The sequence below is a fragment of the Ruegeria sp. BG7 genome (assembly GCF_056535685.1).
In genome coordinates, this window is sequence record NZ_JBQFIU010000001.1 from 3512688 (window position 1) to 3568379 (window position 55692).

Annotated in this window: 57 protein-coding genes (2 of these 57 running past the window's edge); 28 read left to right on the forward strand and 29 right to left on the reverse strand. The window is 57.8% G+C overall.

The features are described from left to right. Together ACR3EH_RS17400 and ACR3EH_RS17405 are read left to right on the forward strand one after the other, a co-directional pair. Nucleotides 1-451, forward strand: the end of a protein-coding gene (locus tag ACR3EH_RS17400) for a fatty acid desaturase (RefSeq protein ID WP_171183506.1). 452 nt of this gene lie to the left of the window's left edge; the window shows 451 of its 903 coding nt (coding positions 453-903); the start codon falls outside the window, past its left edge; it ends in the stop codon at nucleotides 449-451. A 21-nt stretch (nucleotides 452-472) separates the two neighbouring features. Further along, entirely contained in the window at nucleotides 473-1375 is a 903-nt protein-coding gene (locus ACR3EH_RS17405; RefSeq protein ID WP_171183504.1) for an EamA family transporter, read from the forward strand. Here ACR3EH_RS17405 and ACR3EH_RS17410 read toward each other — a convergent pair. From ACR3EH_RS17410 to ACR3EH_RS17425, 4 genes are all read right to left on the reverse strand, one after another. Then, the gene (locus ACR3EH_RS17410; RefSeq protein WP_171183502.1) at nucleotides 1372-2733 is read right to left on the reverse strand and encodes a DEAD/DEAH box helicase; all 1362 of its coding nucleotides are present in this window, start codon (nucleotides 2731-2733) and stop codon (nucleotides 1372-1374) included. The two genes, ACR3EH_RS17405 and ACR3EH_RS17410, sit on opposite strands and share 4 nt — an antisense overlap. Before the next feature lie 185 nt (nucleotides 2734-2918). Then, complete coding sequence (locus ACR3EH_RS17415) at nucleotides 2919-3848, reverse strand: glycosyltransferase family 2 protein (RefSeq protein ID WP_253762149.1); 930 nt, start codon at nucleotides 3846-3848, stop codon at nucleotides 2919-2921. After that, a complete protein-coding gene (locus tag ACR3EH_RS17420; RefSeq protein WP_171183500.1) occupies nucleotides 3845-4588 on the reverse strand; it encodes a hypothetical protein in 744 nt (247 codons plus the stop codon). Before ACR3EH_RS17420 ends, ACR3EH_RS17415 begins: the two co-directional genes overlap by 4 nt. A 49-nt stretch (nucleotides 4589-4637) precedes the next feature. Next, on the reverse strand, nucleotides 4638-6242 hold the full coding sequence (locus ACR3EH_RS17425) for a peptide chain release factor 3 (protein ID WP_171183498.1): 1605 nt from the start codon (nucleotides 6240-6242) through the stop codon (nucleotides 4638-4640). 109 nt (nucleotides 6243-6351) lie between these two features. Here ACR3EH_RS17425 and ACR3EH_RS17430 point away from each other — a divergent pair, with 109 nt between their 5' ends. From ACR3EH_RS17430 to ACR3EH_RS17465, 8 genes are all read left to right on the forward strand, one after another. Next, nucleotides 6352-6714 (forward strand): nuclear transport factor 2 family protein, encoded by a 363-nt coding sequence (locus ACR3EH_RS17430; protein WP_171183496.1) that lies wholly within the window; start codon nucleotides 6352-6354, stop codon nucleotides 6712-6714. Nucleotides 6715-6789: 75 nt separating this feature from the next. Then, the gene (locus tag ACR3EH_RS17435) at nucleotides 6790-7569 is read left to right on the forward strand and encodes an SDR family oxidoreductase (RefSeq protein ID WP_171183494.1); all 780 of its coding nucleotides are present in this window, start codon (nucleotides 6790-6792) and stop codon (nucleotides 7567-7569) included. A 2-nt stretch (nucleotides 7570-7571) separates the two neighbouring features. Then, nucleotides 7572-8684, forward strand: a complete 1113-nt coding sequence (locus ACR3EH_RS17440) for a hypothetical protein (protein WP_171648446.1) — start codon at nucleotides 7572-7574, stop codon at nucleotides 8682-8684. A gap of 106 nt (nucleotides 8685-8790) precedes the next feature. Then, nucleotides 8791-9843: a methyltransferase domain-containing protein gene (locus tag ACR3EH_RS17445; RefSeq protein WP_171183490.1), complete on the forward strand. Its 1053-nt coding sequence runs from the start codon at nucleotides 8791-8793 to the stop codon at nucleotides 9841-9843. Between the two features lie 45 nt (nucleotides 9844-9888). Next, nucleotides 9889-11019 carry an ABC transporter ATP-binding protein gene (locus tag ACR3EH_RS17450; protein WP_171183488.1) on the forward strand — a complete coding sequence of 377 codons (1131 nt, stop codon included), beginning with the start codon at nucleotides 9889-9891 and terminating at the stop codon, nucleotides 11017-11019. Between the two features lie 114 nt (nucleotides 11020-11133). Continuing rightward, on the forward strand, nucleotides 11134-11916 hold the full coding sequence (gene surE / locus ACR3EH_RS17455; RefSeq protein WP_171183486.1) for a 5'/3'-nucleotidase SurE: 783 nt from the start codon (nucleotides 11134-11136) through the stop codon (nucleotides 11914-11916). Beyond that, complete coding sequence (locus ACR3EH_RS17460) at nucleotides 11913-12563, forward strand: protein-L-isoaspartate(D-aspartate) O-methyltransferase (RefSeq protein WP_171090421.1); 651 nt, start codon at nucleotides 11913-11915, stop codon at nucleotides 12561-12563. The genes surE and ACR3EH_RS17460 overlap by 4 nt, the downstream gene beginning before the upstream one ends. A 62-nt stretch (nucleotides 12564-12625) precedes the next feature. After that, nucleotides 12626-13801, forward strand: a complete 1176-nt coding sequence (locus ACR3EH_RS17465) for a peptidoglycan DD-metalloendopeptidase family protein (RefSeq protein ID WP_171648444.1) — start codon at nucleotides 12626-12628, stop codon at nucleotides 13799-13801. Nucleotides 13802-13863: 62 nt separating this feature from the next. Here ACR3EH_RS17465 and ACR3EH_RS17470 read toward each other — a convergent pair whose 3' ends face one another. Then, nucleotides 13864-14535 (reverse strand): helix-turn-helix transcriptional regulator, encoded by a 672-nt coding sequence (locus ACR3EH_RS17470; RefSeq protein WP_171648443.1) that lies wholly within the window; start codon nucleotides 14533-14535, stop codon nucleotides 13864-13866. 21 nt (nucleotides 14536-14556) lie between these two features. Continuing rightward, nucleotides 14557-14862: a hypothetical protein gene (locus ACR3EH_RS17475; protein ID WP_171090416.1), complete on the reverse strand. Its 306-nt coding sequence runs from the start codon at nucleotides 14860-14862 to the stop codon at nucleotides 14557-14559. A gap of 222 nt (nucleotides 14863-15084) precedes the next feature. On the opposite strand from ACR3EH_RS17475, the gene ACR3EH_RS17480 reads away from it, so the two are divergent. The 4 genes from ACR3EH_RS17480 (at nucleotide 15085) to ACR3EH_RS17495 (ending at nucleotide 17599) form a co-directional block, all read left to right on the forward strand. Beyond that, a complete protein-coding gene (locus ACR3EH_RS17480) occupies nucleotides 15085-15300 on the forward strand; it encodes a twin-arginine translocase TatA/TatE family subunit (RefSeq protein WP_171090414.1) in 216 nt (71 codons plus the stop codon). A gap of 6 nt (nucleotides 15301-15306) precedes the next feature. Continuing rightward, the gene (gene tatB, locus ACR3EH_RS17485) at nucleotides 15307-15765 is read left to right on the forward strand and encodes a Sec-independent protein translocase protein TatB (RefSeq protein WP_171090412.1); all 459 of its coding nucleotides are present in this window, start codon (nucleotides 15307-15309) and stop codon (nucleotides 15763-15765) included. After that, nucleotides 15762-16643 (forward strand): twin-arginine translocase subunit TatC, encoded by an 882-nt coding sequence (gene tatC, locus ACR3EH_RS17490; RefSeq protein WP_171090410.1) that lies wholly within the window; start codon nucleotides 15762-15764, stop codon nucleotides 16641-16643. The genes tatB and tatC overlap by 4 nt, the downstream gene beginning before the upstream one ends. A gap of 113 nt (nucleotides 16644-16756) precedes the next feature. Continuing rightward, the gene (locus tag ACR3EH_RS17495) at nucleotides 16757-17599 is read left to right on the forward strand and encodes an ATP-binding protein (RefSeq protein WP_171090408.1); all 843 of its coding nucleotides are present in this window, start codon (nucleotides 16757-16759) and stop codon (nucleotides 17597-17599) included. 60 nt (nucleotides 17600-17659) lie between these two features. Here the strand turns inward: ACR3EH_RS17495 and ACR3EH_RS17500 are convergent, their stop codons facing one another. From ACR3EH_RS17500 to alr, 11 genes are all read right to left on the reverse strand, one after another. Further along, entirely contained in the window at nucleotides 17660-18304 is a 645-nt protein-coding gene (locus tag ACR3EH_RS17500; protein WP_171183480.1) for an SDR family NAD(P)-dependent oxidoreductase, read from the reverse strand. A 42-nt stretch (nucleotides 18305-18346) separates the two neighbouring features. Then, on the reverse strand, nucleotides 18347-18595 hold the full coding sequence (locus ACR3EH_RS17505) for a hypothetical protein (protein WP_171090404.1): 249 nt from the start codon (nucleotides 18593-18595) through the stop codon (nucleotides 18347-18349). Between the two features lie 266 nt (nucleotides 18596-18861). Beyond that, nucleotides 18862-20385, reverse strand: coding sequence for an amidophosphoribosyltransferase (gene purF, locus ACR3EH_RS17510; protein WP_171090402.1), 1524 nt, complete (start codon nucleotides 20383-20385; stop codon nucleotides 18862-18864). 654 nt (nucleotides 20386-21039) lie between these two features. Continuing rightward, a complete protein-coding gene (locus ACR3EH_RS17515) occupies nucleotides 21040-21633 on the reverse strand; it encodes a CvpA family protein (RefSeq protein ID WP_171183478.1) in 594 nt (197 codons plus the stop codon). Between the two features lie 40 nt (nucleotides 21634-21673). Further along, nucleotides 21674-23038 carry a DNA repair protein RadA gene (gene radA / locus ACR3EH_RS17520; RefSeq protein WP_171090399.1) on the reverse strand — a complete coding sequence of 455 codons (1365 nt, stop codon included), beginning with the start codon at nucleotides 23036-23038 and terminating at the stop codon, nucleotides 21674-21676. 122 nt (nucleotides 23039-23160) lie between these two features. Continuing rightward, the gene (locus tag ACR3EH_RS17525) at nucleotides 23161-23943 is read right to left on the reverse strand and encodes a DNA repair protein (RefSeq protein ID WP_171183476.1); all 783 of its coding nucleotides are present in this window, start codon (nucleotides 23941-23943) and stop codon (nucleotides 23161-23163) included. A gap of 150 nt (nucleotides 23944-24093) precedes the next feature. Beyond that, nucleotides 24094-24546: a paraquat-inducible protein A gene (locus tag ACR3EH_RS17530; RefSeq protein ID WP_171183474.1), complete on the reverse strand. Its 453-nt coding sequence runs from the start codon at nucleotides 24544-24546 to the stop codon at nucleotides 24094-24096. Then, entirely contained in the window at nucleotides 24543-25226 is a 684-nt protein-coding gene (locus ACR3EH_RS17535; RefSeq protein WP_171183472.1) for a hypothetical protein, read from the reverse strand. Before ACR3EH_RS17535 ends, ACR3EH_RS17530 begins: the two co-directional genes overlap by 4 nt. A 13-nt stretch (nucleotides 25227-25239) precedes the next feature. Further along, on the reverse strand, nucleotides 25240-25986 hold the full coding sequence (locus ACR3EH_RS17540; protein ID WP_171183470.1) for an ABC transporter ATP-binding protein: 747 nt from the start codon (nucleotides 25984-25986) through the stop codon (nucleotides 25240-25242). Further along, nucleotides 25983-26765, reverse strand: coding sequence for an MlaE family ABC transporter permease (locus tag ACR3EH_RS17545; RefSeq protein ID WP_171183469.1), 783 nt, complete (start codon nucleotides 26763-26765; stop codon nucleotides 25983-25985). The genes ACR3EH_RS17540 and ACR3EH_RS17545 overlap by 4 nt, the downstream gene beginning before the upstream one ends. Continuing rightward, the gene (gene alr, locus ACR3EH_RS17550; RefSeq protein WP_171183467.1) at nucleotides 26762-27796 is read right to left on the reverse strand and encodes an alanine racemase; all 1035 of its coding nucleotides are present in this window, start codon (nucleotides 27794-27796) and stop codon (nucleotides 26762-26764) included. Before alr ends, ACR3EH_RS17545 begins: the two co-directional genes overlap by 4 nt. A gap of 240 nt (nucleotides 27797-28036) precedes the next feature. Here alr and ACR3EH_RS17555 point away from each other — a divergent pair, with 240 nt between their 5' ends. After that, nucleotides 28037-28576, forward strand: coding sequence for a GNAT family N-acetyltransferase (locus tag ACR3EH_RS17555; RefSeq protein WP_171183465.1), 540 nt, complete (start codon nucleotides 28037-28039; stop codon nucleotides 28574-28576). A gap of 37 nt (nucleotides 28577-28613) precedes the next feature. Here ACR3EH_RS17555 and ACR3EH_RS17560 read toward each other — a convergent pair whose 3' ends face one another. From ACR3EH_RS17560 to ACR3EH_RS17590, 7 genes are all read right to left on the reverse strand, one after another. Then, the gene (locus tag ACR3EH_RS17560; protein WP_171183463.1) at nucleotides 28614-29660 is read right to left on the reverse strand and encodes a Hint domain-containing protein; all 1047 of its coding nucleotides are present in this window, start codon (nucleotides 29658-29660) and stop codon (nucleotides 28614-28616) included. Between the two features lie 121 nt (nucleotides 29661-29781). Beyond that, nucleotides 29782-31272, reverse strand: a complete 1491-nt coding sequence (locus tag ACR3EH_RS17565) for a replicative DNA helicase (RefSeq protein WP_171179946.1) — start codon at nucleotides 31270-31272, stop codon at nucleotides 29782-29784. Between the two features lie 225 nt (nucleotides 31273-31497). Beyond that, a complete protein-coding gene (locus ACR3EH_RS17570; RefSeq protein WP_171183461.1) occupies nucleotides 31498-32178 on the reverse strand; it encodes an orotate phosphoribosyltransferase in 681 nt (226 codons plus the stop codon). A gap of 137 nt (nucleotides 32179-32315) precedes the next feature. Beyond that, entirely contained in the window at nucleotides 32316-33497 is a 1182-nt protein-coding gene (locus tag ACR3EH_RS17575; protein ID WP_171183459.1) for an ammonium transporter, read from the reverse strand. Nucleotides 33498-33685: 188 nt separating this feature from the next. Further along, nucleotides 33686-34168 (reverse strand): CinA family protein, encoded by a 483-nt coding sequence (locus tag ACR3EH_RS17580; RefSeq protein ID WP_171183457.1) that lies wholly within the window; start codon nucleotides 34166-34168, stop codon nucleotides 33686-33688. Next, nucleotides 34165-34662 (reverse strand): phosphatidylglycerophosphatase A family protein, encoded by a 498-nt coding sequence (locus ACR3EH_RS17585; protein ID WP_171183455.1) that lies wholly within the window; start codon nucleotides 34660-34662, stop codon nucleotides 34165-34167. The genes ACR3EH_RS17580 and ACR3EH_RS17585 overlap by 4 nt, the downstream gene beginning before the upstream one ends. Continuing rightward, nucleotides 34659-35789, reverse strand: a complete 1131-nt coding sequence (locus ACR3EH_RS17590) for a bifunctional 2-C-methyl-D-erythritol 4-phosphate cytidylyltransferase/2-C-methyl-D-erythritol 2,4-cyclodiphosphate synthase (protein WP_171183453.1) — start codon at nucleotides 35787-35789, stop codon at nucleotides 34659-34661. Before ACR3EH_RS17590 ends, ACR3EH_RS17585 begins: the two co-directional genes overlap by 4 nt. 181 nt (nucleotides 35790-35970) lie before the next feature. On the opposite strand from ACR3EH_RS17590, the gene dusB reads away from it, so the two are divergent. The 7 genes from dusB (at nucleotide 35971) to ACR3EH_RS17625 (ending at nucleotide 45020) form a co-directional block, all read left to right on the forward strand. After that, nucleotides 35971-36954: a tRNA dihydrouridine synthase DusB gene (dusB, locus tag ACR3EH_RS17595; RefSeq protein WP_256368593.1), complete on the forward strand. Its 984-nt coding sequence runs from the start codon at nucleotides 35971-35973 to the stop codon at nucleotides 36952-36954. Continuing rightward, the gene (locus tag ACR3EH_RS17600; RefSeq protein WP_171648434.1) at nucleotides 36951-38039 is read left to right on the forward strand and encodes a two-component system sensor histidine kinase NtrB; all 1089 of its coding nucleotides are present in this window, start codon (nucleotides 36951-36953) and stop codon (nucleotides 38037-38039) included. Before dusB ends, ACR3EH_RS17600 begins: the two co-directional genes overlap by 4 nt. Then, a complete protein-coding gene (locus ACR3EH_RS17605; protein WP_171648432.1) occupies nucleotides 38039-39406 on the forward strand; it encodes a response regulator in 1368 nt (455 codons plus the stop codon). The genes ACR3EH_RS17600 and ACR3EH_RS17605 overlap by 1 nt, the downstream gene beginning before the upstream one ends. Nucleotides 39407-39529: 123 nt before the next feature. Continuing rightward, entirely contained in the window at nucleotides 39530-41794 is a 2265-nt protein-coding gene (locus ACR3EH_RS17610; protein ID WP_171183447.1) for a sensor histidine kinase NtrY-like, read from the forward strand. Continuing rightward, nucleotides 41791-43200: a nitrogen assimilation response regulator NtrX gene (gene ntrX / locus ACR3EH_RS17615; RefSeq protein ID WP_171676324.1), complete on the forward strand. Its 1410-nt coding sequence runs from the start codon at nucleotides 41791-41793 to the stop codon at nucleotides 43198-43200. Before ACR3EH_RS17610 ends, ntrX begins: the two co-directional genes overlap by 4 nt. 24 nt (nucleotides 43201-43224) lie before the next feature. Further along, complete coding sequence (locus ACR3EH_RS17620) at nucleotides 43225-43803, forward strand: helix-turn-helix domain-containing protein (protein WP_171648430.1); 579 nt, start codon at nucleotides 43225-43227, stop codon at nucleotides 43801-43803. 53 nt (nucleotides 43804-43856) lie between these two features. Next, nucleotides 43857-45020, forward strand: coding sequence for an MFS transporter (locus ACR3EH_RS17625; RefSeq protein WP_171183443.1), 1164 nt, complete (start codon nucleotides 43857-43859; stop codon nucleotides 45018-45020). Here the strand turns inward: ACR3EH_RS17625 and ACR3EH_RS17630 are convergent. Further along, nucleotides 45012-45494, reverse strand: coding sequence for a hypothetical protein (locus tag ACR3EH_RS17630; protein ID WP_171676321.1), 483 nt, complete (start codon nucleotides 45492-45494; stop codon nucleotides 45012-45014). The two genes, ACR3EH_RS17625 and ACR3EH_RS17630, sit on opposite strands and share 9 nt — an antisense overlap. A 96-nt stretch (nucleotides 45495-45590) precedes the next feature. Here ACR3EH_RS17630 and trkA point away from each other — a divergent pair, with 96 nt between their 5' ends. The 5 genes from trkA to ACR3EH_RS17655 all read left to right on the forward strand — a co-directional run bounded on the left by trkA (nucleotide 45591) and on the right by ACR3EH_RS17655 (nucleotide 50475). After that, entirely contained in the window at nucleotides 45591-46967 is a 1377-nt protein-coding gene (gene trkA, locus ACR3EH_RS17635) for a Trk system potassium transporter TrkA (RefSeq protein ID WP_171183439.1), read from the forward strand. After that, on the forward strand, nucleotides 46967-48505 hold the full coding sequence (locus ACR3EH_RS17640; RefSeq protein WP_171183437.1) for a TrkH family potassium uptake protein: 1539 nt from the start codon (nucleotides 46967-46969) through the stop codon (nucleotides 48503-48505). The genes trkA and ACR3EH_RS17640 overlap by 1 nt, the downstream gene beginning before the upstream one ends. A gap of 132 nt (nucleotides 48506-48637) precedes the next feature. Beyond that, a complete protein-coding gene (gene hfq / locus ACR3EH_RS17645; protein ID WP_005982826.1) occupies nucleotides 48638-48877 on the forward strand; it encodes an RNA chaperone Hfq in 240 nt (79 codons plus the stop codon). Then, on the forward strand, nucleotides 48877-50148 hold the full coding sequence (gene hflX, locus ACR3EH_RS17650) for a GTPase HflX (RefSeq protein WP_171183435.1): 1272 nt from the start codon (nucleotides 48877-48879) through the stop codon (nucleotides 50146-50148). The genes hfq and hflX overlap by 1 nt, the downstream gene beginning before the upstream one ends. 18 nt (nucleotides 50149-50166) lie before the next feature. Further along, on the forward strand, nucleotides 50167-50475 hold the full coding sequence (locus tag ACR3EH_RS17655) for a putative quinol monooxygenase (protein WP_171183432.1): 309 nt from the start codon (nucleotides 50167-50169) through the stop codon (nucleotides 50473-50475). A 1-nt stretch (nucleotide 50476) separates the two neighbouring features. Here the strand turns inward: ACR3EH_RS17655 and ACR3EH_RS17660 are convergent, their stop codons facing one another. The 4 genes from ACR3EH_RS17660 to hemB all read right to left on the reverse strand — a co-directional run bounded on the left by ACR3EH_RS17660 (nucleotide 50477) and on the right by hemB (nucleotide 55333). Beyond that, nucleotides 50477-50872 (reverse strand): nuclear transport factor 2 family protein, encoded by a 396-nt coding sequence (locus tag ACR3EH_RS17660; RefSeq protein ID WP_171183430.1) that lies wholly within the window; start codon nucleotides 50870-50872, stop codon nucleotides 50477-50479. Between the two features lie 109 nt (nucleotides 50873-50981). Continuing rightward, nucleotides 50982-53444 (reverse strand): penicillin acylase family protein, encoded by a 2463-nt coding sequence (locus ACR3EH_RS17665; RefSeq protein ID WP_171183428.1) that lies wholly within the window; start codon nucleotides 53442-53444, stop codon nucleotides 50982-50984. Nucleotides 53445-53614: 170 nt separating this feature from the next. Next, entirely contained in the window at nucleotides 53615-54190 is a 576-nt protein-coding gene (locus tag ACR3EH_RS17670; RefSeq protein ID WP_171183426.1) for a lipid-binding SYLF domain-containing protein, read from the reverse strand. A 144-nt stretch (nucleotides 54191-54334) separates the two neighbouring features. Continuing rightward, nucleotides 54335-55333 carry a porphobilinogen synthase gene (hemB, locus tag ACR3EH_RS17675; protein WP_171183425.1) on the reverse strand — a complete coding sequence of 333 codons (999 nt, stop codon included), beginning with the start codon at nucleotides 55331-55333 and terminating at the stop codon, nucleotides 54335-54337. 119 nt (nucleotides 55334-55452) lie between these two features. Here hemB and ACR3EH_RS17680 point away from each other — a divergent pair, with 119 nt between their 5' ends. After that, nucleotides 55453-55692, forward strand: partial view of a component of SufBCD complex gene (locus ACR3EH_RS17680; protein WP_171183423.1) — the 5' end (the start) only. It continues 285 nt past the right edge of the window; only the first 240 of its 525 coding nucleotides appear in the window; its start codon is at nucleotides 55453-55455; the stop codon falls past the right edge of the window.

Sequence of the window (55692 nt, forward strand, 5' to 3'; positions counted from 1 at the left end):
CGACGAATGGCGAGGCGCGCGGCATTGGGACAAGGATATCCTGCTGGCTTGGGCTTTGCACCTGCCGGGTGCGGCGGTGGTGCTGTGGGTTGTTGCCCAGTCGTCTATGCCGGTTTGGGCCTATTTGATTTCTGCCTATTTCGGGCTGGGGCTGCTAAAAATACGGACCTTCCTTGAGCACCGTGCGCATGAAAAATCCCGTGCGCGTACGGTTATTATCGAAGACCGGGGCCCGCTGGCTTTTCTGTTTCTGAACAACAACCTGCACGTGGTTCATCACATGAACCCCAACGCCCCGTGGTACCAGTTGCCGCAACTGTATGAAGACGGCAAGGATAGGTATCTGGCCTGCAATGAGGCTTACGTGTACCGGTCTTACGCGCAAATTTTCCGGCAGTATCTGCTGCGCGCGAAAGACCCTGTGCCGCATCCGCTCTGGCCAAAGTCCTGATTTGACGACACAACGGGTGGCATGAGTCTCTGGATCCCTGTCACCATCGCTGCCGCCAGTTTTCAGACGGTACGTTTCATGCTGCAAAAGTCGCTGAGCAGTGTGAAACTGTCTGCGGCTGGCGCAACGTTTGCGCGCTTTGCTTATTCCATGCCGTTGGCCGTTGCGGGTTTGATGGTCGCTTTGCAGGTAACGGGGGCAAGCCTGCCACCGCTCAGCCCTTTGTTCTGGCTATACGCGGTGATCGGCGGGACGGCGCAGATACTGGCGACGATTTGTGTTGTTGCCCTGTTCAAGCAGCGCAACTTTGCGGTGGGGATCACCTTTAAGAAAACCGAAGTGATTCAAACCGCGATTGTCGGCTTTCTTGTGCTGGGGGATCGCGTGTCAGCGGGTGCGCTTGTGGCCATTCTGTTGGGGCTTGCCGCAGTTCTGCTGCTGTCGAAAACACCCGGAGGTGATGGGGCTTGGTGGCGGCATCTGACCAACCGCGCCTCTCAACTTGGGCTTGGTTCGGGTGTGCTGTTTGCATTTTCCGCCGTCAGCTATCGCGGTGCTTCGTTGCAGCTGGGTGAGGTCGATGCGTGGTTTCGGGCCTTGGTCACTCTGGCCGCCGTAGTCACGTTTCAATTTCTCAGCATGGGGCTGTGGCTGTTGTGGCGCGATCGGTCCGAGTTGATCGCAGTCTGGCAAACGCGGTCCACCGGCATCTTTGTCGGGCTGACCAGTCTGGGTGGGTCGTTCTGCTGGTTCTGGGCCTTCACCTTGCAAAACGCTGCATATGTCAAAGCTTTGGGGCAGGTCGAATTGCTCCTCAGCTTGATGGCCTCGACATTGTTCTTCCGTGAAACGATCACCCGGCGAGAGATCGCCGGAATGACTTTACTGGGGCTTTCGATACTGGCTCTGGTGCTGGCAATTTAGCCAGCACGACGCTCATCAAAGCTAAGAGCGATAAAGCTGGGCAGATGATCACCCATCCCCACAACAACCGGACCGTTATCAGCCTTGCGGCCTCGACCGCGCCCTTTCGGTTCGCGCTCTTTCCGGGTGTCCTTAGCGCCTTCCTGGTCTTTGGCCCTTTTCTCGGGCTTCGGTTTCTCAGATTTGGGCTTTTCGGGCTTGGCCTCTTCCTTGACCGGGTTGTCGATGCGCGGGATGTCTTTCTGGATCAGCTTTTCGATTGCATCCAAAGCTTTCTCATCACGGCCCGAGCAAATCGTGATGGCCTTGCCTTCGCGCCCGGCGCGACCGGTGCGGCCGATGCGGTGGACGTAGTCCTCGGCATGGCCGGGCACGTCGAAGTTGAACACGTGACTGACCGAAGGAATATCCAAACCCCGCGCGGCGACGTCCGAGGCCACCAGCAGGCGCAACGATCCATCGCGGAACCCGTCCAGCGTTTTCATGCGCTGCGACTGGTCCAGATCACCATGGATCGCGGCAGCGTTATAGCCGTATTTCTTCAGCGATTTCGCGCAGATATCCACATCTGTCTTACGGTTGCAGAAGATGATCGCGTTGGTGCACTTGTCGCCCTCGGCATCGATCAACGCACGCAGAACTTTGCGTTTGTTGCTGGCCTCACGATCGCGGCGACCGCCTTTGAACATGACGACGCCCTGTTCGATGGTCTCGGATGCGGTGGCCTGACGGGCAACCTCAATCCTGGCAGGGGCGGATAGGAAGGTGTCGGTGATCCGCTCAATCTCAGAGGCCATGGTGGCCGAGAAGAACAGGGTCTGGCGCGTGAACGGCGTCAGCGAGAAGATGCGTTCGATATCGGGAATAAAGCCCATGTCCAGCATCCGGTCGGCTTCGTCCACCACCATGATCTGAACACCGGTCAGCAACAGCTTGCCGCGTTCGAAATGGTCCAGCAGGCGGCCCGGCGTGGCGATCAGAACGTCAACGCCCCGGTCGATCAACGCCTCTTGCTCCTTAAAGCTGACGCCGCCGATCAACAGCGCTTTCGTCAGTTTCAGGTGCTTTGTGTAGGTGTCGAAATTCTCAGCCACCTGCGCGGCGAGTTCCCGTGTCGGGCACAGAACCAGCGAACGCGGCATGCGTGCACGGGCGCGGCCACGGGCCAGCAGAGTGATCATCGGCAGGGTAAAGCTGGCGGTTTTGCCAGTGCCGGTCTGCGCAATCCCCAGAACATCGCGACCTTCCAGAGCAGGCGGAATCGCACCTTCCTGGATCGGAGTGGGAGTTTCGTATCCGGCTTCCTCAATGGCTTTGAGGACCTTTGGGTTCAGGTTCAGTTCGTTAAACTTTGTCATGTAAGTCCGGTTTTTGCGGACACTTGACCTGGCCCGCGCGTCAAAGATGTGCCGGGCCCGGATGGCCATGCGCGCAATGCGCCTGTTCGGCTTGGGGGCGGACATAACAAAAACGTAGGTCAGGGTCAAATGAAGTCGGCTTAATGCGGGGCACGCAGACTGTTCGCAAGATTTTCCGCAACAATTCAGCAGCTTCCGGGGAAGTGTTTCGCCATTTTTTCATCCAAATCCAGGGGGCGGTGCCGCAACAGGCCGTGCCGGTCCAGTCGAGCGCGCACTTCGGGGTCTGCGCCGCTCATTTCATAGAAAAAAGCGCGCAGTCCTTCCATGCCCTGTTCGTCCTCAATCCAGTTGAGCAGTTCGTTTTTGTTCAGCCCGCCTTGCTCGCGCGGTACATTTGGGGCCATGCCTGCCTGATACGAGCCGCGATCCATGCGGAATTGGTAATGCCCGATCCAGTGATCCCAATCCGGGGCGTGTCGGTGGCACAGTTCAACTTCGGGCAGCTCGTATTTGCAAGGCAGCAGTTTTTTGTTCTGAAACAGGTTGTGTATGCGGAAGTTCAGGTACTTCAGACCGGTTCGTACGAACAGCTTGCCCTGCACGTGGCTGAGAAAACCGCCCAGAACAAATGCTCCGTAGGTCGGGTAGATGGCTTCGACCAGAGCCTCGCGGTTGGGGCCCTGGGGGATGTGTGCCTTGTACAGATCGTCACCGCCAGCCAGGGCTTCCATAGGGCGGACGCGTGCGGCGTTGAGGTTGGGCGGCACGTTGCCCAGCACTTCGGCGATCGGGATCGGGGACCAAAGAAACTCGTCTACATCGATATGCGTCAGCCAATCCAGGGGCGTGTTGCGATAGGCAAATGTCGCGTGAACCGTCTGACGGACCTGATGCTTTTCCGGCCTTGCACGTCCTCGCTTTTCCCAAAACGCATCGTCGCAAACCCGCACGCGCACTTTGGGGTGCATCCTGAGCGCTCGAAAGGTGTGCCGGTTGGGTTCGTCCATGTAGATATACATGAAGTCTGCGCCCAGCTCGAGGTGATGCGCCACAAAGCGCAGTACGTTCTCGGTCGAACCCCGAACCATCGATACGATACCCCAGGTGGTCATGCGCGCGTCGCGCGGGCGTCGCGCATCTGTTTCAGGCGGCGAAAGACACCGCCGGGATCTTTGTTGAGTTCCGTCATCAGGTGATCGACCAGCGGCGCGATGGTTGGGTCATGCATCGCCTGGGTCCAGATTGGGGCGATAAGATTGACGTCCAACCCACCTTTTTCAAAAGAAAAACCCTTCATCTGAAAGGGCAAATCTACATGGTTTTTGTCTTCGAACCGAAAGGGCGAATCTGGGGCCAGACCCGAGAACAGGCGTTCAAATTCGTAAAGCTTCATCAGACCAAACAGCATCCGCAACGCGTGACCCACCTCGCGCTGTGTCGCCGTCTGGCCGTGGTCTGCAAATGTCTGAACCGAAGACACCAGCCAGCGCAGGTCGAGTGTGGCCAGCAGGTGATCGGACTGTTCGTCCCACAATCGGCAGAAAAGGGCTGGCGCGTGGCGGGGAAAAGACCGTTTTCTAAGGTTCGAAATCAATTGCGCGTTTAGGAAGGCCAGTTCCGACTGACCAACAAACTCGCGCGCGATTTGGGCGCGTTTGCGATCCCACGTGGTGCTGCGTCCGACCGGCACTTCGGTGGCGCTGTCTGGAACCGTGCGTCTGGCCAGATCATCCAGATCAACGTCGGGATCGGGCAGCGTGAGGGTGCCGAACTGAAACGGACTGCGCCGGTTCTCATAGCTGTCCAGCATGTCTGGCAGACCACCGGGATAGGTCAGTTCGTCGTCACTCATGTGCGCAGGATTGCACAGCCGGGTTCGGCTGCGCAATCAGCCAGTTGGATCACACCATCATCTCTTTTGTCGCGGTCAGGTTTAGCGCCGGATAGTCGCGCACGACCCGGTCGATGTCCCATTGCAGGCGCGTCAGATAGACGATGTCACCGTCATGATCATGGGCGATGTGCTGCTTGTTGGCGTTGACGAACTTCTCGACCTCGGCCTTGTCACCGCTGACCCATCGGGCTGAAGTGAATTGCGACGCCTCGAACCGAACGGGCAGGCCGTATTCCATCTCAATCCGGCTGGCGAGCACTTCGAATTGCAGCGCGCCGACAACGCCGACGATAAAGCCCGACCCGATTGAGGGTTTGAACACTTTGGCCGCGCCTTCTTCGGCGAATTGCATCAGGGCTTTTTCCAGATGTTTAGCTTTCATCGGATCGCCCGCGCGGACACCTTGCAGAAGTTCCGGCGCAAACGAAGGAATGCCGGTAACGCGCAGCGCCTCGCCCTCGGTCAGCGTATCGCCGATGCGCAGTTGGCCGTGGTTCGGGATGCCGATGATGTCCCCGGCCCAAGCCTCTTCGGCCAGTTCGCGGTCGGATGCAAGGAACAGAACCGGATTCGAGATCGCCATGGGCTTTTTGGACCGCACATGCGTCAGCTTCATGCCACGTTTGAAGTGACCTGAAGCCATACGGACAAAGGCAACCCGGTCGCGGTGCTTGGGGTCCATATTGGCCTGCACCTTGAAGACAAAACCTGCGACTTTCTTTTCGTCGGGCGCAATCTGACGCGGTTCCGCCGATTGAACCTGCGGCTGTGGGCCATAAGCACCGATACCTTCCATCAGCTCTTTGACGCCAAACGAGTTGATCGCCGAACCAAACCAGATCGGGGTCATGTGGCCTTCCAAAACCGCCTGCGGGTCAAGTGCTGGCAGCAGTTCACGCGCCATCTCGACCTCTTCCAGCAGTTTTTCCAGCAGATGCTCGGGCACATGTTCGGCCAATTTAGGATCGTCCAGCCCGTTGATCTGGATGCTTTCGGCCACCTTGTTGCGGTCAGCGCGGTCCATCAGTTCCAGCCGGTCACGCAGCATGTCGTAACAGCCGATGAAATCACGGCCCACGCCAATCGGCCAAGCGGCTGGCGTGACGTCGATGGCTAGCATTTCCTGAATTTCGTCGATGATCTCGAACGTATCGCGGCTTTCCCGGTCCATCTTGTTACAGAAGGTCAGGATCGGAAGATCGCGTAGACGGCAAACCTCGAACAGTTTCTGCGTCTGGCTTTCCACACCTTTCGCACCATCGATCACCATGACGGCCGCGTCCACCGCAGTCAGCGTGCGATAGGTATCCTCGGAAAAGTCCGAGTGACCGGGTGTGTCCACCAGATTGAAGCGGAAATTGTCATAGTCGAACGACATGGCCGATGCGGAAACCGAGATGCCCCGATCCTTTTCCATCTGCATAAAGTCCGACCGCGTCCGCCGTGCCTCGCCCTTGGCGCGCACCTGACCGGCCATCTGGATCGCGCCCCCGTACAACAGGAACTTTTCCGTCAGCGTCGTCTTGCCCGCATCCGGGTGCGAGATGATGGCGAATGTCCGGCGGCGGGCGATCTCGGGCGGCAGGGTGGGTTGGTTCGAGGTATCAAGCATGAGCGCGCGTATATGCGGGGAAACCCGCCGAAGCAAGACAAAGGGGGTGGTTCGAATCATGTGCCTGTGGCAATAAGAACATATAGTGAACAAATAATGGAGAGGATCAATGAATTTGAAAGAGATTGCAGATGAACTGGTCGCCGGATGCCGTGAGGACCGTGCCAAGGAAAACCTGTTTAAGCTTTACGCTCCCGATGCTGTTTCGGTCGAAGGGCAGGACTTTCAAGGCATGGGGCGCGAAACCCACGGCGTGGAAGCCATACGTGGCAAGCATGAGTGGTGGGAAAGTGCCCATGAAGTCTCGGGGGCTTCCGTCAGTGACCCGTTTCCCCATGGTGACGACCGTTTTGCCGTGATTTTCGAAGTGCAGGGCACTGTGAAAGATACCGGTGAAGCTTTCGATATGCGCGAAGTGGGTGTCTACCACGTTGCCGATGGCAAGATTGTGCGGGAAGAGTTCTTTTATTGATGAACGAACCGTTTCTGGTCTTCTTTGTCTGGCCAGTGCTAGACATGCGCACGAAGACAGGCAAAGGGGATCAGAATGGATCTTGGCATTCAGGGAAAACGTGCGCTGGTGTGTGCCAGTAGCAAAGGGTTGGGATTGGGCTGCGCCGAGGCGTTGGCCGAAGCAGGCGTTGATCTGGTGATGAACGCACGGGGTTCTGACGCTTTGGAGGCTGAGGCTGCGCGTCTGCAGAATGACTACGGCGTCAAGGTGAACACCGTTGCCTGTGATGTCACCACAGCCGAAGGGCAAAAGGCCGTGATTGATGCGGCGCAGGGCGTTGATATTCTTGTGACAAATGCAGGTGGCCCCCCTCCGGGTTTGTGGTCGGACTGGGATCGTGACGACTTCATTAAGGCGTTGGATGCCAACATGCTGACGCCAATTGCGTTTATGAAAGCACTGTTGCCCGGAATGATCGACAAAGGATGGGGGCGTGTCGTCAACATCACGTCGCAATCGGTGCGTGCTCCGATCCCGGCCTTGGGGTTGTCGAACGCGGCGCGCACGGGTCTGACCGGATATGTGGCCGGCACGTCGCGTCAGGTTGCGCCCTTTGGGGTCAATGTCAACAACCTGCTGCCGGGAATTCATGCCACCGACCGGGCGGATTCACTGGACAGCGGTGTCGCATCGCAACAAGGCATTTCGATGGATGAGGCGCGTGCAAACCGAGCAGCCACGATCCCTGCACGCCGCTACGGCACGCGGCAGGAATTTGGTGCCGCTTGCGCGTTTCTTTGTTCGCAACAGGCAGGTTTCATAATCGGGCAGAACATTCTGCTGGACGGTGGCGCCGGAAACATGACGATGTAAACATGGCTCAGAATTTCTCTTTAAAAGACCAGTTGTTCAATGCGGAAAAAACCCGTTATCTCGCGGGTTTGTTTGACGCAGCTGATGCGTCTTTTGATGCCGAGGCGTTTCATGCACAGGTCATGTCGCGTCTGCTGGAACTGGAACTGAAAGAGAGAATGGCGTGGATTTCAGACTGTCTTCAACAGGCTGTGCCGGGGGGCCTGCCAACGGTTGCCCCCGTCATCCTGCGGGCTTTGCCGCCGCCTTTGGACCCCACGAAAACAGATGACGATTTCGGAGATTTCATCTTTGCCCCCTTGGGCGAATGGGTGGCGGCGATCGGGCAGGATCATGTGGAACTGGCGTTGGATGTGTTGGAAGAGATAACACAGCGGTTTTCCATGGAGTGGGCCATTCGCCCGTTTCTGAATCAAGCCCCTGATGCTGTGATAAAGCGGATGCAACAGTGGTGCAGCCATGACAGTTATCATGTGCGCCGGTTGGTCAGCGAGGGCACACGCCCCCGGTTACCATGGGGACAGGGGATTGATCTGGAATTGACCGATCCGCTACCGTTGCTGGACCAGCTGCACGGGGACGGCACACGCTATGTCACCCGGTCTGTGGCCAACCATCTGAACGACATCACCAAGAAGAACCCCGAACTGGTATTGGAACGCTTGAAAAAGTGGCGCGTTGCTGGGCAACAAAACACGGCCGAGTTGAATTGGATGACGTCGCACACATTGCGCGGGCTGGTGAAAGCAGGACACCCTGAGGCGATGAAGGTGCTGGGGTTTGATCCGGATGCTGAAATAGCTGCGTCAATTGATGTGATTTCTGAAGCCCGGATTGGTGATGCGCTTGAGTTTTCAGTTGCCCTGACCGGTGCAGGCGAACAGCCGGTTCTGGTGGATTATATTGTTCATTTCCAACGCCCTGGTGGGAAAACCTCGGCCAAGGTGCATAAACTCAAGCAGGCGGCGCTGAAGAATGGTCGCTTGCACCTAAGCAAACGTCATAAGCTGAAGGGCGACGCCACAACGTTCAAACTGGTGCCCGGTGCGCATCGTCTTGAGGTGCAAGTGAACGGCAAGGTTCGTGCAGGTGTCGATTTCGAGCTGCTGGGCTAGGCCCACATATAAAGTTAACGTTTTTGTAAAAAACGCAGGCTTTGGATTGCTTGACACAGCGCGCTGCATTACCTGCGGACCAACCAAGTATGAAGGGAAGACTGCGATGAAGCATGAATCGGTGCAGAATTACTATGGTGAAGTCCTGCAGAGCAGCGCGGATTTGCAGACCAACGCGTGCTGTACGCCCGATGACATGCCGGATCACGTGAAAAAGATCCTGTCGAAAATCCATGACGACGTGCTGACCCGGTACTACGGCTGTGGTTTGATCGCGCCTCTGGATCTTGAGGGCATGTCGATCCTCGATCTGGGCTGCGGCGCGGGGCGTGACGTCTATGCTTTGTCAGCCATGGTGGGCGAAACGGGCCGGGTGGTTGGTGTCGACATGACGCCCGAGCAGTTGGAGGTTGCCCGTGCGCATCAGGACTATCACGCCCAAGCCTTTGGGCACGCCAAAAGCAACGTTGAATTCCATCACGGCTATATCGAAAAGCTGGATGAGCTGGACTTGGAGCCCGGATCCTTCGACATCATCGTGTCGAACTGCGTCATCAACCTGGCCACCGACAAAGATGCAGTTCTGCGCGGCGCGCATCGGCTGCTGAAAGAAGGCGGCGAGATGTATTTCTCGGACGTTTACGCAGACCGCCGTATCCCGCAGGCGATGGCCGAGGATGAAGTGCTGTATGGCGAATGCCTGTCGGGTGCATTGTACTGGAATGACTTCCTGTCGATGGCCCGTAAGGCCGGTTTTGGTGATCCAAGACGCGAGACTCACCGTCCGTTGACTATCGAAAATCCCGCGCTCGAAGCACGTGTGGCACCGCTTAAGTTCCTGTCGGCGACGTATCGATTGTTCAAACTGCCCGCACTGGAACCGGCTTGCGAAGATTACGGCCAGGCGGTGATCTATAAGGGCACTGTGCCCAACGCCCCGCATGAGTTTGTTCTGGACGATCATCACATCATCGAAACCGGCAAGGTCTTTCCGGTCTGCGGCAACACATGGATGATGCTGCAGGACACGCGGTTCGCGCGGCACTTTGACTTTATCGGTGACTTCTCGACCCATTACGGCATCTTCGAAGGCTGCGGCGGTGAAAGCCCGTTTGAGGCCGTGGGTGAAACCGCATCCTCGGGCGGCGGCTGCTGCTGATCCCTTGCACCTGAGGGGCGGGGTTGCTATCCCCGCCTAAGCCCGATGGAATTGATCGGGAAAGGCAATTGGGGTCCATCGGTGTCAGGTAACGCAACTCCTCCACGTCTGGAAATTCGCAACATTATCCGCCGCTTCGAGGGGCGGGTTGTGGTGGATGACGTGTCACTGACCGTTCAGGCGGGCAAGGTGACGTGTTTGTTGGGGCCGTCGGGCTGCGGCAAATCCACGACGCTGCGCATGATCGCCGGGGTCGAGATGCAGGACTCGGGCGAGATATACGTAGATGGCAAGCTGATTTGCGACACTGTCTTCCGGGTTCCCCCGGAACGGCGAGAGATTGGCCTGATGTTTCAGGATTTCGCGCTGTTTCCACATCTGAGCGTGGCCAACAATGTCGCTTTTGGCCTGAAAGGCAGCAAGGATGAAAAACGCGCCCGGGTTGAAGAACTGCTTCGCAAAGTAGATCTGATGCGCTTCATCGACGGGTTTCCGCATCAGTTGTCTGGGGGTGAGCAGCAGCGTGTGGCGCTAGCCCGCGCCTTGGCACCGCGCCCTCGGATCATGTTGATGGATGAGCCGTTTTCTGGTCTCGACAACCGTCTGCGTGATGGCATTCGGGACGAAACGCTGTCCATCCTCAAGGAAGAGGACGCCGCCGTTTTGCTGGTCACGCACGAGCCGGAAGAGGCGATGCGCATGGCGGATGAGATCGCGCTGATGCGGCGTGGTAAGGTGGTGCAGCAAGGCGCGCCCTATAACGTTTACACTCGACCAGCAGATAAAGCTGCCGTGGCTTTTTTCAGTGATGTCAACGTGTTGCGGGCGCAAGTCAATGGGGCGTTGGCTGATACGCCGTTTGGTCAGTTTCTTGCGCCAGGTATCCCGGATGGAACAGATGTCGAAATTGTATTCCGCCCGCAGCACGTCAAGCTGGACTTTGACCGCAACGGTAAGGGGCCTTCGCCTACGCCCTCGGCTGGTGTGGCTGCGCGGGGCGTGGTCGAGCGTGCGCGCTTTCTTGGAAACGAAAGCCTTGTAGAGTTTCGCATGGATTATGATGGCTCGATCCTCAAGGCGACGGTTCCAAATGTCTTTGTGCCGGGTCCGGGTCGCGTCATGTGGCTGACCATTCGCCGGGACAGGTGTTTTGTATTCCCCGAGAGCAAAACCTGACCTGACGATTTCCACCCAAGTGGTGCGCGAAAGCCTCAGATTGCAGTCCTGCGTCGCTTGCCGCAACGCAGGCCGGGGTCTATCAAGGGCCAAACGCGGGGGTAAAACGGGCATATGCGTATTCTTCTGACCAATGATGACGGGATCAACGCTCCGGGCTTGATCACGCTTGAGGCGATTGCGGCCGAACTGGCTGGGCCGGATGGCGAAGTTTGGGTGGTTGCGCCTGCCTTCGAGCAATCCGGGGTCGGGCATTGCATCAGCTACACCCATCCCACAATGATCGCCAAGCTGAGCGAGCGGCGCTATGCAGCCGAAGGCTCGCCTGCGGATTGTGTTTTGGCGGGGCTGCATGATGTGATGGCAGACCGCCGACCCGATCTGGTTTTGTCCGGTGTAAACCGGGGGAACAACTCGGCTGAGAACACGCTTTATTCCGGCACGATTGGCGGTGCGATGGAGGCAGCCCTGCAAGGTGTGCCTGCAATTGCACTGTCGCAGTATTTCGGCCCGCGCAATCTTGGGCTGGATGATCCGTTTGAGGCCGCCGCACGCTTTGGCGCTGATCTGGTCCGGCGTATTCTGGATGCCAATCCGGCCGAGCAGGGCGATTACCGCCTGTTCTATAACGTGAATTTCCCACCCGTTCCGGCAGATGAGGTGCTGGGCACGCGCGTTGCAGCGCAGGGCTTCCGGCGCGACACGCATTTCTCGGTCGAACCGCACAGCTCGCCCTCGGGGCGGCGGTTCCTGTGGATCAAAGGCGGTTATCAGCACAACCCAACCGCCCCGGGCACCGATGCGGCGGTCAATTTGGAAGGCTATATCTCGGTCACGCCAATGCGTGCTGACCTGACCGCCTACGACATGCTGGAGGCGCTGAAGGCAGTCGAATGAGCGGACTGGACCCTGAAACCGTAATGCAGTTCCTGTTTGCCCTGCGCAAACGGGGCGTGACCGATGCGCGCGTTCTGGCAGCGATGGAGCAGGTGGACCGGGGCCGGTTTGTCACCGGCCTGTTTGCAGACCGCGCTTATGAGGACATGCCGCTTCCGATTGCCTGCGGCCAGACGATCAGCCAGCCTTCGGTTGTCGGGCTGATGACGCAGGCGCTGGATGTGCGTGCACGGGACACCGTGCTCGAGATTGGCACTGGTTCAGGCTATCAGGCGGCGATCCTGTCCAAGCTGGCGCGCCGGGTTTACACGGTCGAACGCCACAGGCGGTTGGTCAATGAAACGGGTAAGCTGTTTGCCGACCTGGGACTGACGAATATCACTGCCATGTTGTCGGATGGATCCTTTGGTTTGCCGGAACAGGCGCCGTTTGATCGGATCATTGTGACCGCAGCGGCCGAAGACCCTCCGGGCCCGCTCTTGGCGCAGCTGAAAATCGGGGGTATTATGGTTTTACCCGTGGGTCAGTCGGACGCCGTGCAGCAGTTGATCAAAGTGACGCGCACTGAAACCGGTCTGGACTATGATGAATTGACGTCGGTTCGTTTTGTGCCTCTGCTGGAGGGGCTTGGGAAGGACGAGACGTAACAGGCTTTGTGAATTGGTCGCCGGAACCCCGGACAACAGGGGCAGGCTTTGAGGACAGAATTATGAAAGCAGTATCCAAATCAGCTATGCGCCGCTGCGCGACCGGACTGGTCGCTGTCGTCGTTTTGGCCGGGTGTGAAGGGCCCTTGGACTATGATCTGCGTGGGCAGGTCGGTGGGTTCTCGACTGCCGATGCGGCGCAAGCTTCCACCACATCGCGGCCCACACCGGACAGCCGGGGTGTGATCACTTATCCCAACTATCAGGTTGCCGTAGCCCGTCGGGGCGACACAGTGCGTGACGTTGCCGCGCGTGTTGGCCTGCCGGAAAGTGAGTTGTCGCGCTTCAACGGATTGCAGGCCACCGACAGTTTGCGAGAAGGCGAAGTGCTGGCCTTGCCGCGCTCGGTCGGTGCCGGTAGCGGGGTGGATATCGCTTCGGTGGCCGGAAGTGCGATCGATCAGGCCCCGGATACGGGTTCGGTTCAGACAACGACATTGGAACCAGCGAAACCCGCGCCAACCGCCGCCCCTGTGCCTTCGGGGCCGGAACCGGTCCGGCACAAGGTCAAACGGGGCGAGACGGCCTATACCATCTCGAGGCTCTATCAGGTGCCGGTCGACGCGCTTGCGGAGTGGAACGGGCTTGGGCCCGATTTTACCGTGCGCGAAGGTCAGTTTCTATTGATTCCGGTCAAGAACCAGCCTGCACCACGGCAAAGCGCTGCGGCGGCTGCGGCACCTGTTGCGGCCACTGAAGTGACCGAGCCGGGGCAGGGATCGCCAACACCGACCCCGCCAAGCGCCACCCAGCCGCTGCCTGAAGAAAAAGTTGCACCCAAAGCTGAGGCACCGGATGTGACGGCCGAAGCCCCGACCAATACGCGCTCTTCGGCCCTTTCACTGCCAGTAAGCGGTACCATCATCCGTGGCTACAACAAGGGCAAGAATGAAGGCATCGACATAGCCGCAGCACCCGGTACGGCTGTAACAGCGGCCGAGGCAGGTACGGTTGCGGCGATAACGGCGGATGCGGATCAGGTTCCGATCATCGTGGTTAAACACAAAAACGATCTGCTGACAGTTTATGCCAACGTAGACGACATTACCGTAAAGAAAGGTGACCGCGTGCGTCGTGGTCAAAAGCTGGCGCAGTTGCGGGGTGGAGACAACGCCTATGTACATTTTGAAGTGCGCAAAGGGTTCGAGTCTGTTGATCCAGAGCCCTACCTGAAGTGAGGATGAATGGCCCGTTTCGGGCCATGCCTCCGGCGGGAGTATTTTTGAAAAGATGAAGAAGGTCAGACGTTTGGGTCGTAGTCGCTCAGGCGTTTGCCGGGTTCGTCCGCAAAGAGTTCCGGCAACGGCGCGATAGTTTCGATCAAGTCGATACGGAAGACGCGGAAACCCTGACGAAGTTCGCACCAAGCGGTGAGGGTCCAGACGCGGCCCCAGTATTCCATGTGAAGCGGGCGGATGGTGCGTTCGGTCAGAACCCCGTCGATCCTTTGATATGACAAGCGAAGTTTCTGGCGCGATTTGATGGCTGCGCGGATCGGGGCCATATGTGCCAGCCCACGGGCGGCATCGGCAAAGGGGTAAACGGCGAACTTCCATGCGTCGGCTTCGGCTATTACCTGCGTGGGCAAGACGGCATCGATTTTGTCAGCCAGAGAATTGGCAGCGGCTTTCAGGTCAGGATCGGCGGCCTCGGCCACGATAGCCATACCGAGGTTGAGCGCTTCAAGCTCGGCTGTAGTCAGGTTCAGCGGGGGCAGGGTGATCTGCTCGCGCACCATGTAGCCCACGCCGCGTTCGCCTTCGACCGGAACACCCGAAGCCACCAGCGTATCCATATCGCGATAGATGGTGCGGACCGATACCTCGAGCCGGTCCGCAATGTCCTGCGCACGGTGCAGTTTGCCGTCGCGCAGGATCTGTATGATGTCGAAAAGACGATCCGTGCGGCGCATATTACGCCGTCCAGACCGCGCTTAGGCGGTCATGTTCCATAACACGTTCTCGTGGCGCATCTGAATGCTGTCAGGATTGATGGCTGCCATCAGACCGGCGCAGAAGTCCTGTTGTGGGAATTGCGCGGCGGCGTCTTTGGCCGCCTTCATGTCCGTCCAGACGACATAATCGGTCCAACGCCCGTCTTCGCCCTGGCTCAACTGGCGATGGGCGAAGCCCGGTGCGCTGCGGACAAAGGCTTCTGAGGCTTGGCTGAGTTTCACAAATTCTTCCGGTGTGGTGCCATTGGCAAGGGTGAAGGTGACGATTTCAGCAACATGGGTCATTTGGGTCTCCGTTGACCAGGTTTCGATACCGTCTTCGTAATGCTACCCAACTGACATAAACCTGTCAGTTGGAAAATGCGAGCCCTTAGATTCTGCGGGATCATATCAATTTTTACCTTCAAACAGCACTTGTTCCCTTTTGAGGCAACGCATCCGGGCGTAAACACAGAGCCAGTTCATATTCCCGGCACGTAAGGGTGCCGATGAAAGAGGAGAAAAGACATGCTCAACAATATCGGCCTTCCCGGTCTTCTGCTGATCGCCGTTGTGGTTCTGGTTCTGTTTGGCCGCGGCAAGATCAGCTCGCTGATGGGTGAAGTTGGCAAAGGTATCACCGCCTTCAAGAAGGGCGTGAAGGATGGCACGGAAGAGCTGGAACAAGATGCGTCCGAGATGGCCAAGGACGTCACTCCTGAAACCGAGAAAGACAAGGCGTAAGCGCAGATGTTTGATCTGGGCTGGACCGAACTTCTGGTCATCGGCATCGTTGCCCTGATCGTTGTGGGGCCGAAGGACCTGCCGGTGTTGTTCCGCAATGTCGGGCGTTTTGTCGGCAAAGCCCGTGGCATGGCGCGCGAATTCAGCAGCGCCATGAACGAGGCTGCGGATCAGGCTGGCGTGAACGAGATCAAGAAAGGTCTCGACGCTGCCGCGAATCCTGTGGGTTCTGCCATGGACGGTGTCAAACAAGCCGCGCAGGATATGGCCAAAAGCATCGATCCTACCAAGTTCGATCCTGACAGCGAAACCGGCAAACTGGCGGCAGAACGGGCCGAGCAGGCCAAGAAAATTCAGGCCACCACAGCACGTGCCGCCGCCGAACGCAAAGCCAAGGAAGCTGCCGACGCATTGGCCAAGGCTGAAGAGGCCGAGGCTGCGCTGAACACTGAAAGCAAGACATGAGCAAGACCGACGAGATCGAAGATACCTCGGCCCCCCTGATCGAGCATCTGGCCGAGCTGCGCACGCGGTTGATACACTGCGTCGTGGCTTTTCTGGTCGGGATGATCATCTGCTTTACCGTGGCCACGCCGCTTTTTAACTTTCTGACCAATCCCCTATGCGAGGTACTGACTGAGCGTGGACAGGATTGCGGCCTGATTTTCATCTCGCCACAGGAAGGTTTCTTTGTGGCCATCAAGGTCTCGTTGCTGGGCGGGTTCATTCTGGCGTTTCCCTATATCGGGATGCAGATGTGGCGCTTTGTGGCGCCGGGGCTGTATAAGTCGGAAAAGAACGCGTTTTTGCCCTTCATGCTGGCCTCGCCCTTCATGTTCCTTCTGGGCGCAAGCTTCGCGTTCTATGTCGTCACGCCACTGGCCTATGATTTCTTCCTTGGGTTCCAGCAATTTGGTGCTGAAGGTGAAGCCGTAGCAGATGGTGCAACTGCTGCACCTCTGAGCGTGGTTTTCCAGGGCTCAGCACAGGAATACCTGAACCTGACGATCAAGTTCATCGTGGCTTTCGGGCTGTGCTTCCAACTGCCGGTTCTTTTGACCCTCATGGGCAAGGCGGGACTGGTCAGCGCCGAAGGCCTGGGTGCCGTGCGCAAATATGCAGTCGTAGGCATTCTGGTGCTGGCTGCTATCGTGACGCCCCCGGATGTAATCACGCAGATCATCCTCTTTGTTGTGGTTTATGGCCTTTACGAAATTTCGATCTTCCTGGTCGCTCGGGTCGAACGCAAGCGCGAAGAACAACTGCGTGCCGACGGCTATTACGACGATGAAGAGGCTGAAGCGGATGCCGATCATATGCAGGATTACGAAGAAAAATCGTGATCTATAGAAAATACTGAACAAGGCGTGCCGATCTCTGGCGCGCCTTTTTCGTTTCCGCCTCTTGTTGCGCCGGAAGGAACATGGTTTGAACACCAAAACGACCGGAGGCCCCTATGGATGATCAAGCCCTGAACCGTATTGCTGATGCGCTGGACCGCATGGCACCGGCCCCATTGGCTGCCCCGGATTTTGACGAAGCCCCTGCATTTGTCTGGCATGTGGAACCCGACCGGTTAGAGCCTGTGAACCAGGTCAACCGCGTCGATTTGGACTTGTTGGTCGGCATCAATCGGTCGCGCGACACCTTGCTTGATAACACGCGTCGGTTTGCCGCCGGATACAAGGCGAACAACGCGTTGTTGTGGGGCGCGCGGGGCATGGGGAAGTCCAGCCTTGTCAAGGCAGTGCACGGAACCCTGCAATCGGACCATCCGGATTTGAAGCTGGTCGAATTGCAACGCGAGGATATGGCGTCGGTTGCACGCCTTCTGAACCATCTGCGCGCTGCGCCGCACCGGTTCATCCTGTTCTGCGACGATCTTTCGTTCAGCCATGATGACCAGCATTACAAATCGCTCAAGGCCGTTCTGGACGGTGGTATTGAAGGTCGCCCGGAAAATGTTGTTTTCTACGCCACCTCGAACCGTCGTCACCTGATGCCAAGGGACATGATCGAAAACGAACGCTCCAGCGCCATTAACCCATCCGAGGCGGTTGAGGAAAAGGTTTCGCTGTCCGACCGTTTTGGACTTTGGCTGGGCTTTCACCCCTGCGATCAGGACGAATATCTGGCCATGATTGACCGCTATTGCGCGGCCTATGGCGTATCGGTCGATGCAGGCACTCTGAGGGCCGAAGCCATTGAGTGGCAAGCCACGCGCGGCTCACGCTCAGGCCGCGTTGCCTGGCAATTCTTTGTCGATCTGGCCGGTCGCAACGGCGTTCACATCGCCTGATCCCAGCTTCATCTGGCTAAAAATACCTCCGCCGGAGGCATGGCCCGCAAGGGCCATTTCCTATAGCAGCGCCAGAATGCGCGCGGCTTCACTTGCCGTGCTGTTCAACGCGTCCCGGTCTTCTCCGGGATGGAACCGTGCGCGTACGGCGGTGGGCATAGGCGCAGGTTCGACAATTGAAACGCGTGGGCCGGTGCGTTCAGTTTCCGCGGCCCAACTGCGGGCCAGGGCCATCTGCGCGGCCTTGGTGGCCCCATAGATGCCATAGAACTTCTCGCCGGCCTTCGGGTCGTCAAAGAACACCGCGTGGCCGTTTTCACCCAGCAGGGGCGTAACGTAGGGGATCAGAACCGAGGTCGCATTGGCGTTGGTGTTAACGGCCTTTGCCCACTCTTTCGGATCAATGAAATGAGTTGGTGTCAGGGCCGAGGTATGGATCGCCGTGTGCAACCAGAGATCCACCTTACCCCATCGGTCGTGAATCCCTCTGCACAAGGTTGCCATGGCATTTGGATCGGTGATGTCCATAGGGGCCAGCGTTGCCGAACCTCCCTTGGCCTTGATCCGGTCGTCCAACTCTTCCAGTCCGCCAGTGGTTCGGGCGACTGCAACTATGTGATACTCGGGCGCCAACGCTTCGGCCAGGGCAGCGCCCAACCCGCGGGAGGCCCCGGTGATAAGGGCGATTTTGGTCTGATCGGTCATGGCTGCGGTTTGTACCCCTGCGCGCGGGGCGTCAAGTCGCGATTAGCTGCCGGGAATGGTGATCCGCTTGGTCTGGCCGCTTTGTCGCAGCATAATGCCATGTTCATCAATCGCAACAACCGTACCCGAAGCAACTCGGCTGCCGGTTTTCACCTCTTTCACGCGCCCCGATGAAAGCCGCATAAGGGCCCGCAGATCGGCTTTTGGCCCAAAGACCCCAAGAACCGAAACGGAATTCTTCTTTAACGCGCCACGCTGGGTGGCTGCGCTTTTGACTTTTGTATTCGACATGATCTGCGGCCTGGACCGTAGCCCAAACCCCTTTGTAAGTGAGTGGTGCGGGCCAAATATCAAAACCGAAACGGAAACTAAAGCGCATCACACACTGATGTCATCGAGACAAACGTGCCCTACAAAAAAGCCCTTGAGATCACGCAGCATTCACCGCTGAGTTGTGGCAAAAACCCACTCATTACAACGGTTCGAAACGAATGCAGTCGCCAAGCTGATAAAGCGAATCATTCGCCGTTAACGTGGGATGGTAAAGGTAAACCCGTTTAACCAGACGCCAGCTTTGCTGCGTTCCACGACCCGCCGGGTACCTGCATATCTGCACGTTTCTGGCTGACGCGGCTGCTGTTTTCCAGATTGTCCAGATAATCCTCGCTGACGCTGCCGGTAATATAGTTTCCGTCAAAGCACGAGCAGTCAAAGGCTTCGATCTCGGGGTTGCCTTCTTTCGCGGCCCAGATCAGGTCATCCAGATGCTGATAGAACAGCGCGTCCGCGCCCAATTCTTCCCGGATTTCTTCGATCTCTTTGCCGTTTGCGATCAGTTCGGCCTTGGTCGGCATGTCGATGCCGTAGACGTTGGGATATTTCACTGGGGGCGAGGCGCTGGCGACATAGACCTTTTTGGCACCCGCGTCGCGGCACATCTGAACGATCTTTTTAATTGTGTTCCCGCGTACGATGGAATCGTCGATCAGCAGAACACTGTGACCATCAAATTCCAGCGGCACGGCGTTCAGTTTGCGGCGGACGGATTTCTGTCGCTCTGCCTGACCCGGCATGATGAAGGTACGCCCGACGTAGCGGTTCTTGACCAGACCTTCGCGATAAGGGATGCCTGTGATCTTTGCGGCTTCCAACGCTACAGGGCGGGCGCTGTCGGGCACCGGTATAATCCGGTCGATTTCCAGGCCGGACTCCTGAATCTGTTTGGCCAGTGTCTGACCCATGCGCATCTGGGTCTTGTAGACCGAAACACCGTCCAGCAGTGAGTCCGGGCGGGCCAGATAGACATACTCAAAGATACAGGGTGTCAGCTTGCCTTCAACTGCTTGAAATTCGTGCATGTTGCCGTCCAGATCGATCAGGATCGCTTCGCCCGGGCGAAGGTCGCGCAGCTTTTCAAAGCCATTAATGCCAAAGGCCACATCTTCCGAGGCGAACGCATAATCATCCCCTGCGCCGTCCACTGTGCGTTTCGCAACCGACAAGGGGCGAATGCCAAACGGATCGCGGAAGGCCAGCATTCCAACGCCTGCGACCAGACAGATCACGGAATAAGCGCCCTGAACCCGCTCCATCGTCATCTTCACACCTGCAAACAGGTTGCGGATGGGTTCTGCATTGCCGTTCACCTTGATCGCGTCGGCCACTTTGTCGGCCAGCACGTTCAACAGGATTTCTGAATCTGAGGTAGTGCGCAGGTGACGGCTGTATTTGCCTGTAACTTTTTCGCGCTGTTCGGCGGTGTTTGTGATGTTGCCGTTGTGAACCAGATAGATGCCATATGGCGCGTTCACAAAGAACGGTTGCGCTTCGGCCGCGCTGAGCGAACCTGCGGTGGGATACCGGACATGGCCCATACCGACATGGCCCAGAAGGGTTTCCGCGTCCTGAGCGTTGAACACATCCTTGACCAACCCGTTGGCCTTCTTTTCGCGGAAAAACTCGCCATTGAAGGTCACGATCCCCGAGGCATCCTGACCCCGGTGCTGCAGCATCAGCAGCCCGTCATAGATCTCGGCAAACACATCATGTGTCCGGCTTGCGATTCCCAAAATCCCACACATTTACGGGGCTCCAACTTCTATGACGATTTGATCTGAGGACTGACCGCATTACGGCTTCGGACAATCTGTGACGCGTGCGCGGGTGTATTTGAGGCAGAAGAAAGTGACGCCAATAGGGCGACCATCATCACGACCAGCGCGCATTCATACAGAAAGAACAAGATCGGTGGCTCCGATTCTGTGGCGGGTTGGCCTCCACATAAAGCCTAATGGCGTGGCTGTCATCAAAGGATCACATTTACCAATTGCCGCAGGCTGAAATTGTGCACAACGGCTGATGTTCGGGAAACGGATGACATGTGCAGTCATATATGCTGTCATGCGCATGAATATGTATAATTCTGGATTAGAGAAACACCCAGAGGATCCGAATGTGGCAACATAAGTCTCAGCAAAAGAAACCGGAACGGGTCAAGCAACGGTGCCATCGATGCCGGGGCATGGGGCGCGCGCCGTGCCAGATCTGCAACGGCGCGGGCGAAGTTGTCAAAAGCCGAGATATTCTTGGCAAACCGATCTCCAGCCGGTGTGATGGGTGTTTTGGATTAAAAACGATCAAATGCACTGTATGCGGCGGCGAAGGATTTACCTGACAAACAAGAAAAAAAGCCCGGTCAGAGCCGGGCTTTCCAGAAAGCATGGATTGGGCCGTGTTTAGCCTTCCGCAGGTGCAGTGGTGTCAGGCTGGGTGTTGCCTGCAGTGCAGCTGGCCACCAGCTCTTCGTACTGTGCGGTAACCCAGCCCAAAGCAGCCTCGGGGTTTTGTTCTTCGATCTGACCGCTGAACTGCTCGAAAACCTTGGCCGAGCGGCTTTCGTCGACAATTGTGTAAGACTGACCGGTCATCACGGTATCGTAGACAAAGAAAGCGATCGCAACCAGCAGGATGCCCCGCGCGATGCCAAAGAACAGACCAAGCGCCTGATCCAGACCACCCAAAGCCGAGCGTTGCACCAGTGACGAAAACAACGGCGTGAAAATGCTGACCACAATCAGCGCCACGGCAAAGACTGCGGCAAAGCCGGTGATGACTGAAAGCTCGCAACTGTCGCGCAGGAAATCTCCGACTACGGGGATCTCCTTGACCAGTGGGACGGCCTGCGGAGCAAAGATGAACGCCAGAACAGCCGCTGCGACCCATCCTGCGATAGCCAGAACTTCGCGCATGAAACCACGTGAGTAGGCCAATAAGCCCGATAGCACGATGACCAGGGCGACGACCCCGTCAATTATTGTAAAACCTTCCATGGCCCTCGCCTGTTCGTTTTCTGCCCCTCAAGGCGCGACTTTAACCTGCTCCGAAGGTTTCGCCAACAAACCCAACCAAATCAGAGGGTCGGGTGAGTGACAGACCTGCCACAGTGCCGGTTTTGCCACCCGCCGGAGCAATTGCCGCTGTGAAACCAAGTTTTTGAGCTTCTTTCAACCTGTTTTCTGTCTGCGGAGCGGGTCTAAGTGCCCCAGATAGCGAGATTTCTCCGAAAACGACGGTGTCGGCGGGCAGGGCGGTGTCTTCACGCGCGCTGAGTAACGCAGCGGCAACCGCGAGGTCTGCGGCGGGTTCGCTGACCTTTAGCCCTCCGGCGACGTTCAAATAGACATCAAGGCCAGCAAACGGGATTCCGCAGCGCGCCTCGAGCACAGCTAGGATCATGGCCAGCCGCCCGCTGTCCCATCCAACGACCGTGCGGCGGGGCTGGGAATGGGGCGAAGGGGCGACAAGGGCCTGCAATTCGACCAGAACGGGGCGGGTGCCTTCGATACCCGCAAAGACAGCCGAACCGGGGCTGGGCGTGCCGCGTTCCGACAGGAACAGGGCGGAGGGGTTTGTAACCTGCGCCAGCCCTTTGCCCGTCATCTCGAAGACGCCGATCTCATCAGCAGGACCAAAGCGGTTCTTGACCGCGCGCAGGATGCGGAACTGGTGGCCGCGTTCGCCCTCGAAATACAGCACAGTGTCGACCATGTGTTCGACCACGCGCGGGCCCGCGATCTGACCTTCTTTCGTAACGTGGCCGACCATGATGATCGACACACCGTGTCGTTTCGCAAATGTGGTCAATTCATGGGCTGCGGCCCGGACTTGTGACACCGATCCGGGCGCGCTGTCCACATTGTCGGCCCACATGGTCTGGATCGAGTCGATAATTGCCAGACCGGGCTTTTCGGCCTCAAGCGTCGTGAGGATGTCGCGCAGGTTGGTTTCTGCGGCCAGTTGGACTGGCGCGTCCTCAAGCCCAAGACGACGTGCACGCATCCGGACCTGTGCGCTGGCTTCCTCGCCCGAGACGTAGATGGTTTTGACACCAGCACGCGCGAACCGGGCAGCAGCCTGCAATAGCAGCGTGGATTTACCGATGCCCGGATCTCCGCCCACAAGAAGAGCAGAGGCCGGGACCAGACCACCGCCCAACACCCGGTCAAGTTCTTCCACGCCGCAAAGGGTGCGGGGCGGTGGGGTTTCCTCGGTCGACAAATCCGTGAGTGCAATGGACTGGCCGCGTTTGCCGCCGAGGGATTTCTTGGTCGGGCCAGCCGAAAGGGGCACGTCTTGAACGATGGTGTTCCATTCGCCGCACGCGTCGCAGCGTCCGGACCATCGCGTATGTGTTGCTCCGCAGGCCGAGCAGGAGAAAGAAGTCGTTTTTGCCATGCGGCCTTTGGTGCCCGAGCTTGGGCGGTTCTTCAAGCCCTTGCGGGCTTTCCTCACCACCGGTGGCGCGCTGCGGCCTCAGGCCCCGAACGGGCCATCGCCCACAGCGGGCGCTGACGCGCCTATTCCGCCGCCCGAGGGGGGGACATCGCAACCACGCTGGACGCCTTTGAGGCGCTGTCTTTGCGTGGTGTTTGCAACTGAGTCGACAGTTCGGGCAACAGCTCGAACAGTTCATCCCGCAAGCGTGCCAATTGCGATTTGGCGATGGTTTCTTCCATTTCCACGTCGCGCGTCCATTGGCGCAATTCGTTTTGGATGACCTGAGCCTCTTCCAAACGTTGCTGGAACAGCTCAATCTCTTGCTGCCGTTGTTGCAGGAACATCTGCGCCCGTTCGACCCGAGCGTCGCCATAGGTTTCGGCCAATTCCTGGCTGATCTGGCTCATTTGTGCAGCCAGTTCCAAAATCTCAGGTTCCAGCGATTGCAGGTCAGGGTGCTGGCGCAGAAACGCCATACGCTCTTTGACCGCGTCGAACTCGGAGGACATCATGAACAGCCCGCTTCGGTCAGCGGCGTGGGCCATCTGATACGCGTTCGCGATGTCATACATGTTGAGGGCAAATTTGCGATGGTTGTTTTCCAATGCCATCATTCGCGCGTTTGCCGGCAGATAAAATGCCAGCATGAGAATCAGTGCGGTCAGCCCGATCTGGATGAACATCCCGGCATCCGCCGCCGGTTCGTCGCCGAATCCGGCCTGCATTGAAAGCCAGGGCAACACGCCCAAAGCGGATAGTATCGTGGTTGAAACGGCCAGCAGGGCCGCCATGCAAATCAGTAAAAAAGTCAATCTTAAAAAGGCATTCTGACATTGCAATGTGATGTTGTGGAGGGCGGCCATGATCGTCGAACTCCTTTTTCAAACCGGAACACACCGGGCCGAAGCGGAGGAAGATCAAACAACTTAGGGCGATCCGCTGCGGACCCGAAAACTACAAATCTTAACTGCTCGAAATATAAAGATGATACTTAGATATGTGTTTTCAATCAATTAGGTCTGAGCTTTTCGTGAACCAGATGTCATCTCTGTAATATGGCCAAGTGCGATCGAGGCCAGAATACAGGCCGTGAACAGGTAAAGACCCCATGCGGTTTCAATGGTCGCGTAAGAGATACCCTTGGCCAATGTGATGTAAAGCGCGATCAGGAAAATGTCGGCCATGGCCAGTTTGCCGAGGATGTTCAGCGCGGGTTGGACGCGCGCGTCCAGCAGGTTCCATTGGATCAGCGCGGTGCCGATGGTTTTGATGTAGGGGGCGAAGAGGGCGAAGATGGTCACGATTAGCGCGAGGAAGATGTCGGATTTCCACAAGGATTGGAGCCCGGTGATGACGCTGATTTCGCTAAGGCCGAAGATCGGCAGAAACCCCGCGCGCATCAGCGGGGCGAACCACGCGATGGGGTAGAGGATCAGGAGCGAGAGGGTGGCGAAGCGGAGAGTCATTCCATTTCGTCACTCTTATCTTCGATTTTCAGGGGCTCTTCTTGTTTCTCAATTGAAAGTGATTGCTTTCTCTGCCCTCTGACTGCGTTGGCTAGTTGATCAATACGGTCAAAAGCGGGCTTTGCTTTTTTTCCAGCCGTTCCAAATGCGTCTCCGAGGTCTACAATTTTCCCTAACATTAGGTGGAAATTGCTTATCTCTTTGTCCACTTCGGACTGTACAGAGTTTATGGCGGAGAGAACCCTGCGCTTCTGATCTTTGTTCATCCAGTTGCTGTCATGAACTTCGGTTCTAAGCGCTCCAATTATTTCGTGTATTTTGTTGCGGTGTTCTCCGTCGAAAGCTATCGCCTCAGCGAACTCTTGGGTGGGATCATCATATTCGAGAGCTACTTGCGCTTCGATTCTCCTGCTCAGGATAAGTGTTTTCCATGGAGTGGCATACTCTTTGTAACGAGCACTGATATCCCGCATTTGGTCTTGTACATCACCTATTGGAGGAGCATCAGGATATTCTAGGTCAAAACGTTTTGCCGCGTATCGGAAACGAGTGTCCGCTAGTAGAAAACCCGCATAGTAGTTTTCATTCCACGTTTCCGAGTTACTGTTTTCGCTTTCTTGCGCACGTGCTTTTTCAAATTCAGATATATGTGCTAGCAGCTTTTCAAAATCTTGGTTCATTTAACAATTCCTTTCACCGAACCGCCTCAATCGGCCCCTGTGCACTGCCACTAATGAACTGCTCGACATAAGGATCGCCCGAGGCATCCATCTGGCCGACCGGTCCGGTCCATTGGATGACACCTCCGTGCAGCATGGCGACGTTGTCGGCAATCGCGCGGACCGAGCTCATGTCGTGGGTGATGGTCATCGCGGTAGCGCCCATTTCGGTCACGATTTCACGGATCAGGTCGTTGATGACGCCGGACATGATCGGATCGAGGCCGGTGGTGGGTTCGTCGAAAAAGATGATCTCGGGCTCGGCGGCGATGGCGCGGGCAAGGCCGACACGTTTTTGCATCCCGCCTGACAGCTCTGCCGGAAAGCGGTCGGCCACGTCGGATTTCAATCCTACGCGGCGCAGTTTTTCGATGGCGATTTCGCGCGCTTCTTCGGTCGGACGTTTCAGAGACCCACGCAGCAGGCGGAAGGCAACGTTTTGCCAGACGGTCAGTGAATCAAACAGCGCCGCCCCCTGAAACAGCATCCCGAACCGGGCCAGAAACGCGTCGCGGTCGCCTTTGCTGGCGTCTTTGCCGTCCACATAAATCATGCCGCTGTCGGGGTGGATCAGGCCAAGGATACATTTCAGCGCCACCGACTTACCGGTGCCCGACCCGCCGATGATGACCATCGAGGTGCCTTTTGGGATCTCAAGGTTAAGTCCTTGCAATACGTGGTTATCACCAAAGGCTTTATGTACGTTCTCCATCCGGATCATAGCGAGAAGAATACCCCTGTGAGAACGAAATTTGCAGCCAGGATCAGCACGGCTGCGGCCTCGACCGAGCCTTTGGTGGCCCGACCAACGCCTTGTGCGCCGCGACCGGAATTCATGCCATAGTAACAGCCCATGATGGCCGCGATCAGGCCAAAGGCCGCGCCTTTGACCAGCGATGAGACGATGTCGCGGGTTTCAAGGAAATCCACGGTGTTTTTCAGATAAGCCGCCGGGTTGAAGCCCAGGTTTTGAGTGGCAACCGTGTAGCCTCCGGCAATGCCGATGATGTCACCCACCGCGACCAGGGCGGGCACGGTAATCAGCGCGGCCAAGACGCGTGGGGCGGTCAGGTATTTCATTGGGTGGGTCGACAGCGTGACCAATGCGTCGATCTGTTCGGTCACTTTCATCGTGGCGATTTCGGCCGCGATGGATGAGGTCACGCGGGCGGCAATCATCAGGCCGACCAGCACCGGGCCAAGCTCTCGTACCATGCCAATGGCGACGATCTGAGGCACCACCGCTTCGGCGTTGAAACGCGCGCCGCCGGCGTAGATCTGCAACGCCAATGCGCCGCCGGTGAAGATCGCGGTCAGGCCAACCACGGGCAGGGACAGCCAGCCGATGTTCAGCAGCGCCATTCCGAACTCGCGCGGATAGAAGGGCGGGCGCAGAATGTGCGAGATGGCATCCAGCGCGAACAATGCAACACGGCCAAAGGCCGCAAACAGGCTTAGTACGGTGCGGCCCAGCCCCCCAAGCGCGGAAATTGGGTTCATTCCACATAGCCCCGCGAATAGCGATTGCCCAAGGATGTCAGGATCTCATACCCAATCGTTCCGGCAGCTTCGGCCAGATCGTCGACGGTCTGATGGCCATTGAGAATACGCAGGCGTTCCGGGTCATGGGGCAGATCGGTCACGTCCACGGTGATCAGGTCCATCGAAATCCGACCGACCACCGGACAGGGCTGGTTTCCGGCAAACGTGTCAATCCCACCACCGATGGCGCGATGCAGGCCATCCGCGTACCCAGCCGAAACGGTGGCGATCCGCGACGGGCGGCGCGCCACCCAGCTGTTGCCATAGCCAACCGTTTCGCCGACCTCCAGTTTGCGCACCTGGATGACGGGCAGATCAACGGTGACAACCGGTTTGGCACCGGCAAAGGGCAGGCCACCGTAGAGACCGATGCCCGGACGGCAGAAATCGAAATGGAACTCTGGCCCCAGAAATGAGCCTCCGGTCGCGGCCAGCGAACGCGGTGCGGTGACGCCTTCGGTCATCTCGCGAAAGGTCTTGAGTTGCTGCTGGTTCATCGGGTGATCCGGCTCGTCGGAACAGGCCAGATGAGACATGACCACCGCCGGGTTCAAAGCCTCGGCCTTTGGGCGCAGTTCCGCCCAGTCGGCGGGCTCCAGCCCCAGACGGTTCATGCCGCTGTCCAACTGAATGCCAAATGCGTGATCGGGCAGCGCTTGTTCATGGCGCTTAAACTGCTCAGCCGAGTTGATCAGGGGGGTCAGGTCGTGCGCGCGCAACAGATCTGTGTCACCTTCCATATGCCCGGAAAAGACACTGATCATCGGGCCTGGACCCACGGCCTCGCGCACCACAGCACCTTCCTCGGCGGCGGCGACAAAGAACTTGCGAACGCCTTCTTCGGCCAGCGTGTCACTGACAGGCCCGGCCCCCAGCCCATAGGCATCGGCCTTGACCACGGCCCCGGTCTCAACCCCGGTCTTCGCATCAAGCGCCCGCCAGTTGCTGGCCAGCGCCTGAAGATTGATCGTCAAACGTGCAGTACTCATGGAACTGTTCATGACATTGCGCCGTCCAAGGTCAAGAGGGAATGGCGCATTTCCGTAACGTATTCCGTTGCCACGTTGCCGCAATCGACGAAAAGTGCCGAAAACCAAGAGATTTTTGCGGTTTGTCGCTGTACAGGACCGGTTTTGGGATTGTCTTCACATTGATGTTAAAACGATCTTGAGAGTGTGATCGTTCCATCGCAATACACTCGGGACCGCAGCAGTAGGAGTACGCAAATTATGGAGTTTTCGACGGGGCTAACACCGGATCCTTCTACTTTGGTTCAGTTGTTTGCGGATGTTTTTTCAGCGTCCGAAGGAGAGGATGAAGGCGCGCTGATCGGCGCGTTTGTGCAAGACCTGATCGAAACCACCCCACCTGAGGATCTGGTCGTGTGCACAGCACATCGCCATCACGAGTTGCTGGGATGCGCCATCTTTTCTCGGGTCGTGTATCCACAGGATACGCGTTCTGTGTTCATTCTGTCGCCGATGGCCGTCACCACCGGCAGCCAGAAAACCGGTGTTGGCCAAGCGTTGATTTCCTACGGGCTGGACCAACTGCGGGCCTTAGGAGTGGATGTGGCTCTGACATACGGTGATCCTGGGTACTATTGTAAAACGGGGTTCAGGCAGATTACTGAGGACACTGCACAACCGCCGCTGTCGCTGAGCCATCCGCATGGGTGGTTGGGGCAAGCGTTGAACGGTCGGGAACTGACGTCACTGACAGGCCCGTCGCATTGCGTGGCTGCGTTGAATAATCCAACGCTTTGGTGACCCGCAATAAGTTGAAGCCACGCAACGGGATTTGCCTTTAGATCAGAGGTTGATCAAGCATCGCCTTGCTGTTGCGTATGTGGCGGGCAACCAGTGTCTTTTGCCGCCGTCCGCTGGGGATGTGGCAGGCAGGTACCATTTCTTGATCGCTGATCAGGGACGGGAACAGCGTGAGCAGTTCCTGTTGCGCTTCTGGTGAAAGCGATTTCAACGCTTCTGGTCCAGTAAAAAGGCTTTCACTTGGCGCGCCTTCGGCAAACAGAACAACGTGACGGTCAAAAACGAGGTGATGATAGGTCACTTTGATCGCCAAATCGTCGACGTAGATTCCAGGCAATTCGGTCAATCGGATGGCCGAGATCAAAACGTCCCGCGTTGCAAACATCCGCTGCGCAATAGCAGAGCGGACCAACATCCGATGTTGGCGCGATACAATCAGGTCACGGCGCGGTAAACCATGACCCAATGAACCAGCCATGATGCAGACCGGGTAGAGCTCTGGTTTCTTCAAAAGATCCGCGTGTCGCAGGGTTCGAGACAGGCGCATTCGTACCGCTTCCAGGGTGCCATCGGTCGTCATGACGCGCATTCCGGGTTCGATGTCCTGAACGTGGATCTCGCCCTGATCGGTCAGAATCAACGTGTCCGAGGTGAAACAAGGGGCGCCGGGACTTGGATTTGGATCCTGAACAAAATTCACCCCATCGGTTGAGGACAACGAAGACGTATCATCCGTGCCATTGCTGCCGATCTGGGTTGAGGTCTGACCGTTGGCCGGACCCTGGGTGGCCGTTACCTGCGCATCGAAAGACACAAAGCTGAGAACCGAACCGTTGTCGGACAATGAGACAGCGCCCAGTCGGTTGATACGGGCCGTGACCACGTAATAGTCGAAGCCGCCCACCGTCGTCATTGTCGCGGTGTCGACATCTGTGGAACTGCGCACTGTGCCATTTGAATTATAGACATCAACCTGAAGCCCGGTGACATCCGTTCCGGTCGGCACACGGACTTCAATGAAATCCCCGTCCGGCGCAAAATTCGGGCCGTTCCGATACCTGATTTCCGAGATGATCGCGGGCAAAACTCGGGGCCTCCGACCAGTATGAGCGTGCTGTGCAGGTTAACTTTATCTACCTTAACACAGCCTAAAACCTACGCCACCAGTTCGACCAGCGGCGTACCCATTGTCAGAAGCAGTGTGATCAGTATCCCTCGATTTCGCCGCCCTGTTGCCAGGGTTTAACAAGATTGCCAAAGCGGGTGAATTGGGCTTCGAACGAAAGCTCGACCGTGCCGATCGGACCGTGGCGCTGTTTGCCGACGATGACCTCGGCCTTGCCGTGCAGGCGTTCCATGGCCTGCTTCCACTCTTCCATCTTTTCCAGCTCGTGATCGCCGGGTTTTTCGCGTTCTTTGTAATACTCCTCGCGGAACACAAACATCACCACGTCGGCATCCTGTTCGATCGAGCCCGATTCCCGCAGGTCAGACAGCTGTGGGCGCTTATCGTCACGGTTTTCCACCTGACGGCTCAGCTGTGACAGCGCGATGACCGGGATGTTCAATTCCTTGGCGATGGCTTTCATGCCCATCGAAATTTCAGCAATCTCGTTTACCCGGTTGTCTGACATACCGCGGCAAAGCTGTAGATAGTCGATCACCAGTAGATCCAGCCCATGCGTCCGCTTCAACCGCCGCGCGCGGGCGGCAAGCTGTGATATTGGCAGGGCAGGTGTGTCGTCGATGAACAGGGGGCAAGCTTCCAGTTCCTTGGCTGCGTCCACGAAGCGGCGGAACTCGGCCTCGGTCATGTCGCCCTGACGGATCTTGTGGCTGGAAATCTCGGACGCTTCGGCCAGAACACGGCCCGCCAACTGCTCGGCGCTCATCTCAAGTGAGAAGAACCCGACCACACCACCGTCAATCGCGCCTTCTGATCCATCCGGCTTCTGTCCGCGTTTGTAGGCTTTGGCCACGTTGAACGCCACGTTCGTCGCCAGCGATGTTTTCCCCATCGACGGTCGTCCAGCCAGAATGATCAGGTCGGACGGGTGCAAGCCACCCAATTGCTTGTCCAAGTCGGCCAGACCGGTGGAAATCCCCGCCATGCCGCCACCACGCTGGTAGGCTTCATTGGTGACGTTGACGGCTTCTGTGACCGCCTTGAGGAAGGATTGAAAACCTTGTTCGGTCTGGCCCTGCTCGGATAGCTGATAGAGCTGCTGCTCGGCCTCGACGATTTGTTCTTTGGGCTCACTGCTGACTTCGACCCGCGCGGCCTTGTCCGAGATATCGCGGCCAAGGCGTATCAACTCGCGCCGAATGGCGAGGTCGTAGATCATCTGGGCGTAGTCATGCACCGCGAAGGCACTGATCGAGGCCCCGGCCAGCTTGACCAGATAGGCCGGACCGCCCAATTCTTTCAGACCCTCATCTTCGCCCATGAACGACTTCAGTGTGACAGGTGAGGCCAGCGCGTTCTTGGCGATACGGGCGGCGGCGACTTCATAAATTCGGGCATGGACCGGATCATAGAAATGCTCGGCCCCGATGATCGAGGCGACCCGGTCATACAGATCGTTATTGGTCAGAATCGCGCCCAACAATTGCTGCTCGGCCTCGATTGAATGCGGCATGGTTTCGGCATTCTGAATCTGCGCCGCTGCCTGCTCGATACTGCTGATCTCGTTCATCTTGTCCCCGCTGCCCGTTTGGGGGTTTTACACGCGAAACGCCACCGCAAGCTATCTGGAAATACCTGTGGCTAAGTTGGGGTAAAGCCTAGGGATAACTTTCCGAACCGTTTGGATACCTGCGTATGCGTAGCTTATTATGTATGAAATGAGGGAAAAGTCACCAGATATCGTGGCCCATGCCCCGATTCTTATGCACTTATCCCCAATTTGCCCACAAGAGGTTTACGTGGATTTATTGGCTTCTTGCCAGCCACGCGGATCGTTCAGGAACGCCTCAACACCGTCAAGTGTCTCTTGGTCAAAGGCTTTCTGCGCCTTGGCTTCGGCAAGAACATCCCACCATGTGCACAGCGAATGCAGCTTTACGCCGTGGTCGCCCAGCGTCTTTTCGGTTTCGGGGAAAATGCCATAGTAGAAAATCACCGCAGTATGCCCGCAGGTCGCGCCGGTTTCGCGGATAGCGTCCACAAAAGACAGCTTGCTGCCACCATCGGTGGTCAGGTCCTCGACCAGCAGCACACGCTCGCCTTCACTCATCGCGCCTTCGATGCGGGCGTTGCGACCATAGCCTTTGGGTTTCTTGCGCACATAGGTCATCGGCAGCGCCATGCGCTCGGCCACCATGGCGGCAAAGGGGATGCCTGCCGTCTCGCCGCCTGCGATGTTGTCGAACGCTTCGAACCCGGCATCGCGCATCACTGTGACGGTCAGGAAATCCATCAAGGTCGACCGGATACGCGGGTACGAGATCAGCTTGCGACAGTCGATGTAAGTCGGGCTGGGCAGTCCGCTGGCCAGAGTGAAGGGCTCGCGCGCATTGAAATGAACGGCCTTGATCTCCAGCAGCATCCGCGCGGTCAGGCGGGCGATTTCGGTGCTGTCGGGAAAGGAGCTGGGGATCATGGCGCAAACCTCGGGGCTGAATACACGTTGCGGGCTGATAGCCCGAGCGCTGGCCCAGAGTCGAGAGGGTCGCAAAAGAAAAGCGGACCCCCAAGAGGTCCGCTTTTCGCCCTTTCGGGCAGAGCGCCAAGGTGGGCTTAGCTGCTCATGTCGTAGGCGCGTTCCCCGTGTACCGAAAGATCGAGCCCATTTGTTTCGGTTTCGGCGTCTACGCGAAGCGGGGTGATAAGTGCAACCACCTTCACCAACACAATTGTGACAACTGCCGTAAAGGCACCCACGATCACAAGCCCGCCCAATTGCGCGGTCCAAGTGCCAAGGCCAAACGCAGCGATCATGATGGTGCCGAAAATGCCGCCGACGCCATGCACCGCAAAGACATCCAGTGTGTCGTCGATGTTCAGCTTGTTTCGGATGACACTGACGGCTTCCTGACACAGGACACCGGCGACCGCACCGATGATCAGCGCTTGTACCGGACCCACAAAGCCGGATGCCGGGGTGATCGAGGCCAAACCGGCAATGGTTCCCGTGACCAGACCAACCATCGAAGCCTTGCCAAAGCGGATACGTTCCCACAGGGCCCAGGTCAGCGACGCGGTTGCGGCGGACAGATGCGTGACGGTCATGGCCATTGCGGCGCCACCGTCCGCGGCCAATTGCGAGCCACCGTTGAAACCGAACCAACCGACCCACAGCATCGCTGCTCCGACCATGACATAGCCGGGGTTATGCGGCGGTGTGGTGCGATTGCGACGGGGGCCAAGTATGACGGCGATGATCAAAGCGGCCAGACCCGCGGTTTCATGGACAACGATTCCGCCCGCAAAGTCGCGTACACCGATCTCACCCAGAATACCGCCATCAGCCAGCATGCCGCCGCCCCAGATCCAATGGACGACCGGCGCGTAACAGAGCAGCATCCAAAGGGCCGAAAAGGTCAGAACAAAGCCAAAGCCGACACGTTCGACATAAGCGCCAACGATCAAGGCCGGTGTGATGATCGCAAAGGTCATCTGAAAGGCGAAGAACAGGATCTCGGGCAGGGTACCCGCAAGGCTATCGGCATCCACACCGTTCAGGAACGCTTTGCCCAAACCACCCCAAATCCCGCTTTCTCCAGGGCCAAAGGCGATCGAGTAGCCCGCAACGAGCCACAGAATGCTCATCAAACAGGCGATTGAGAAGCAGTGCATGAACACGCTGAGCACATTTCGGGCACGTACAAGCCCACCGTAGAACAGCGCAAGGCCCGGCAATGTCATGAAAAGGACCAGTGCGGTTGCAACGATGATCCAGGCTGTATCGGCTCCATTCATGGGCCGCTCTCCTTTCCCCTGCGTTTGGTCAGGGGGCTGTTCGGCAGCTCTCCGGACCCGTGTGAGTGTGTGCGCAGCCTTGAAACCGAGGGGGAGTGAGGAAAAAAGAGGCAGACTTGCAAAAGGCGCTTAAAATGTCGCCTTTTGTTCAAGTGATGACATTTTTTGCATCTTTTGATGCGGTGCGCCTAAATAATGGGCGCTTGTGAAAGCTCGTTTTTGAGCAACTCTAACGCGTGATCCCGCGCCGCCAGACGCACAGCATCCCGACCCAACGCGCCAAATTCGATCGTTTCGGTCTGTGTGTCCTGACCATCGCGGGCCAGTCCGAAACACACACGCCCTTCCGGTTTGAACTCGGACCCGCCCGGCCCGGCAATGCCGGTGATCGAAACGGCAAGCTGCGCCTTAGAATGGCGTAGGGCTCCGTCTGCCATCTCGCGGGCGACTTCCTCTGACACTGCGCCATGCGCGGTCAGCGTCTCGGCCAAAACGCCCAGCATGTCCTTTTTGGCTGCGTTGGTGTAAGTGACAAAGCCCCGGTCAACCACAGCGGAGCTGCCGGGAATATCGGTCAGGGCCGCAGCCACCATCCCGCCCGTACAGCTTTCAGCCGTGGCGATCATCACGCCCTGCGCCTTGGCAAGATCCAACAGTTCGCTCACGTTCACAGACCCAGTACTCCGTGCGCTATTCCCGCCAGTATCATCACGCCGATGGCTGCGAAAACGCCTGCGATGACGTCGTCGAGCATAACGCCCATCGGATCGCCACGCCTGTCGGCCCAACCAACGGGGCCGGGCTTGGTGATATCGAACAGGCGGAACAGGATGAAACCGGTTACCCAACCGGGCCAAAGGGCGGTAATGTCGATCCCATGGGCCCAGGACGGGTAAGAAATTGCCCAAAGCGCGATGAACTGGCCTGCGACCTCATCAACGACGATTTCTGACGGGTCGTGATCATCTTGGCCTTCGGTCATCACGCGGGTTGCCCAAAGGCCGCCAACAAAAACGGCCAGTGTTGCAAGTGCCAGCAGGGGAAACCCACCCAGCGTATGCAACACCCAAGCCATCGGTAGCGCCGCCAGGGATCCCCAGGTGCCTGGGGCAGGGCGTAAATAGCCGACGCCGCCAACGGTGCCGATCAACTGTGCTGCGGTCATGCCTTCACCAGGCAGGCTGTGGCGAGCGAGGCGATCCCTTCGCTGCGACCAGTAAAGCCCAAACGCTCGGATGTGGTGGCCTTGACCGAGACCTGATCTGCGCTTAACCCCATGATTTTAGACATTTCGACACGCATGGCAGCGGCATGAGGGCCGATCTTTGGATACTCGCAGACCAAGGTGCAATCGACGTTCGAAATGCGGTATCCCATCTGCCCGGCCAGCTCGACCGCATGGCGCAGGAAAATCTCGCTGGCAGCACCCTTCCATTGCGGATCTGAGGGCGGGAAGTGTTGACCAATGTCACCCTGCGCCAAAGCACCATAGATCGCATCGGTTACGGCGTGCATCCCAACATCTGCATCCGAGTGCCCCTGCAATCCGCGTCCATGAGGCACCTTCACGCCACACAGGATAACGTGATCCCCTTCGCCAAAACGGTGCACGTCGTACCCGTTGCCAAGCCTTACATCCATATCCGTTCCCATTATCCGTTCCGCCCGGGCAAAATCCTCGGGTCGGGTGATTTTCAGATTGTCTGCGTCGCCGGGGACAATGCAAACATCAAGGCCTTCCGCGCGGGCGACCTCCACATCATCCGCCGCCTCGCCCGAATGGGCCGCGTGGGCAGCAGTGATAGCGTCATAGTGAAAGCCCTGCGGTGTTTGCGCGGCGTAGAGGCCATTGCGGTCCTGCGTGCCCGTTACGGCGTTGTCTTGCCCAACCCACAGCGCATCCGTGACAGCAAGCCCCGGCGCGGCCGCCTGATGCGTTTCCAGCGCGGTCAGCACGTCCTGTATGATGCGCGATGAGACACAAGGGCGGGCCACGTCGTGGATCAGAACATGTTGAACCCCCAATCCTTCTATGGCCTTCAATCCGCCCCGGACCGAGCTTGAGCGATCTGATCCGCCCGAAGCCAGGATCAGATCTGAATTGCGAAACTCTTCCCATGCGTGGGTGTCTTCGTCAGAAAGCACCAGAACGATGTGATCCACCTGTCCGCGAAACTGCTCGATTGTCCAGTCGGCCACACGACGCCCCGCAAGGCTGCGCCATTGCTTGGGCACGCCGCCTCCGGCGCGCAACCCGCGCCCCGCGGCGACTATAATGGCGGCTGTGGTCATGTCTCGGGCGCTCCTTCGTCTTGGCTGTGTTTAGGCGGCGGTGAAAGCAGAGGCAATCACCCAAGGTAAAACGATTAAAAAATAGGCATGTGATGATTTTGCGGGCTTGTTTCACGCCGTTTTGTTGTTCATATGCGCGGAATTCGATATCAAATCAGCAACTGCCCAAGGATTAAGCACGTTGACCCTTCATCTCGGTGACAAGGAAGTAAACCCACCAGTATTGCTGGCCCCGATGGCCGGAATCACGGATCGCCCGTTTCGCGATCTGGTGATGCGGTTTGGTGCCGGTATGGTGGTAAGCGAAATGGTTGCCAGCCAGGAGATGGTGCAAGCCAAGCCTGGCGTGCGCGAACGTGCGGAACTGTCAGCGGATGTCGAAAACACTGCCGTGCAATTGGCCGGGCGCGAGGCGCATTGGATGGCTGAAGCCGCTCGTCAGGTCGCCGACAGGGGCGCACGGGTGATCGACATCAACATGGGCTGTCCCGCCAAGAAAGTGACCAATGGTTATTCTGGTTCGGCGCTTCTGAAAACGCCGGATCATGCGTTGACCCTGATCGAAGCCGTGGTCAGTGCCGTTGATGTGCCGGTGACCTTGAAAACCCGGCTGGGCTGGGACGACTCTCTGCTAAACGCACCAGACGTGGCGCGACGGGCGCAGGACGCCGGTATTCAGATGGTCACTATTCATGGGCGCACGCGATGTCAGTTTTACAAAGGCCATGCCGATTGGCGGGCGATCCGGGCCGTGAAGAAGGCCGTGTCGATTCCAGTCATCGCAAATGGCGATATCGTGGATACCGCGGCCGCGCAGACTGCGCTGGATCAGTCCGGTGCAGATGGGGTGATGGTTGGGCGCGGCGCGCAGGGCAAGCCCTGGCTCTTGGCGCAGGTATGCCATGACCTATTCGGGGCCGAGGCCCCTGAGATTCCGGTCGGCGCGGATCTGATAGACATGGTGCAGGCGCATTATCAGGCGATGCTGTCCTTCTATGGGGCGGATCTGGGCCTGCGCGTCGCCCGTAAGCATCTTGGCTGGTACATGGATGAAGCCGCCACACCAGCGCCTTTGCGGCGGGCCGTTCTGACCTCACGCGATCCAAACGAAGTGTTGCGCCTGCTGGCGGATGCATTGAGTGAGACGGGCGAGGTGGCGGCATGAACTCAAACGCCAGCATCTGGAACTCATTGCCCGTTCCGGCCTTCATCATTGATCCGGACGATCGCATTTCTGATGTGAATGCGGCAGGTGAGGGGTTTTTGAACGCGTCACGCAAGGCGGTGATTGGCCATCCCGTGTGGGATCAGATTGCCGTGGATGCACCGCTTGAAGAGGCTTTTGAACGTGCCCGGACCTATGGCACGCCTCTGTTTGTAAACGATGTTGACGCCGGATCGGGCAATCGTGCGCCGTTGCAATGCGCGTTGCAGATCGCGCCGTTGGTTGGGTATCCGGGATCGATGATCATGATCATTTCACCGCGCGAATTGTCGGGGCGGATGACACGGGGCAATACCGTAAAATCGGCGGCGCAATCAGCCATCGGCATGGCCGAGATGCTGGCGCATGAAATCAAGAACCCTTTGGCCGGGATCACGGGTGCCGCGCAGTTGCTAAGCATGAATATCTCGGCGCAAGATCTTGAACTTACAGATCTTATTGTGGCTGAAAGCCGCCGGATCGTTAAGTTGCTAGAGCAGGTTGAACAATTCGGTAACTTGCAGAAACCCGACTTCAAACCTGTCAATATCCACGATGTTTTGGATCGCGCCCGCCGGTCTGCATTGCTGGGGTTTGGCGCGGATATGACGATCATCGAAGACTACGACCCGTCCTTGCCGCTAGCGTTCGGAGATCCGGATCAATTGTTGCAGGTGGTGCTGAACCTGCTCAAGAACGCGTCCGAGGCTGCCGGGCCACAGGGCGGAACCATTCGGCTACGGACCTATTTCGAACACTCTTTCCGATTGCGCCGCAGCGATGGGTCAGGCCATTCGCTGCCTTTGCAGATCGAGATCATAGACGACGGCCCAGGTCTGCCCGAAGACATTCGCGGCGATATCTTTGATCCGTTTGTTTCAGGCAAAGAGAACGGCACCGGCCTCGGACTGGCGCTGGTGAGTAAGATCATATCGGACCACGACGGCTGGATTTCGGCCGATTCTGTGCCCGGGCGAACCGTATTCAAACTGTCGCTGCGCCGCGCACCGCGCGAAGACGCCGAGCACAAAAAGGAGACCACCTAATGGATGGCACAGTACTGGTTGCGGATGATGACCGCACGATCCGGACCGTTTTGACACAGGCCCTGACGCGTGCCGGGTGCAAGGTACATGCGACATCGTCTCTGACCACGTTGATGCGCTGGGTCGGCGAGGGCAAGGGCGACGTGGTGATCTCGGATGTGGTCATGCCTGATGGCAACGGTTTGGAAATGCTGCCAAAGATTGCCGAGGATCGCCCGGGTCTGCCAGTCATTGTGATCTCAGCGCAGAACACGATCATGACGGCAATTCAGGCCGCAGAGGCAGATGCCTATGATTACTTGCCTAAACCGTTCGATTTGCCGGACCTGATGAAGCGAACCGCGCGTGCGCTGGATCAGAAACAACGTGCGCAGCCTGAGCCTGCCGAAGCAGATAGCGAGCGCCCGGACGAGCTGCCTTTGGTTGGACGCACCCCAGTGATGCAGGCCCTCTACAGGCTGGTTGCTCGGGTCATGAATACCGATCTTTCGGTGATGATTTCTGGTGAAAGCGGCACTGGCAAGTCTTTGATTGCGCGCGCCATTCACGACTTTTCTGACCGTCGCACCTTGCCGTTTGTCACCGTTGCAGCGGCAGAGCTGCGGGATCTGGAAGGCCCCGCGCGTGTTTTGGCACGGGTACGCGGCGGCACGCTTCTGATTGATGAGATTGCCGACATCGATGATGAGGTTCAGGCCCGGATCGTGCGCATGATGGATACGCCTGGCGATCACGTTCCGCGTTTCATGGCCACCAGCCAGTCGGATCTGACCGAAGGCATGGAAACCGGACGCATTCGTCAGGATCTGTATTACCGATTGTGCGGCGCCACCATTCATGTGCCGTCTCTGCGCGAAAGAGTGGACGACATTCCGCTTTTAGCCGAGCATTTCTTGGCCCGCGAAGAACGTGAAAGTGGAGCAAAACGTTGGCTCAGCCCCGAAGCGGTGGAACTTGTTCGCCGCTATTCTTGGCCCGGTAACGTCAGGCAGTTGGAAAACGCGGTGCGCAGATTGGGTTTGACCAGCCGCGCGGATGAAATCTCGAAAGCCGAGGTGGAAATGGTTCTGGGCAGCCAGCCCGAGGCGGAACCGGTTCTCAGCGGCGGCGAGCGTGAAAAACTGTCAACCTCGGTCGAGCGACACCTGCGGCGGTATTTTGACCTGCACGGCAATATTCTGCCGCCGCCGGGCCTGTATCAGCGCATTTTGCGCGAGGTTGAGGCACCGCTGATCGAAATTGCACTGGACGCAACCGGCGGAAATCAGGCGAAATGTGCGGATTTGCTGGGAATCAACCGAAATACGTTGAGAAAAAAGATAACCGATCTCGATATTCAGGTGACACGCCGCCGCAAACTGATGTAATATCGCCACACAAACCGTGGCATCCCGGCATCTGTTGGGAAAAGATCACGATATATGGCGGTAAGCCGCAAACGCGGCACATCAGGATGAGGGCAGACGGTGGCAACCCGAGCACAGAGCGGGATGATCCCATCGATAAGTCGATGGCGTAAATCACGAAAACTGCGCAATTTCGGTACCTTTGGGCTGGTCCTTTTGGGGCCAATTCTTGCGCTGGCAACCTATCTGGTCATTGGTCCCTTTGATCTTGGTGCAACGGCACCAACCCTGCGGCTGATTCTGTTGGCAGACCTCGTCTATGTACTTGTCGTCGCGGCACTGGTGCTGAGTCAGGTCGGCAGCTTGATTGCGGCGCGCAGGGCCAAGTCGGCGGGTTCGCGCCTTCATTTGCGTTTGATCGGGGCTTTTACACTGCTGGCGCTGGTGCCGACCGTAACCGTGGCGATTTTTGCCGGGCTCACGGTGAATATCGGCCTTGAAGGCTGGTTCTCGGACCGGGTTCGGCAAGTGGTGGGATCGTCCCTGACAGCGGCAGAAGCTTATGAACAGGAACACCGCCGCGGTTTGGTTCAGGACGCCTCGGTGCTGGCGCGGTTCCTGGACAATGCGCGTTCGCTGGATTTCTACATCTCGGATGCTGAACTGCGCGAAGTGTTGGCGCAGGGGCAGGCTCAGATCCAACGCGGATTGCGGGAAGCTTATGTCATCGACGGCAGCGGCGAGATCAAATCGCGCGGCGATCGGTCATATCTGTTCAACTACGAAGCACCCACTGCGGAACAGATGGCCGAGGCCACTGACACAGGGCTGCTGATCATAGCTGACTGGCCTAACAATGAATTCCGGGCACTAGTTCCCCTGACAGCTTATCTGGACCGTTACCTTTATGTCAGCCGCGAAGTGGACGGTCAGTTGCTGACCCTGCTGGATGACACCAAGGAAACGGCGCAGTTCTATCAACAACTCGAAAGCGAACGGGGAAGGGTGCTGTTCGAGTTCGGCCTACTTTATCTGGGCTTTGCATTGATCCTGATCCTTGCTGCAATGTCTTTGGGTATGTGGTTCGCAGAACGTTTGTCGCGCCCGGTTGGTCGGCTGACGACAGCGGCACAACGGGTCGGGGCCGGGGACCTGAGCGTTCAGGTTATAGAAGAGGCCAGCGATGACGAGATCGCCATGCTGGGCCGGTATTTCAACCAGATGACCCGGCAACTGAAAGGGCAGCGGGACACGCTGCTGGAAAACACACAGCAAATCGAAAGCCGCCGTCGCCTGTTCGATTCGGTACTCAGCTCGGTCACATCGGGTGTTGTCGGCGTTGACCCTGAGGGCTGCGTGACATTTGTGAACCGCTCGGCCGAACGGTTGCTGGACTGGTCGCGGGGAGAAGAGCACCTGGCCATTGGCATCGCGGTGCCAGAGTTTCTCCCTCTGTTCGAAAGCCTGAAAGACAGCGGGCAGGAGGCTGTCCAAGGTGAGGTCAAAGTCACCCGCAAGGGTCGGTTGGAAAACCTTCTGGTACGCATGGCCATCCGGCGCGGTGAAGACGGGGGGCTGGAAGGCTATGTGGTTGCCTTTGATGACGTGACCGATCTGGTCAGTGCGCAGCGGATGGCAGCCTGGGGCGACGTTGCCCGCCGCATCGCCCATGAGATCAAGAACCCTTTGACCCCAATTCAGCTGAGCGCGGAGCGCATCAAACGCAAGTTCGCGCGCAAGCTGGACGAAGAGGATTGCGAAAGCCTCGAGTCGATGACGGGTGTCATTGTGCGCCAGACCAACGACCTGCGTCGCATCGTGGACGAGTTTTCGAAATTCGCGCGGATGCCCGAGCCTGAGCGCCGCGAAGAAAATGTGGTCGAACTCGTGCGTGAAGCGGTTGTATTGCAACAGGCAGGGCAACCGGATGTGCAGATCGACGCGGATTTACCGCAGCACCCCATCATGGCTGATTTGGATGCGACGATGTTGCATCAGGCTCTGACGAACTTGATTAAAAACGCCGGAGAAGCGATTGGTACCCTTAAAGAAAAAGGGGCGCCGGATAATCTCAAGCCACAGATAAAAGTGGCAGTGTCCAGTGATGATGCAGGTACGGTCATCACCATTGCAGATAACGGGATCGGTCTGCCCGAGGATCGGGCGCGACTGTTTGAACCCTATGTGACCACACGCGACGAAGGGACGGGGCTGGGCCTGCCCATCGTCAAGAAGATCATCGAAGAACATGGCGGAGCGCTGACGCTTGAGGACGCGCCCGTCTTTGACGGACAGGACCATTTTGGCGCGATGGCCGTAATCCGTTTGCCGGGGGCCAATATGTCCTCGACCGTTGCGCCACAGAAGCAGGCAATTAGAACCAACAAACTGAAAGCAGGCCAAAGATGAGTGACATTCTGATCGTAGATGACGAGCGCGATATTCGCGAGCTGGTGTCCGACATTCTGGAGGACGAAGGCTATTCAACCCGGCTGGCGGCCAACTCGGACGAGTGTATGGCGTCCATCAATTCCGAACCGCCGGGGCTGTTGATCCTTGATATATGGCTGAAGGACAGCCGCATGGACGGGATCGACATTCTTAAGGCGGTGAAACGCGATAACCCGGATGTGCCGGTGGTGATCATTTCCGGGCACGGCAACATCGAAATCGCTGTAGCTGCTATCAAGCAGGGCGCGTATGACTTTATCGAAAAGCCCTTTAACATTGACCAGTTGATGGTGGTGATCCGCCGCGCGATGGAGACCTCTCGCCTGCGTCGCGAGAACGCGTCGCTCAAGCGCAAAGAGGTCAACAACTCGGACATGATCGGCAAATCCGCGTCGTTCCGGGCCATGCAGGGTCAGCTGGACAAAGTGACCAAATCAAATGGTCGCGTGATGCTGAGCGGTCCTGCCGGGTCGGGCAAGGAAATCGCAGCGCGCTATATCCACACCCATTCCAACCGCGCCAACGCGCCCTTTGTGACCGTGAACTGTGCGGGGATCGAGCCAGAGCGCGTGGAAGAGGTTTTGTTTGGCCGCGAATCCGCTGAGCGCGGGGTCGAGCCCGGTTTGCTGGAAGAAGCCCACGGTGGTGTGGTTTACTTTGACGAAGTGGCGGATATGCCATTGGGCACGCAATCCAAGATCCTGCGGGTGTTGGTGGACCAGCAGTTTCAGCGTGTGGGCGGCTCCGACAAAGTGCGTGTGGATCTGCGGGTTATCTCGTCCACCAACAAGGATCTGGACGAAGAAATCGCAGCCGAGCGTTTCCGCGAAGAGCTGTACCACCGCCTGAACGTTGTGCCGGTTGCGGTTCCTTCGCTGGAAGATCGCCGCGAGGATATTCCGGTTCTGGCCCAGCACTTCATCGAAATGTGTAATGAAACCCAAGGTTTGCCGATCCGGGAACTGTCGGAAGAGGCTGTTGCCCTGTTGCAGACGATGACCTGGCCGGGGAATGTGCGTCAGCTTAAGAACCTGATCGAACGGGTTTTGATCCTGGGCGACGGAACCGGCCCGATCGAAGCGCGCGAGCTGCCAAGCGAAGAGGAAAAGACCGAAGATTCGGGCCGCGTCGTTCTGTCGGGTGCGCTGGCGACCTTGCCGCTGCGTGAGGCGCGCGAAGCGTTCGAGCGAGAGTACCTGCTGACACAGATCAATCGCTTTGGTGGCAATATCAGCCGCACGGCCAGCTTTGTCGGGATGGAGCGCAGCGCTTTGCATCGTAAACTGAAATCGCTGGGTGTCGTGACGTCGAACAAGTCCGGTGCACGTGTTGCGCAAATCGATGAGCCGGAACCGGCGGAGTAATCCGCCGGGACGGCTGGGCTGGCCATGAGTGTTTTGAGAGCAGTGAATCGGCTTGAAACCCGCGGCTATCCGGGGTTCGGAAAGCGCCTGAAACGGCTGCGCCGGTCGGTTGGGTTCAAGCAAGCTCATCTGGCTGAATTGTTGCAAGTGGATCAGGCAACCGTTTCGCGGTGGGAACGAGGCGGTCAGACACCGCCGCCCGAGACCCAACAGGCCGTCTTTGCGGCCCTTGGACCGGTCCGCGCTGATGACAGCGCATTGCGGCGGTTGGTCACGAGCTCGTCAGATTGTGTGCATTTGGTCGAAGAGGCGAGCCACAGGTGTCTTGCCTATTCGGCCAGCAGGGCGCGCGATTGGAAAACCAGCCAAAGCGCGCTGTTGGGAGTATCTCTGTGGCAGTTTGCAACGGATGAAATACAGGCGGCCGAGGCTGAACTCGACGCCGACGGATGGTGGGACATGCATACGCCCGCACCAAAGGCGTTCCTAACGTCCGAAGCTGTCCATGACCGCATTCGCATCAGCGCGGGCGAAATCATCTGGGAACGTCTGTATCTGTCTGACGGCACGCCTGTTCGTCTGGTCAGCGGATCCAGACACTGAGGCTGCATAATTTATGCGTTCCTTGATCCTGTTGCGCGCAGTAGAAGCGGCTTATGATACAGATATTTCAGGTTCTTCTTCTCTGGCTTGCTGGTCTGGGCGCGGCGACGCAATTTGCAAAAATTGCAGTTCCGTTTCCCGAGCTTGTCTTACTGTATCCTGATCACACCGAAACCATGGGATGGTTGCTGTCGATCATCAGCCTGATCGGAGCCTTGCTTGGGGCCTTGTCCGGGGCCATCGTGGGGCGGGTTGGGCCCTTGAAACTTTTGATCTTCGGCTTGTGCCTCGGTGGCGCGATTTCGGTGTTTCAGGCGACATGGCCCGGGTTTTACATCATGCTGGCCAGTCGCTTTGTCGAGGGGCTTTCACATCTGGCCATTGTCGTCGCTGCGCCCACACTGATCGCACAAATCACAACCGGCAAGGCGCGCAACATTGCGATGGTCCTTTGGAGCACATTCTTTGGCGTCGCTTTTGCGCTGAATGCGTGGATCGGATTGCCGCTGATCGCCGCTTTTGGTCTGACCACGTTCTTCCTGCTGCATGGTTTCTTGATGCTTGGAGTAGCTGGCGTGATCCTGATCTGCCGGATGCGCGTGCAATTTGCCTCTGACACCAAACCCTGGCAGTGGACAGAAGTGCTGAACGTTCATCTTCGCACCTATCGCTCTCCGTTCGTGTCAGCCCCGGCAGTGGGGTGGTTCTTTTATACGCTGACCTTTGTGTCTTTGCTGGCCATCCTGCCGGGTCGTTTGTCGGAAGAAATCAGCGCGCACGTCGCCGGGTTGATGCCGCTGGCTGGAATTGTCCTGAGTTGGATAGCAGTTCCCGTCCTATTGAATGTGATGCCCTGCGTCGCGGTGATCAATCTGGGGTTCGGGCTGGGCATTTTTTCCATTGCCGGGGCCTTCCTTGGTCTGCCGCTGGAGATAGTATGCGTTCTGCTGTTTGCCGTGTTGGGCCTTGTGCAAGGGGGCAGCTTTGCCGCCGTTCCAATCCTGAACCAAAAGGCCGAGGCGCAGGCGCTCAGCTATGGGGCCATGGCGCAGATGGGAAATGCGGGTAACTTGCTGGGCACACCGGTTCTGCTGGCGATTTTGTGGCGCGTGGATGAGGCCGGGATGCTGCTGAGTGTGATCGGAATTTATGCAATCGCGATCCTTGCGCATATCGCGCTGGCCCGCCAGCGCGCGGCACAAACGCGGTCAGCCTGACTGACCAGGTGAAATGATCTGAAAAGACCCGTCATCGAATTTGACAAAACACGATTGCGTCGTAAGCGGCGGCAATGTTGTTGTGCGCGTTGCAGGTACGCTTGATTTTACGTTTTGCTTGCAGGCTGGCAGGCTGACGGGGCGGAACCCTTTTTGCGCCATGCACTGCGCCTCGACCGTGTTGCGCAGGCCCTGGTTCACATCCACCGTGTAAACCCGGCCCGGCTGCCACCATCCCGGGGACTGGTAACACCGTCCCCGACCGTCGCAATAGGTGCGCCCGGGCCAGTATGTTGGCGGGCTTTGACGGATTTGATTGGCAACCGGCACTTCTTGTACCGCCTTAAGCTGACACTGTGTCGTCTCTTGCTGAAGGCGGGAAACGGTTGCCCCTTCGCGGTAATAGAGCGACAGCGGCCCGCCGCATGAGGACAGCACCATTAGGGTTGGAAGCATAGGAAACAGCGTTTTCATATGCTTATCTTGCCGCAGCTGCGCTGGGATGACAATTCAATTGACCGCTTTAGGGGCATCTGTCATTCAATCCTTTCAGGCAGAAGGGCCAGAAACATGAAGGTCATCATATGCGGTGCGGGTCAGGTTGGCTGGCAGATAGCGCGGCACCTTTCGGGCGAACTGAACGACGTAACGGTCGTGGACAACAATCCTGACCTCGTGCGCCGGGCGACGGAAACGCTGGATGTACAGGGCATTGCCGGGTTTGCTAGCTATCCTGACGTGCTGGAGCGGGCAGGGGCCCGTGACGCCGACATGATTATCGCCGCGACCCATTCTGACGAAGTGAACATGGTCACGTGTCAGATGGCGCATTCGGTGTTCTCGATCCAGCGCAAGATCGCGCGCCTTCGGTCGAAATCTTATCTGGAAGCCATTCATTCGGATCTTTATCGCCGCGATCACCTGCCCATCGATGTGGTGATCAGCCCAGAACGCGAAGTTGCAGCTGCCGCCATGCGCCGCCTGTCGGCCCCATCGGCCTTTGACACCGAGATTTTCATGGATGGCAAGGCGCAGCTTCTGGGCATCAGGGTGGAAGAGGACTGCCCGATCGTGAATACGCCGCTGCGGCAACTGACTGATTTGTTTTCCACACTCAGTTCGATTGTCGTAGGGGTCCGACGTGATGGCACGTTGTTTGCGCCTGAGTCCGAAGACCAGCTGTTCGTCGGTGATGAATGCTACGTCTTTACCAATGTAAACGACGTGAACCGCACGATGGAGGTGTTCGGCAAGGCCCAGAAGCGTCAGGATCGCGTTGTGATCGTGGGGGGCGGCAATGTCGGATTGGAAGTCGCCAGCACCTTGGAAGAGCGTGAGAGCCGGGTGCGCGCCAAGATTATCGAACGGGATCGGAAATGCGCCGAAATCGCGGCCGAAGCGCTGGAGCGGACGATTGTTCTGCATGGGGACGGCTTGGATTCCGGTCTGCTGAGCGAGGCCGGCATAGACCGCGCTGATGCGATGCTGGCTGTCACGGATGACGACCGCACAAACATGCTGGCCGCCGTGCGTGCCAAGGCCGAAGGCTGTGCGCTTGCGATTGCGCTGATCAACGATCCCAGCATGGTTGCCCTTATGGGGCCACTGGGCATTGACGCCTATATCAACCCGCGCGCCACCACCGTCAGCTCGATCCTGCGACATATCCGGCATGGGCGCGTGCGGCAGGTCTATTCCATTGGCGATGCCGAGGCCGAAGTGATCGAAGCAGAGGTTCTGTCAACCTCTCCGATGGCGGGGCAGAAACTGCGCGATATCGATTTCCCCGAAGGTGTGCTTGTGGGTGCCGTGCGCAAAGGGGATGAGGTTCTGCGTCCGACGGGCAGTCTGCGGATCGATGAAAAGGATGTGGTCGCCATCTTTGCCATGGCCAAGGACGTGCCCGAGGTCGAACGTCTGATGCAGGTTTCAATCGATTTCTTCTGATGGCGCGCGCTGGGACACAACAGGTTGGGCTTTTGCGGCGATTGCCGCTTTTCCTGCTGATCTGGGCCATCGTGTCTCTGGCCATGTGGATTCCGGCTCTTTATGCGCTGGTACTGGATGATCACGAGACCTCGCGGTCATTTCTGTACTCGGGCATTCTGGGCCTGTTCCTGGTCTCCATCATCGCAATGGCGTCGTCGAATCGAATCCCGCGACGAGGCACTTTGGGGCAACTGGCGGTGATGTTGGGATGTTTCACCATCCTTCCTATCTTTCTTGCGATCCCGTTTCATGATGCGCTTGGCACGACCACGTTTCTAAACGCTTACTTCGATATGGTCAGCGCACTGACGACCACCGGGGCCGACCTGTTTCCTGACCACAACCGTCTAAGCGCGCCGCTGCACCTTTGGCGTGCGCTGGTCGGTTGGATGGGGGGCTTGCTGATGTGGATCGCGGCTGCCGCGATTCTGGCCCCGCTGTCCCTTGGTGGGTTCGAGGTGACTGCAAAAGGGCAACCCGGACGCCCGGTATCGGGTGTCGCACAAAGCGAGCGCGTGGATCCCCGCGGCCGTTTGCTGCGAGTGGCGCGTGTGCTGACGCCGGTATATGCCGGGCTGACTGTAGTAATCTGGGTGCTTCTGCTGATCGCGGGTGAGGCAGGGTTAACGGCTGTCTGTCACGCGATGTCGGTGATGGCGACTTCGGGTATCTCTCCGGTTGGCGGCATGGAAGGCGCACAGGCCGGATTTACAGGTGAAGCAATACTTTTCCTTTTCCTGTTCTTTGCCCTTTCGCGCCTGACCTTTTCGACGGATACCGCCACCACCGGATATTCACGTTTGGACAGAGACCCCGAGTTTCGCATCGGTTTGATGATCGTTCTTGCTGTCGCGTTGTTGCTGTTCTTCCGCGTGGTGGCTGGCGTGACCGAAATCGGCGGGCAGATTGCTCCGCTTCAGGCGTTGCAGGTGATCTGGGGCATGCTGTTCACTGTGCTGGCCTTCCTGACCACGGCTGGATTTGAAAGTGCGAACTGGAACGATGCCCAGCAATTATCGGGTCTGGGTACGCCGGGGTTATTGCTGATGGGATTGGCGCTGATCGGCGGCGGCGTCGCCACCACGGCCGGGGGCGTCAAGCTTTTGCGGGTCTTTGCGTTGTACCTCAACGGCGCGCGAGAGATCGACCGCTTGATTTACCCTTCGTCCGTCAGCGGTGTCGGCGGCGGCAATCGGCGCATTCAAAGCGACGGGGCCTTTATCGCCTGGATCTTTTTGATGCTTTTCGCGCTGACGCTGGCGGTGTTTAACCTTTTGCTGGCGGCGATGGGGTCCGGCTTTGAACAGGCAATGGTGCTGAGTGTTGCCACTTTGACGACAACGGGTCCGCTGATCGAACTGGCGACGGATGTCCCAATTCGGCTAATTGATCTGTCTTCCGGGGCGAAACTGACGCTGTGTGCGGCGATGGTGATCGGTCGGCTTGAGACGCTTGCGATCATCGCCCTGATCACACCGTCGCTGTGGCGCGATTGAGCCGAACACGCCCCGCGGACGTTACCGCCTTATTTTTCATCTGGAATATCTCCTCGCGGCACTCCATACTCGCCGGGAGGGAGCGCGTTGGTCCGCAGCGCGTAGCAAGAACAATGGCGAGATTATAAAAATATGGCTTCGGACAGACAGAATCTTCAGGATGCCTTCCTGAACAATGTACGGAAAGCTAAGGTTCCGGTAACGATCTTCCTGATCAATGGCGTGAAGTTGCAAGGTGTGATCACCTGGTTCGACAATTTCTGCGTATTGTTGCGCCGCGACGGACAGTCGCAGCTGGTCTACAAGCACGCGATTTCAACCATCATGCCGTCACAGCCGATCAACCTGTATGAGGGCGAAGACGCCTCTTGATGGAACATGACCGGAGGCGCACCCGAGCCTGGGTGCTGCATCCCGAAATCAAATCAGATGAACAGCGCCGTGTCCCTGAACCGGCGCTGGCCGAAGCGGTTTCGCTGGCTGCCGCGTTGCCTGATCTGGAAGTGGTCGGGTCTGAAATCGTGCGCCTTCCTCGTGCGCAGGCCGGGTATCTCTTCGGCCGCGGCAAGATCGACGAGCTGCATGACCGCTTTCATGACCACAAAGTTGATCTGGTCCTGATCGACGGTCCGGTTACACCGGTGCAGCAGCGCAATTTGGAAAAGGCGCTGGAGGTCAAAATTCTCGACCGGACCGGGCTGATCCTTGAAATTTTCAGTGATCGCGCCCGCACCCGTGAAGGGGTTTTGCAGGTCGAGATGGCGGCTCTCAGCTATCAACGCACGCGATTGGTCCGGGCCTGGACCCACCTTGAACGGCAACGGGGTGGGCTGGGATTCGTTGGCGGACCGGGTGAAACCCAGATCGAAGCCGACCGCCGCGCAATTGACGAGCAATTGGTCAGGCTGCGGCGTCAGTTGCAGAAGGTGGTCAAGACCCGCACGCTGCACAGGGCCGCACGTGCCAAGGTGCCATATCCCATCGTTGCTCTGGTGGGGTACACCAACGCGGGCAAGTCAACGTTGTTCAACCGTCTGACCGGGGCCGAAGTCATGGCCAAGGACATGCTGTTTGCCACGCTGGATCCGACCATGCGGCGCGTTCAGCTTCCTGATGGCCCCGAGGTAATCCTGTCGGATACAGTGGGCTTTATCTCAAACCTGCCAACCGAGCTTGTGGCGGCCTTCCGCGCAACCCTCGAGGAAGTTCTGGGCGCGGACCTGATTGTTCATGTGCGTGACATCAGCCACGAGGAAACGGATGCGCAGGCGCAGGATGTTGAGTCCATCCTGACCTCTTTAGGTGTCGATGAAGAACGTCCACAGCTTGAAGTTTGGAACAAGATCGACCTGCTCAACCCCGAGGACAAGGACGCCGCATTGGCGCGGGCCGAGCGGGACCCGACTATCTTCTCAATCTCGGCTGTTACCGGCGAAGGCGTTGACCCGCTGTTGGCCGAGATCGCCACACTGCTTCAGGGGGCGCGGCACGAGGTAGTTTTGAAACTCTCTTTCGCCGAGGGGAACAAGCGGGCGTGGTTATTTCGTCAGGACGTTGTCCAGAGCGAGGATCAAACCGAGGACGGGTTCCGTCTGACCGTTTTGTGGACGGACAAACAGGCCGCGCAGTTTGCGTTGCTTTGAACAAGACAAGGGGCGGGCATGTCGGATGTATCGGATCAAAGGGTTTTCCTGAAAGGCCATATCGACGTGCCACCCGACCGGCTTGAAGCTGTGCGGGCAGCATTACCGCTCCACATCTCTCTCACACGGGCGGAAGAGGGCTGTATATCTTTCGAAGTTGTGGAAGATCAGGCAACGCCCGGGCGGTTCATGGTGTCAGAAGTGTTTGCAACGCAAGCGGCTTTTGACGCACATCAGGCACGGGCTAAGGCGTCAGACTGGTTTCAGGTCACGCAGGGAATACCCCGAAACTACACGATAGAAACGGCTGAGGATCGCGCGCGTTAAGCTATTTACCGTCAATCTGCCGTTGATAGTCATCTGCGTCGAACCAGCCCAGCGAAGACTTTACAAGATAGTCTGACGTCAATTCCCACTCTTCCCAACCGCGCGCCACAACGAGATTGCCAGTTTCAGCGTGGTGTCCTTCTAGGGTCCAAACAAAAATAGCGTGAGATCCAGCCCACCGCATCATATCGCAACGGACCTCTAAGTCCGGGAAGTCGGCGTAGAAGCCACGAGCCATATCGGCAATCGCAGCGCGCCCCTCTATGGGGTCGCCTCGGTTGATTGTGATTTGTCCATCAGGTGCAAAGAAGCCGGCAACTGCATCGGGGTCACCAGAACTCCATGCAATCGCGTAGTCCCGCGCAAGATTATTCAGGACATCCCGAATACTGGCCATATTCGCCCCCTTTTGGTCCCACATAATCGGTGGAATGATCATAGGCGAAAAAGGTTCAAGGTGCCACGACGCCCCGGAAATCGGGGCGAGGAGTTGCCGACTAGGCGGATTATCGCGGGATCAGATTGGTCACACCAACCGCAGCAGCACGCGCCAGATCAAGGTCCAACGACATGGGAATATACTCGCCACGCCGCCATAGCTGTGCCTGATCGTCGTAGTAGCGTGACAGGAAGTGCCCCGATTGACCGGTCGCGGTGATAAAGACCGAGCTGTTGGGATCAGCAAAGTCGTACACCCCACGATACCCGGCCCCGTGTACGTTCTGAAACGGATCCGGGCCTTCGCCCGAGGTGCGCCCGCGCAGCAACGTGTTGTCGCCACCGCTGGTCGATTGGCGGATGTTCACGAAATAGCGCAGGACAGGCACGTCGCCCAGAACCGGGTGATCATGCGTGGCCTGATGCGCATCGCCCCAGCGCAGGGATTCCAACGCGCTGCCATAGCGCTCAGAAATCCAGATCAGGGCGTCGTCCAGCGCCAGTCGGGCCATTTCGGTACACGTCTCAACCGGGGCGCTTTGTCGTACATCGCACCACACGCTTGCTCCGTCGATGTCGCGATAAACGCGCTCGATAAACAACGGTTCCACGTGTTTGTATTCGCTGGCCAGTGGCCCAAGCTCATCGGCGATAAGGCGGATCTGAAGAGCGCGCAACCATGCCGCATAGATCAACGGCTCGGGCAGGTGTTCGTTCATCTCACCGTTCCAATCCGCCAACAGCGACAAGGCGATCTGGCGTTGACGTTCCGGCGTGCCCTCGGGCGCAGACGCACCGGTGAACCACAAATCCGCACCGATTAGTGGCAACAGGGACCGTGCCGTAAAACTAACGGTATCAAGCTGCGCTTCGATAAAGCTGTCGCGGGTATGCACTTCGCGCGATTGCATCAGTCGATCCCAACGGTGCACGCGCTGTGTGTCGCCCCATTCGTAAGAGACATGGTTAGGAAAAGGACGGTCGATAATCTTGTTGTTCGTATTGCCCAGAATACCGCCAACCGGGGCGACAAATTCGGGATTGTCTGTATAGGGCAACCGACCCTGCCAGCGGTTTGTTTCAATCCAGCCGGGGCTTGGAATGCGCCCACGGCTTTGGTTTTGCAAATCGCGCTGCGGCATGGCACCGATCAACTTCATTCCGATGGTAGTCCGGTCAACCAGTGACAGGTTCTGTGACGGGGCAATGTATTGCTCGCCCGCCTGAATGGCCTGTTGCACATTGTCGGAATTCATCAGGGCCATGGATGCGGTCATTGACGTGTCACGGGGGCTCAGCGCTGTCCAGGATAGCGACGTCACATGGCCGGGCGGAGTGATTGTCTCAAGCTTGTAATCCGTGCCGGGCAGCACCGGGCCGTTGTCTGTCCAACGCAGCGTTAGTGTGACTGGCGCCTCGTCCTTGATGGCGATGATCGATGGGCGGGTCAGAAATTCCTTGTAGCCGTCCGGGGTCAGGTATTCCTCTGGGTTGTCCGGGTTCAATTGTTCTATGTGCAGGTCCTGATCATCCAGGTAAGACGAGGTCAGCCCCCATCCCAACCTGTCACTGCGTCCGGTCATAATGGCAGGAACACCGGGTATCGAGGCTCCGATCACACCGCCTTTTTCAAGATCAAGATGCGCCAGGTACCACACACCGGGTGCTGTGAAACCCAGATGCGGGTCGTTTGCCAGCAAAGTGCCTCCACTTGCCGACCGAGATGGGGCGGCGGTCCAGGCGTTCGATGCTCCGGCCAGACCGCGTTTTGGAAGCGGTGATAGAGGTGTCTCGGGTGCTTCCGTTCCGGCGGCATAGCGTGGAAGATTGGGGAAAAGGGATGCGTATTCCGGCAAAGCCGCGATACCGGGGCCTGGGACATCCGGCAGAATATCGGCAAGACGTTCTGGGTTGTTCAGCATCAAAGACGTGCGGGCGCGCAGAACTTCGTCAGTCAAATGCCCAGACAATTGCAGCGCCATCAACTTTATGATCGCAAGGCTATCGCCCGGTTGCCACGGTGATACCGGGGCGTTGAACAGGAACATTTCCGGTGCACCGCGACCCAGCGCCTGTTCATTGATTTCAGTCAACCTTGCATTGACCCCGGCCGCATACGCCCGCAATGCGGCTTTGGTGTAGTCGTCCTGCACCTCGACCGAACGATGAGCGAGGCCATAGAGATCCAGCCGCCGCAGCAATTTGTCGATGCGAAGAGTGCGTGTGCCAAAAACTTCGGACAAACGGCCTTGTGCAGTCCGGCGCATCACGGTCATTTGCCAAAGCCTGTCCTGTGCATGGGTGTACCCTAGGCCAAAGAACACATCGGGATCGGTCTGGCCTAAAATATGCGGCACGTTGGCGGTGTCGCGTACGATCTCGACAGGGGCGGTCAGACCATCAACTTCAAGGGTCTGGTCGTAATCCGGCAGGGATTGGCTGGCCAGGAAATAGACAAGGCCAATCGCGGCGAGGATCAGAATAATCAGACCCGACGCGATGCGCACCAGCCAGCGGAAAACAAGACCCATTACTGCCCCATATTATCATTCGAATTCAGATTGCGCCGAGACTAGAGGATGGCGGGTCTGACCGAAAGAGGAACGCCGCAAGAACCTGCGCGGAAAGGTTTGTAAACACTTGCCCCGCCGCAGTGTTGTGCTGCGACGGGGACCATGTGTGGGGGAAGTGGTAATCCGGATTATGGAATGATGCGCGTGTATTTCGTGCCTTCGATGGTCGCGCCAAATTTCAGACCGGCCTGACCAAAGACCGCCGCCAGCACCGGCGAACGCAATGTTGTTGTGTCCGCAGACAAGGAATTCCCAGTTGCGTCAACCACATATCCAATGTCGGCTCCGGCTGTCCATCCGCTGGAACGGCGGAAATCATTCAACGCATCTTCGGTCATGAAGAACAGAACATGCGCATATTGCTGCGCCCCAAATTGCAGGCCGGCGGTCCCGGAAATTGCGGAATAGTAATCGACTGTCGCCCCGTTGATGCGCAGCGCGCCTTGGCCGTAGGCACCCCCAAAAATGATCAATCCGGCGTCGGTGATCAGGGGCATAACCAACATCCCGTTGGCCTTGTTCACGATCTCAACCGTGTTGGGATACTTCGCGTACATCTCCGTCAGCGTGGCGTCGACGCGAGCGTCGATAGTAGCGGCGTTCGAATTGCCGACGCCGTTGCCGCAGGCGGTGGTCAAGGTCAGACCAGCCATGCCAAAGGCAAAGCCGCGACGGCTCAGTCGGGGGGAAGGGGAACTGCTCATGGTTTTTATATCTCTGTAACTGTGCCTGATGTGTCGGGTGATCCCGATCTTGCTGGCAAGGATACGCCGATTAGGGCGATGTGTCACGGGAAAGCTGCCGGAAGCAGCCTGTTTGTCGGCGAAAAATTGCGACTCTTTGGGGTTTTAGCCCTGAAGGATGCGTGCGACCTGCGGCGAGAAATAGGTCAGAATGCCGTCACATCCCGCGCGCTTGAAAGCCAACAGACTTTCCAACATCACCTTGTCGCCGTCGATCCAGCCATTCTGCGCAGCCGCCTGGATCATCGCATATTCGCCCGAGACCTGATAGGCGTAAGTCGGCGCGCCAAAGCTGTCTTTTACCCGGCGGCAAATGTCCAGGTAGGGCATGCCCGGCTTGATCATCACCATATCCGCTCCCTCAGACAGGTCACGCTCGATCAGGCGCAGCGCTTCGTCCGAGTTGGCCGGGTCCATCTGATAGGTTTTCTTGTCACCGGTCAGCGCGCCAGAGGCCCCAACGGCATCACGGAAGGGGCCGTAGAATGCGCTCGCGTATTTCGCGGCATAGCTGAGGATCATGACGTTGTGGTGGCCAGCGCCCTCTAACGCGCGGCGCATTTCGCCAATCCGACCGTCCATCATGTCTGATGGGCCGATAATATCCGCTCCGGCCTCGGCCTGGGCAAGGGTCATTTTGACCAGTGCCTCGACGGTCTGATCATTCACGATCTCACCATCAACGACGTAACCGTCATGTCCGTTGATATTGTAGGGGTCCAGCGCCACGTCGGTCATCACGGCAATATCCGGTGCGGCAGATTTGATCGCCCGGACAGCGCGATTCGAAAGATTGTCTGGGTTCCATGCCTCGGCACAATCTTCGGTCTTCAGCGACGAATCCGTGTATGGAAAGATGCAAATCGCAGGAATTCCAAGCGCTTGTGCTTCGGTTGCGGCTTTGGCAATCAAATCAACCGACCGCCGCACGACACCCGGCATCGAAGGCACAGGTTCTTCGATCCCTTCGCCATCGCGCACGAAAACCGGCCAAATCAGGTCTTGTGTGGTCAGCGTATTTTCACGCACCAGCCCCCGAATTGCCTCGGACTGACGGGCCCGCCGAAAGCGGGTCAGGGGGTAGGGGGCAATGGTTGGTTTCATGGCGCGTTCTCCTTGAACATTCCAGCATTGGGTGGCATGAATTCACAAAGGTCTCAAGGGTATCAATGGACGCGCCGCCGCGATAAACCCCCCTGAGTTGTTTGAATAAAGGGTTGGGTTTGGACTGGTACTCTTCGATTTTTGAACTCATCGACATGCGCAGTTTTTCGAATCTGTGGTACTGGATTGTGCTGGCGGTGGTCTGGTCGTCGGCAAGCCACTGGGTGATGGGCATTCCGTATGATCTGGTTGTACGCGCGCGACGGATCGGCGGGCAGGTCGAGGTCGATCTTTTGGACATCGTACGCATCAACACGAACCGAATTTTGCTGATCGTTGACATGTCGGGTACCATCCTA

Excerpts from the sequence above, each read along its gene's own strand:
- ACR3EH_RS17625 (WP_171183443.1), top strand. The coding sequence starts at position 43,857 with ATGATACAGATATTTCAGGTTCTTCTTCTCTGGCTTGCTGGTCTGGGC.
- ACR3EH_RS17540 (WP_171183470.1), bottom strand. The coding sequence starts at position 25,986 with ATGATCCGGATGGAGAACGTACATAAAGCCTTTGGTGATAACCACGTA.
- ACR3EH_RS17620 (WP_171648430.1), top strand. The coding sequence starts at position 43,225 with ATGAGTGTTTTGAGAGCAGTGAATCGGCTTGAAACCCGCGGCTATCCG.
- ACR3EH_RS17445 (WP_171183490.1), top strand. The coding sequence starts at position 8,791 with ATGAAGCATGAATCGGTGCAGAATTACTATGGTGAAGTCCTGCAGAGC.
- ACR3EH_RS17655 (WP_171183432.1), top strand. The coding sequence starts at position 50,167 with ATGTCGGATGTATCGGATCAAAGGGTTTTCCTGAAAGGCCATATCGAC.
- ACR3EH_RS17590 (WP_171183453.1), bottom strand. The coding sequence starts at position 35,789 with ATGACCACAGCCGCCATTATAGTCGCCGCGGGGCGCGGGTTGCGCGCC.
- ACR3EH_RS17630 (WP_171676321.1), bottom strand. The coding sequence starts at position 45,494 with ATGAAAACGCTGTTTCCTATGCTTCCAACCCTAATGGTGCTGTCCTCA.
- ACR3EH_RS17505 (WP_171090404.1), bottom strand. The coding sequence starts at position 18,595 with ATGTCGAATACAAAAGTCAAAAGCGCAGCCACCCAGCGTGGCGCGTTA.
- surE (WP_171183486.1), top strand. The coding sequence starts at position 11,134 with ATGCGTATTCTTCTGACCAATGATGACGGGATCAACGCTCCGGGCTTG.
- ACR3EH_RS17460 (WP_171090421.1), top strand. The coding sequence starts at position 11,913 with ATGAGCGGACTGGACCCTGAAACCGTAATGCAGTTCCTGTTTGCCCTG.
- ACR3EH_RS17570 (WP_171183461.1), bottom strand. The coding sequence starts at position 32,178 with ATGATCCCCAGCTCCTTTCCCGACAGCACCGAAATCGCCCGCCTGACC.
- ACR3EH_RS17495 (WP_171090408.1), top strand. The coding sequence starts at position 16,757 with ATGGATGATCAAGCCCTGAACCGTATTGCTGATGCGCTGGACCGCATG.
- hflX (WP_171183435.1), top strand. The coding sequence starts at position 48,877 with ATGGAACATGACCGGAGGCGCACCCGAGCCTGGGTGCTGCATCCCGAA.
- ACR3EH_RS17470 (WP_171648443.1), bottom strand. The coding sequence starts at position 14,535 with ATGCGCCGCACGGATCGTCTTTTCGACATCATACAGATCCTGCGCGAC.
- ACR3EH_RS17660 (WP_171183430.1), bottom strand. The coding sequence starts at position 50,872 with ATGGCCAGTATTCGGGATGTCCTGAATAATCTTGCGCGGGACTACGCG.
- ACR3EH_RS17525 (WP_171183476.1), bottom strand. The coding sequence starts at position 23,943 with ATGGCCGCCCTCCACAACATCACATTGCAATGTCAGAATGCCTTTTTA.
- ACR3EH_RS17610 (WP_171183447.1), top strand. The coding sequence starts at position 39,530 with ATGATCCCATCGATAAGTCGATGGCGTAAATCACGAAAACTGCGCAAT.
- trkA (WP_171183439.1), top strand. The coding sequence starts at position 45,591 with ATGAAGGTCATCATATGCGGTGCGGGTCAGGTTGGCTGGCAGATAGCG.
- ACR3EH_RS17605 (WP_171648432.1), top strand. The coding sequence starts at position 38,039 with ATGGATGGCACAGTACTGGTTGCGGATGATGACCGCACGATCCGGACC.
- ACR3EH_RS17465 (WP_171648444.1), top strand. The coding sequence starts at position 12,626 with ATGAAAGCAGTATCCAAATCAGCTATGCGCCGCTGCGCGACCGGACTG.
- ACR3EH_RS17420 (WP_171183500.1), bottom strand. The coding sequence starts at position 4,588 with ATGAGTGACGACGAACTGACCTATCCCGGTGGTCTGCCAGACATGCTG.
- tatC (WP_171090410.1), top strand. The coding sequence starts at position 15,762 with ATGAGCAAGACCGACGAGATCGAAGATACCTCGGCCCCCCTGATCGAG.
- ACR3EH_RS17405 (WP_171183504.1), top strand. The coding sequence starts at position 473 with ATGAGTCTCTGGATCCCTGTCACCATCGCTGCCGCCAGTTTTCAGACG.
- ACR3EH_RS17475 (WP_171090416.1), bottom strand. The coding sequence starts at position 14,862 with ATGACCCATGTTGCTGAAATCGTCACCTTCACCCTTGCCAATGGCACC.
- ACR3EH_RS17640 (WP_171183437.1), top strand. The coding sequence starts at position 46,967 with ATGGCGCGCGCTGGGACACAACAGGTTGGGCTTTTGCGGCGATTGCCG.
- hemB (WP_171183425.1), bottom strand. The coding sequence starts at position 55,333 with ATGAAACCAACCATTGCCCCCTACCCCCTGACCCGCTTTCGGCGGGCC.
- ACR3EH_RS17425 (WP_171183498.1), bottom strand. The coding sequence starts at position 6,242 with ATGCTTGATACCTCGAACCAACCCACCCTGCCGCCCGAGATCGCCCGC.
- alr (WP_171183467.1), bottom strand. The coding sequence starts at position 27,796 with ATGAGTACTGCACGTTTGACGATCAATCTTCAGGCGCTGGCCAGCAAC.
- ACR3EH_RS17535 (WP_171183472.1), bottom strand. The coding sequence starts at position 25,226 with ATGAACCAAGATTTTGAAAAGCTGCTAGCACATATATCTGAATTTGAA.
- ACR3EH_RS17575 (WP_171183459.1), bottom strand. The coding sequence starts at position 33,497 with ATGAATGGAGCCGATACAGCCTGGATCATCGTTGCAACCGCACTGGTC.
- ACR3EH_RS17440 (WP_171648446.1), top strand. The coding sequence starts at position 7,572 with ATGGCTCAGAATTTCTCTTTAAAAGACCAGTTGTTCAATGCGGAAAAA.
- ACR3EH_RS17410 (WP_171183502.1), bottom strand. The coding sequence starts at position 2,733 with ATGACAAAGTTTAACGAACTGAACCTGAACCCAAAGGTCCTCAAAGCC.
- radA (WP_171090399.1), bottom strand. The coding sequence starts at position 23,038 with ATGGCAAAAACGACTTCTTTCTCCTGCTCGGCCTGCGGAGCAACACAT.
- ACR3EH_RS17565 (WP_171179946.1), bottom strand. The coding sequence starts at position 31,272 with ATGAACGAGATCAGCAGTATCGAGCAGGCAGCGGCGCAGATTCAGAAT.
- hfq (WP_005982826.1), top strand. The coding sequence starts at position 48,638 with ATGGCTTCGGACAGACAGAATCTTCAGGATGCCTTCCTGAACAATGTA.
- ACR3EH_RS17600 (WP_171648434.1), top strand. The coding sequence starts at position 36,951 with ATGAACTCAAACGCCAGCATCTGGAACTCATTGCCCGTTCCGGCCTTC.
- ACR3EH_RS17430 (WP_171183496.1), top strand. The coding sequence starts at position 6,352 with ATGAATTTGAAAGAGATTGCAGATGAACTGGTCGCCGGATGCCGTGAG.
- ACR3EH_RS17670 (WP_171183426.1), bottom strand. The coding sequence starts at position 54,190 with ATGAGCAGTTCCCCTTCCCCCCGACTGAGCCGTCGCGGCTTTGCCTTT.
- ACR3EH_RS17515 (WP_171183478.1), bottom strand. The coding sequence starts at position 21,633 with ATGGAAGGTTTTACAATAATTGACGGGGTCGTCGCCCTGGTCATCGTG.
- ACR3EH_RS17415 (WP_253762149.1), bottom strand. The coding sequence starts at position 3,848 with ATGACCACCTGGGGTATCGTATCGATGGTTCGGGGTTCGACCGAGAAC.
- ntrX (WP_171676324.1), top strand. The coding sequence starts at position 41,791 with ATGAGTGACATTCTGATCGTAGATGACGAGCGCGATATTCGCGAGCTG.
- purF (WP_171090402.1), bottom strand. The coding sequence starts at position 20,385 with ATGTGTGGGATTTTGGGAATCGCAAGCCGGACACATGATGTGTTTGCC.
- tatB (WP_171090412.1), top strand. The coding sequence starts at position 15,307 with ATGTTTGATCTGGGCTGGACCGAACTTCTGGTCATCGGCATCGTTGCC.
- ACR3EH_RS17555 (WP_171183465.1), top strand. The coding sequence starts at position 28,037 with ATGGAGTTTTCGACGGGGCTAACACCGGATCCTTCTACTTTGGTTCAG.
- ACR3EH_RS17530 (WP_171183474.1), bottom strand. The coding sequence starts at position 24,546 with ATGACTCTCCGCTTCGCCACCCTCTCGCTCCTGATCCTCTACCCCATC.
- ACR3EH_RS17480 (WP_171090414.1), top strand. The coding sequence starts at position 15,085 with ATGCTCAACAATATCGGCCTTCCCGGTCTTCTGCTGATCGCCGTTGTG.
- ACR3EH_RS17665 (WP_171183428.1), bottom strand. The coding sequence starts at position 53,444 with ATGGGTCTTGTTTTCCGCTGGCTGGTGCGCATCGCGTCGGGTCTGATT.
- ACR3EH_RS17500 (WP_171183480.1), bottom strand. The coding sequence starts at position 18,304 with ATGACCGATCAGACCAAAATCGCCCTTATCACCGGGGCCTCCCGCGGG.
- ACR3EH_RS17450 (WP_171183488.1), top strand. The coding sequence starts at position 9,889 with ATGGAATTGATCGGGAAAGGCAATTGGGGTCCATCGGTGTCAGGTAAC.
- ACR3EH_RS17435 (WP_171183494.1), top strand. The coding sequence starts at position 6,790 with ATGGATCTTGGCATTCAGGGAAAACGTGCGCTGGTGTGTGCCAGTAGC.
- ACR3EH_RS17585 (WP_171183455.1), bottom strand. The coding sequence starts at position 34,662 with ATGACCGCAGCACAGTTGATCGGCACCGTTGGCGGCGTCGGCTATTTA.
- ACR3EH_RS17545 (WP_171183469.1), bottom strand. The coding sequence starts at position 26,765 with ATGAACCCAATTTCCGCGCTTGGGGGGCTGGGCCGCACCGTACTAAGC.